The 57,022-nt window shown below is 73.8% G+C and carries 50 protein-coding genes, 1 pseudogene and 1 riboswitch (2 of these 52 cut by a window edge); of the genes and pseudogenes, 31 read left to right on the top strand and 20 right to left on the bottom strand.

Features of this window, described 5'->3' with window-relative positions; all coding sequences use genetic code 11:
- On the top strand, positions 1-276 hold the 3' portion of the coding sequence (locus V1L54_RS29420; RefSeq protein WP_443076505.1) for an allophanate hydrolase-related protein. 171 nt of this gene lie to the left of the window's left edge; the window shows 276 of its 447 coding nt (coding positions 172-447); its start codon lies off the left edge, out of view; its stop codon occupies positions 274-276.
- Here V1L54_RS29420 and V1L54_RS06110 read toward each other — a convergent pair.
- Together V1L54_RS06110 and V1L54_RS06105 are read right to left on the bottom strand one after the other, a co-directional pair.
- Complete coding sequence (locus V1L54_RS06110; RefSeq protein WP_330116841.1) at positions 273-1,442, bottom strand: MFS transporter; 1,170 nt, start codon at positions 1,440-1,442, stop codon at positions 273-275. The two genes, V1L54_RS29420 and V1L54_RS06110, sit on opposite strands and share 4 nt — an antisense overlap.
- A 212-nt stretch (positions 1,443-1,654) precedes the next feature.
- Positions 1,655-2,854, bottom strand: coding sequence for an MFS transporter (locus V1L54_RS06105; RefSeq protein ID WP_330116840.1), 1,200 nt, complete (start codon positions 2,852-2,854; stop codon positions 1,655-1,657).
- 59 nt (positions 2,855-2,913) lie between these two features.
- Here V1L54_RS06105 and V1L54_RS06100 point away from each other — a divergent pair, with 59 nt between their 5' ends.
- From V1L54_RS06100 to V1L54_RS06060, 9 genes are all read left to right on the top strand, one after another.
- Entirely contained in the window at positions 2,914-4,170 is a 1,257-nt protein-coding gene (locus V1L54_RS06100) for an ROK family transcriptional regulator (RefSeq protein ID WP_330116839.1), read from the top strand.
- Positions 4,171-4,267: 97 nt separating this feature from the next.
- Positions 4,268-4,398: riboswitch (FMN riboswitch) on the top strand.
- 159 nt (positions 4,399-4,557) lie between these two features.
- Positions 4,558-4,971, top strand: a complete 414-nt coding sequence (locus V1L54_RS06095; RefSeq protein ID WP_330116838.1) for a hypothetical protein — start codon at positions 4,558-4,560, stop codon at positions 4,969-4,971.
- Entirely contained in the window at positions 4,972-5,613 is a 642-nt protein-coding gene (locus V1L54_RS06090; protein ID WP_330116837.1) for a riboflavin synthase, read from the top strand.
- Positions 5,610-6,323, top strand: coding sequence for a nicotinamide mononucleotide transporter family protein (locus tag V1L54_RS06085; RefSeq protein ID WP_330116836.1), 714 nt, complete (start codon positions 5,610-5,612; stop codon positions 6,321-6,323). The genes V1L54_RS06090 and V1L54_RS06085 overlap by 4 nt, the downstream gene beginning before the upstream one ends.
- Positions 6,320-7,639 carry a bifunctional 3,4-dihydroxy-2-butanone-4-phosphate synthase/GTP cyclohydrolase II gene (locus V1L54_RS06080; RefSeq protein ID WP_330116835.1) on the top strand — a complete coding sequence of 440 codons (1,320 nt, stop codon included), beginning with the start codon at positions 6,320-6,322 and terminating at the stop codon, positions 7,637-7,639. The genes V1L54_RS06085 and V1L54_RS06080 overlap by 4 nt, the downstream gene beginning before the upstream one ends.
- A gap of 82 nt (positions 7,640-7,721) precedes the next feature.
- A complete protein-coding gene (gene ribH / locus V1L54_RS06075; RefSeq protein WP_330116834.1) occupies positions 7,722-8,228 on the top strand; it encodes a 6,7-dimethyl-8-ribityllumazine synthase in 507 nt (168 codons plus the stop codon).
- A 12-nt stretch (positions 8,229-8,240) separates the two neighbouring features.
- A complete protein-coding gene (locus V1L54_RS06070) occupies positions 8,241-8,513 on the top strand; it encodes a phosphoribosyl-ATP diphosphatase (protein WP_330116833.1) in 273 nt (90 codons plus the stop codon).
- A 76-nt stretch (positions 8,514-8,589) separates the two neighbouring features.
- Entirely contained in the window at positions 8,590-9,438 is an 849-nt protein-coding gene (gene hisG, locus V1L54_RS06065; protein WP_330116832.1) for an ATP phosphoribosyltransferase, read from the top strand.
- A 71-nt stretch (positions 9,439-9,509) separates the two neighbouring features.
- Entirely contained in the window at positions 9,510-9,983 is a 474-nt protein-coding gene (locus tag V1L54_RS06060; protein WP_330116831.1) for a PH domain-containing protein, read from the top strand.
- Between the two features lie 9 nt (positions 9,984-9,992).
- On the opposite strand, the gene V1L54_RS06055 is transcribed toward V1L54_RS06060, so the two are convergent.
- The gene (locus V1L54_RS06055) at positions 9,993-11,933 is read right to left on the bottom strand and encodes an AAA family ATPase (RefSeq protein ID WP_330116830.1); all 1,941 of its coding nucleotides are present in this window, start codon (positions 11,931-11,933) and stop codon (positions 9,993-9,995) included.
- Positions 11,934-12,383: 450 nt separating this feature from the next.
- Positions 12,384-12,986: a uridine kinase family protein gene (locus V1L54_RS06050; protein WP_330116829.1), complete on the bottom strand. Its 603-nt coding sequence runs from the start codon at positions 12,984-12,986 to the stop codon at positions 12,384-12,386.
- Between the two features lie 164 nt (positions 12,987-13,150).
- Here V1L54_RS06050 and V1L54_RS06045 point away from each other — a divergent pair, with 164 nt between their 5' ends.
- Positions 13,151-14,524: a C39 family peptidase gene (locus tag V1L54_RS06045; RefSeq protein ID WP_330116828.1), complete on the top strand. Its 1,374-nt coding sequence runs from the start codon at positions 13,151-13,153 to the stop codon at positions 14,522-14,524.
- Between the two features lie 247 nt (positions 14,525-14,771).
- Here V1L54_RS06045 and V1L54_RS06040 read toward each other — a convergent pair whose 3' ends face one another.
- Positions 14,772-15,617, bottom strand: coding sequence for an alpha/beta hydrolase (locus tag V1L54_RS06040; RefSeq protein WP_330116827.1), 846 nt, complete (start codon positions 15,615-15,617; stop codon positions 14,772-14,774).
- Between the two features lie 330 nt (positions 15,618-15,947).
- Between V1L54_RS06040 and V1L54_RS06035 the strand changes: the two genes are divergently transcribed.
- The 3 genes from V1L54_RS06035 (at position 15,948) to V1L54_RS06025 (ending at position 19,344) form a co-directional block, all read left to right on the top strand.
- Positions 15,948-17,099, top strand: a complete 1,152-nt coding sequence (locus V1L54_RS06035; protein ID WP_330116826.1) for a glutamate-cysteine ligase family protein — start codon at positions 15,948-15,950, stop codon at positions 17,097-17,099.
- Positions 17,100-17,161: 62 nt separating this feature from the next.
- Positions 17,162-18,214, top strand: coding sequence for a hypothetical protein (locus tag V1L54_RS06030; RefSeq protein ID WP_330116825.1), 1,053 nt, complete (start codon positions 17,162-17,164; stop codon positions 18,212-18,214).
- On the top strand, positions 18,211-19,344 hold the full coding sequence (locus V1L54_RS06025) for an alpha/beta hydrolase family protein (protein ID WP_330116824.1): 1,134 nt from the start codon (positions 18,211-18,213) through the stop codon (positions 19,342-19,344). The genes V1L54_RS06030 and V1L54_RS06025 overlap by 4 nt, the downstream gene beginning before the upstream one ends.
- On the opposite strand, the gene V1L54_RS06020 is transcribed toward V1L54_RS06025, so the two are convergent.
- On the bottom strand, positions 19,328-20,047 hold the full coding sequence (locus V1L54_RS06020) for an adenosylcobinamide amidohydrolase (RefSeq protein ID WP_330116823.1): 720 nt from the start codon (positions 20,045-20,047) through the stop codon (positions 19,328-19,330). The genes V1L54_RS06025 and V1L54_RS06020 overlap by 17 nt on opposite strands.
- Positions 20,048-20,286: 239 nt before the next feature.
- Positions 20,287-21,192, bottom strand: a complete 906-nt coding sequence (locus V1L54_RS06015) for an SGNH/GDSL hydrolase family protein (RefSeq protein WP_330116822.1) — start codon at positions 21,190-21,192, stop codon at positions 20,287-20,289.
- Positions 21,193-21,504: 312 nt separating this feature from the next.
- Here V1L54_RS06015 and V1L54_RS06010 point away from each other — a divergent pair, with 312 nt between their 5' ends.
- Together V1L54_RS06010 and V1L54_RS06005 are read left to right on the top strand one after the other, a co-directional pair.
- Complete coding sequence (locus V1L54_RS06010; RefSeq protein WP_330116821.1) at positions 21,505-21,777, top strand: GlsB/YeaQ/YmgE family stress response membrane protein; 273 nt, start codon at positions 21,505-21,507, stop codon at positions 21,775-21,777.
- A gap of 493 nt (positions 21,778-22,270) precedes the next feature.
- Positions 22,271-22,627, top strand: coding sequence for a hypothetical protein (locus V1L54_RS06005; RefSeq protein WP_330116820.1), 357 nt, complete (start codon positions 22,271-22,273; stop codon positions 22,625-22,627).
- Between the two features lie 233 nt (positions 22,628-22,860).
- Here V1L54_RS06005 and V1L54_RS06000 read toward each other — a convergent pair whose 3' ends face one another.
- The 3 genes from V1L54_RS06000 to V1L54_RS05990 all read right to left on the bottom strand — a co-directional run bounded on the left by V1L54_RS06000 (position 22,861) and on the right by V1L54_RS05990 (position 25,425).
- Positions 22,861-23,871 (bottom strand): zinc-dependent alcohol dehydrogenase, encoded by a 1,011-nt coding sequence (locus tag V1L54_RS06000; RefSeq protein ID WP_330116819.1) that lies wholly within the window; start codon positions 23,869-23,871, stop codon positions 22,861-22,863.
- Between the two features lie 126 nt (positions 23,872-23,997).
- Positions 23,998-24,660 carry a hypothetical protein gene (locus V1L54_RS05995; protein WP_330116818.1) on the bottom strand — a complete coding sequence of 221 codons (663 nt, stop codon included), beginning with the start codon at positions 24,658-24,660 and terminating at the stop codon, positions 23,998-24,000.
- 312 nt (positions 24,661-24,972) lie between these two features.
- Entirely contained in the window at positions 24,973-25,425 is a 453-nt protein-coding gene (locus V1L54_RS05990; protein WP_330116817.1) for a peptidoglycan-binding domain-containing protein, read from the bottom strand.
- A 281-nt stretch (positions 25,426-25,706) separates the two neighbouring features.
- On the opposite strand from V1L54_RS05990, the gene V1L54_RS05985 reads away from it, so the two are divergent.
- Complete coding sequence (locus tag V1L54_RS05985; protein ID WP_330116816.1) at positions 25,707-26,510, top strand: peptidoglycan-binding protein; 804 nt, start codon at positions 25,707-25,709, stop codon at positions 26,508-26,510.
- Positions 26,507-27,487 (top strand): helix-turn-helix domain-containing protein, encoded by a 981-nt coding sequence (locus V1L54_RS05980; protein ID WP_330116815.1) that lies wholly within the window; start codon positions 26,507-26,509, stop codon positions 27,485-27,487. Before V1L54_RS05985 ends, V1L54_RS05980 begins: the two co-directional genes overlap by 4 nt.
- Here V1L54_RS05980 and xynA read toward each other — a convergent pair.
- Positions 27,474-28,184, bottom strand: coding sequence for an endo-1,4-beta-xylanase XynA (xynA, locus tag V1L54_RS05975; protein ID WP_330116814.1), 711 nt, complete (start codon positions 28,182-28,184; stop codon positions 27,474-27,476). The genes V1L54_RS05980 and xynA overlap by 14 nt on opposite strands.
- Before the next feature lie 1,018 nt (positions 28,185-29,202).
- On the opposite strand from xynA, the gene V1L54_RS05970 reads away from it, so the two are divergent.
- The 5 genes from V1L54_RS05970 (at position 29,203) to V1L54_RS05950 (ending at position 36,520) form a co-directional block, all read left to right on the top strand.
- Positions 29,203-30,570 carry a hypothetical protein gene (locus V1L54_RS05970; protein WP_330116813.1) on the top strand — a complete coding sequence of 456 codons (1,368 nt, stop codon included), beginning with the start codon at positions 29,203-29,205 and terminating at the stop codon, positions 30,568-30,570.
- Positions 30,571-31,157: 587 nt separating this feature from the next.
- Positions 31,158-31,850 (top strand): DUF4956 domain-containing protein, encoded by a 693-nt coding sequence (locus V1L54_RS05965; protein WP_330116812.1) that lies wholly within the window; start codon positions 31,158-31,160, stop codon positions 31,848-31,850.
- Entirely contained in the window at positions 31,847-32,734 is an 888-nt protein-coding gene (locus tag V1L54_RS05960; RefSeq protein WP_330116811.1) for a polyphosphate polymerase domain-containing protein, read from the top strand. Before V1L54_RS05965 ends, V1L54_RS05960 begins: the two co-directional genes overlap by 4 nt.
- Before the next feature lie 139 nt (positions 32,735-32,873).
- Entirely contained in the window at positions 32,874-34,664 is a 1,791-nt protein-coding gene (locus tag V1L54_RS05955) for a CotH kinase family protein (protein ID WP_330116810.1), read from the top strand.
- A 191-nt stretch (positions 34,665-34,855) separates the two neighbouring features.
- Positions 34,856-36,520, top strand: coding sequence for a CotH kinase family protein (locus tag V1L54_RS05950; RefSeq protein ID WP_330116809.1), 1,665 nt, complete (start codon positions 34,856-34,858; stop codon positions 36,518-36,520).
- Positions 36,521-36,601: 81 nt separating this feature from the next.
- Here the strand turns inward: V1L54_RS05950 and V1L54_RS05945 are convergent, their stop codons facing one another.
- Entirely contained in the window at positions 36,602-37,918 is a 1,317-nt protein-coding gene (locus tag V1L54_RS05945; RefSeq protein ID WP_443076503.1) for a pyroglutamyl-peptidase I, read from the bottom strand.
- Between the two features lie 669 nt (positions 37,919-38,587).
- Here V1L54_RS05945 and V1L54_RS05940 point away from each other — a divergent pair.
- On the top strand, positions 38,588-38,845 hold the full coding sequence (locus V1L54_RS05940; RefSeq protein WP_330116808.1) for a DUF1876 domain-containing protein: 258 nt from the start codon (positions 38,588-38,590) through the stop codon (positions 38,843-38,845).
- Positions 38,846-39,306: 461 nt separating this feature from the next.
- A complete protein-coding gene (locus V1L54_RS05935) occupies positions 39,307-41,016 on the top strand; it encodes a sensor histidine kinase (protein WP_330116807.1) in 1,710 nt (569 codons plus the stop codon).
- Positions 41,017-41,066: 50 nt separating this feature from the next.
- On the opposite strand, the gene V1L54_RS05930 is transcribed toward V1L54_RS05935, so the two are convergent.
- A complete protein-coding gene (locus tag V1L54_RS05930; protein WP_330116806.1) occupies positions 41,067-42,041 on the bottom strand; it encodes an Acg family FMN-binding oxidoreductase in 975 nt (324 codons plus the stop codon).
- Positions 42,042-42,489: 448 nt separating this feature from the next.
- Between V1L54_RS05930 and V1L54_RS05925 the strand changes: the two genes are divergently transcribed.
- The gene (locus tag V1L54_RS05925; RefSeq protein WP_330116805.1) at positions 42,490-42,840 is read left to right on the top strand and encodes a DUF4260 family protein; all 351 of its coding nucleotides are present in this window, start codon (positions 42,490-42,492) and stop codon (positions 42,838-42,840) included.
- 41 nt (positions 42,841-42,881) lie between these two features.
- Here the strand turns inward: V1L54_RS05925 and V1L54_RS05920 are convergent, their stop codons facing one another.
- From V1L54_RS05920 to V1L54_RS29415, 3 genes and pseudogenes are all read right to left on the bottom strand, one after another.
- Positions 42,882-43,394 (bottom strand): flavodoxin domain-containing protein, encoded by a 513-nt coding sequence (locus tag V1L54_RS05920; RefSeq protein ID WP_330116804.1) that lies wholly within the window; start codon positions 43,392-43,394, stop codon positions 42,882-42,884.
- Between the two features lie 186 nt (positions 43,395-43,580).
- Complete coding sequence (locus tag V1L54_RS05915) at positions 43,581-44,300, bottom strand: CBS domain-containing protein (RefSeq protein ID WP_330116803.1); 720 nt, start codon at positions 44,298-44,300, stop codon at positions 43,581-43,583.
- Positions 44,297-44,618: pseudogene (locus V1L54_RS29415) on the bottom strand (acetate--CoA ligase family protein); the annotation flags it as partial. The gene V1L54_RS05915 and the pseudogene V1L54_RS29415, both read right to left, overlap by 4 nt.
- A 469-nt stretch (positions 44,619-45,087) precedes the next feature.
- Between V1L54_RS29415 and V1L54_RS05905 the strand changes: the two are divergent.
- Positions 45,088-45,993, top strand: a complete 906-nt coding sequence (locus V1L54_RS05905; RefSeq protein ID WP_330116802.1) for a universal stress protein — start codon at positions 45,088-45,090, stop codon at positions 45,991-45,993.
- Between the two features lie 170 nt (positions 45,994-46,163).
- Complete coding sequence (ppdK, locus tag V1L54_RS05900) at positions 46,164-48,836, top strand: pyruvate, phosphate dikinase (RefSeq protein WP_330116801.1); 2,673 nt, start codon at positions 46,164-46,166, stop codon at positions 48,834-48,836.
- Between the two features lie 328 nt (positions 48,837-49,164).
- Here the strand turns inward: ppdK and V1L54_RS05895 are convergent, their stop codons facing one another.
- The 3 genes from V1L54_RS05895 to V1L54_RS05885 all read right to left on the bottom strand — a co-directional run bounded on the left by V1L54_RS05895 (position 49,165) and on the right by V1L54_RS05885 (position 51,301).
- Entirely contained in the window at positions 49,165-50,169 is a 1,005-nt protein-coding gene (locus tag V1L54_RS05895; protein WP_330117000.1) for a 2-hydroxyacid dehydrogenase, read from the bottom strand.
- Positions 50,170-50,477: 308 nt separating this feature from the next.
- Positions 50,478-51,092, bottom strand: coding sequence for a peptidoglycan recognition protein family protein (locus V1L54_RS05890; protein ID WP_330116800.1), 615 nt, complete (start codon positions 51,090-51,092; stop codon positions 50,478-50,480).
- On the bottom strand, positions 51,089-51,301 hold the full coding sequence (locus V1L54_RS05885; RefSeq protein WP_330116799.1) for a hypothetical protein: 213 nt from the start codon (positions 51,299-51,301) through the stop codon (positions 51,089-51,091). The genes V1L54_RS05890 and V1L54_RS05885 overlap by 4 nt, the downstream gene beginning before the upstream one ends.
- Positions 51,302-51,574: 273 nt before the next feature.
- On the opposite strand from V1L54_RS05885, the gene V1L54_RS05880 reads away from it, so the two are divergent.
- Together V1L54_RS05880 and V1L54_RS05875 are read left to right on the top strand one after the other, a co-directional pair.
- Positions 51,575-52,840, top strand: a complete 1,266-nt coding sequence (locus V1L54_RS05880) for a hypothetical protein (protein WP_330116798.1) — start codon at positions 51,575-51,577, stop codon at positions 52,838-52,840.
- Positions 52,837-53,397 carry a hypothetical protein gene (locus V1L54_RS05875; protein ID WP_330116797.1) on the top strand — a complete coding sequence of 187 codons (561 nt, stop codon included), beginning with the start codon at positions 52,837-52,839 and terminating at the stop codon, positions 53,395-53,397. The genes V1L54_RS05880 and V1L54_RS05875 overlap by 4 nt, the downstream gene beginning before the upstream one ends.
- A 13-nt stretch (positions 53,398-53,410) precedes the next feature.
- Here the strand turns inward: V1L54_RS05875 and V1L54_RS05870 are convergent, their stop codons facing one another.
- Positions 53,411-55,861, bottom strand: a complete 2,451-nt coding sequence (locus V1L54_RS05870) for an ATP-binding protein (RefSeq protein WP_330116796.1) — start codon at positions 55,859-55,861, stop codon at positions 53,411-53,413.
- 260 nt (positions 55,862-56,121) lie between these two features.
- Here V1L54_RS05870 and V1L54_RS05865 point away from each other — a divergent pair, with 260 nt between their 5' ends.
- Positions 56,122-57,022, top strand: the 5' portion of a protein-coding gene (locus V1L54_RS05865; RefSeq protein WP_330116795.1) for an AfsR/SARP family transcriptional regulator. Its footprint extends 2,264 nt past the window's final position; 901 of the gene's 3,165 nt are visible here — the first part of the coding sequence; the start codon lies at positions 56,122-56,124; its stop codon lies off the right edge, out of view.

Raw genomic sequence — 57,022 nt, 5'->3', positions numbered from 1 at the left:
AGTCAGGGTTTGCCCGGTGGCGAGGCGTCCTGGTGCTGGGGCGTCCCCGGGTCCCCGGGGCCGAGGGGTGGGGCATCCCCGGGTCCCCGGGGCCGAGGGGTGGGGCATCCCCAGGCCCCCGGGGCCGAGGGGACGCGATCGAGGCGGCCGGAAGCCGCAAGTAGTTGGCCCTGCCCGGGCTTCCGGCCGGCGCAGCGTGGGGCACCTCCCGGCGGTGGCCGGGGGAGTGCGTGCCGGGGCGGCGAGCGGGGCGAACCTCGGCTGACGCGGCACTAGGGACCGGGGGCGGACGGCTGCCCGGCCGGGCCCGGCGCCGCCTTCGGCGCCGAGCCCGGAGGGTCGGCCCGCAGCACCCCCGCTCCCGGCACCAGCCCGCACAGCAGCACGGTGATCAGGGCGAAGGAGACCGGCAGGGAGGTGAACTCGGCGATCCAGCCGACCGCCGCCGGCGCCGCCAGCCCCGAGGCGTACGCCAGGGTCGCCACTCCCGCGATGGCCTGCCCCGGCGCGCCGGACGCGGTGCGGCCCGCCGCCGCGAAGCACAGCGGCACCACCACCGCGATCCCGACGCCGATCAGCGCGAAGCCCGTCACCGCCGCCGCCGGTTCGCGCGCGGCGACCACCAGGAGCCCGCCGGCGGTGGCCAGCACTCCGCTGGTCCGTACGGTGCGCACCGGTCCGAGGCGGCGTACGACGGCGTCCCCGGACAGCCGGGCGACGGCCATGGTGCAGGCGAACGCCGTGTACGCGCCGGCCGCCAGGCCCGGTGAGGCGTCCGTGACGTCCCGCAGGTAGATCCCGGCCCAGTCCATCGAGGCGCCCTCGGCGAAGACCGCGAAGAAGCCGATCAGCCCCACGGCCAGCACTCCGCGGCCGGGCAGCGCGAAGTGCGGCGGTGCCTCGATGCCCGGCTCGGCCCGCACGTCCGGCGTCCGGCCGGCCGCGACCGCGCCGATCACCGCCAGCACCGGGACGGTCAGGGTGAGATGGACCCGGGCGTCCACCGCGAAGTGCGCGGCGAGCGCCCCCACCCCGCCGCCGAGCAGCGTGCCGACGCTCCACATCCCGTGCAGCCCGGACATCACCGACCGGCCCATGCGCTCCTCGACCTGCACCGCCTGGGCGTTCATCGCCACGTCCGAGATGCCCAGCCCCGCCCCGTACAGCAGGAGCGCGCCGCACAGCCAGACCGGCCCGGGCGCCGCGGCGGGCAGGGCGAGCCCGGCGCAGCACAGGACGATCAGCAGCCGCAGCGCGGCGCGCGGCCCGTGCCGGTGGGCCAGCCGTGCGGCCAGGGGCATCGAGGCGGCGGCTCCGACCGTGGCGAAGACCAGGGCCACGCCGAGCGGGCCGGTGCCCAGTTCCAGCTGGTCCCGGATCCAGGGGATGCGGGTGGCGAAGCCGCCGGCGACCGCGCCGTGGACGGTGAAGACCACGGCCACGGCGCGCCGTGCGCGCGCTGTCTCCGCCCGGCGGTCCGTCCGGGGTTCCTTTCGGGGGGCCGTCCGGTCCCCGGCCCGGCTCCGGCCGCCGGTGCCGTCGTGTGCGCGCACACCCGTCCCCTTGTCTCCGGGTCTCCCCGGGCCCGTTGTGTCCGGTGGTTCGGTGCTGTGCCGTACTGCCCGGGGCGGTCCCGCCCGGGCGGCGGCCGTCCTCAGTCCTTCCGCAGTTCCGCCCGTACCTCCGTGCCGCCGCGGGCGACGACCCCGCCGCGGCCCGGGGCACCCAGGACCCCGGCGGCCAGGACGAGAACGACCGTGCCCGCGGTGACCAGACCGAACGCCGCGCGCAGCGACGCGAGCTCGGCGACGGTGCCGATGAGGGTCGGGGCTATCAGCCCGGTGGTGTAGGTGATGGTGGCGACCCCGGCGATGGCCTGGCCGGGAGCCGGGCCGCTGTGTCCGGCCGCGGCGAAGCACAGCGGTACCACCACGGCGATCCCGATGCCCAGCAGCGCGAAGCCGGTGACGCCCGCCACCGGGCCGGGGGCGGCGACCACCAGGAGCCCGCCGGCGGTGGCCAGCACTCCGCTGGTCCGTACGGTGCGCACCGGTCCGAGGCGGCGTACGACGGCGTCCCCGGCCAGCCGGGCGGCGGCCATGGTGCAGGCGAACGCGGTGAAACTGGCGGCGGCGACCGTCGCCGAGGCCCCGGTGACCTCCCGGAGGTAGATGCCGGACCAGTCCATGGAGGCACCCTCGGCGACCACCGCGCACATGCCCACCACCCCGATGAGCAGCGCCGAACGCGGCGGCAGCGCGAAGCGCGGCGGCGCCTCCTCGTCCGGTGCCGGGCGCACGTCCAGCAGTCCGCGGCAGGCCGCGGGCGCGGCGGCGGCCAGGACGGCGGCGGCCAGGCCCAGGTGGATCCGGGCGTCCAGACCGAGGTGGACCGCGCCCACCCCCACCGCCGAGCCGAGCAGGGCGCCGACGCTCCACATCCCGTGCAGCCCGGACATGATCGAGCGTCCGTAGCGCCGCTCCACCTCCACGCCCTGGGCGTTCATCGCCACGTCCGCCATCCCGGCGGTGGCGCCGAAGACGAACAGCGCGGCGCACAGCACCACCGGATGAGGGGCCAGGGCGGGCAGGGCGAGCGCGGCGCACCACAGGACGAGCAGGACGCGGGTGGCGGCCCGGGTGCCCAGCCGGTGCACGACGCGCCCGGCCAGCGGCATGGCGAGTGAGGCGCCGATGGCGGGGAAGGCCAGGGCGAGCCCCAACTGCCCGGCGCTGAGGTCGAGTTGCTCCCGGATCCAGGGGATGCGGGTGGCGAAGCCGCCGGCGACCGCGCCGTGCAGGGTGAACACCGCGGCGGTCGAGCGCCGGGCGCGGCGTGTCGAGGAGATCGGCATGCCCGTAAACTATCAGGCAGCCTGCCTGATAGAAATAGCGTATCTGCGAGGATTCCGCCATGACTTCCGCGCGCACCGCATCGCCCCGTACGGCCCGGGCCATCAACGACCGGATCGCGCTGGAGCTGCTGGTGGCGCACGGTCCTCTGACGGCCGCCCGGCTCAAGGAGCTGACCGGCCTGTCCCGGCCCAGCGTCGCCGACCTGCTGCAACGGCTGGCCGACGACGGACTGGTCCGGGTCGTCGGGGAGGCGGGCGAGACCCGCCGGGGCCCCAACGCGCGGCTGTACGGCCTGGTCGCCGACCGCGCCCATGTCGCGGCCGTCGACGTCCGCACCGGCACCGTCTCCTTCGCCCTGGCCGACCTCGCCGGGAACACCGTCCGCCAGACCGTCCTGGCCCTGGACGGCGGCGAGACCGGTGAGACCGGCCAGGGCGGTGAGGCGGGCCAGGGCGAAGGGGACGGTGCGGACCCGGTGGCCCGGACGGTGGCCGCGCTGCGGCAGGCGCTGCGCGACAGCGGCGCCGCCGCACCGCACACGATCGCCGTCGGCGCCCCCGGCATGATCGACCCGGCCACCGGCGCCCTCGGCCGCAGCACCGCCCTGCCCGCCTGGCACGCCCGCGTCCCGGCCGCCCTCCGGGACGGGCTGGGCGTACCGGTGCTGCTGGAGAACGAGGTGAACCTGGCGGGCATCGCCGAGCACCGGCTCGGCGCGGCGCGCGGCCGCGACACCTTCGTCCTTCTCTGGCTGGGACACAGCGTGGGCGCCGCCGTCGTCCTGGACGGCGCGCTGCGCCGCGGCGCCTCCGGCGGCACGGGCGAGATCGGCTTCCTGCCGGTGCCCGGCGCCGGCTGGCCGCCGTCGGCCACCGTCTGCGACGGGGGCTTCCACTCCCTGGCCGGCAGTGCGGCGGTGTGCGAACTGGCCCGCGCGCACGGCCTTGACACCCCGCCGTACGATCCCGCGGACGGCGCCCGCGCCGCGGAGACGGTGGTACGGGCGGCGACGGCGGGCGCGGCGGGCAGCGGCGGGGAGGCGTTCCTGGGCGCGCTGGCCGAACGGATCGCGGTGGGCGCCGCCGCGGTCACCTCGGTGCTCGACCCCGGCTGCGTGGTGCTCGGCGGTGAGGTGGGCCGGGCCGGGGGAGAGGCGCTCGCGGCCCGGGTGGCAGACCGGCTGGCCGCGATGTCCCCGCTGGCCACCGAGGTGCTGTGCGGCACGGTCGAGGGCAGCCCGGTGCTCGGCGGAGGTCTGGTCACGGCCCTGGACGCGGCGCGCGCCGACCTGTTCGAGCCCGCCCGCCGGACCTGACCGCCGCGGGTGGCCGGGCGGGCACTGTGAGCCAGCGCATACGTTCCCGCCCGCGCCGCCCGTACGGGGCATGGCACACTGGTGCCGTACCAACGTCAAGCGCACTCCGGGGTCGGTGAAAGTCCGAACCGGCGGTTACAGTCCGCGACCCGGCCGCTGCCAGCGGCCGGTTGACCAGGTGAAACTCCTGGACCGACGGTTAAAGTCCGGATGGGAGGCAGTGCGCGGCGGGCCGTGGAGCGGCCGGTACGCCGCCGTCGGCGGAAGCTCCGCGCGCACCCCCGGGTCGCGCGGGACACCCCGGCACCGGCGTTCCGCCCACCCGCGGAGCCGTCCGGTCATTCCGTACCGCCCCGGAGTCCGTGCCCGAAGAGGCAGGAGGACCCGGTGGCCACCGCAGCCGCAGCGCTCATCGCGCGGAAGCGCGAACACGATGCCGTGCGCCGTGCCGTCACCCTCGCGTCCCACGCCCTCGGCGCCACCGCCCCCGACGCCGGCGTCGGGGCCGTCGGCCTGCCCGGTTCCGCCACCGTGCGGCCGGCCGGCGGACGCGCCCCGGCCGGGGTCCCCGTCGCCGCCGGTGCCGTGGACCGGGTCACCGCCTGCCGTGCCCCCGTCCCGTTCGGCACCGGGCCCGCCGGGCCGGGCGCCGCCGGAATCGCCGCCGTCGCCGGCGCGTTGCGCCTGACGGCCACCGGCACCGGGCGCCCCGAGCGCCCCGGGCCACCCGCCGACGCCGTACCCGCCGGGCCCGTACCCGCCGGGCCCGCACCCGTATCCGCCGTCCCCGAGGAGACCTGAGTGTTCACCGGAATCGTCGAAGAACTGGGCGAGGTCGTCGCCGTCGAGGAACTGGCCGATGCCGCCCGCTTCCGGCTGCGCGGCCCGGTCGTCACCGAGGGCGCGAAGCACGGCGACTCGATCGCCGTCAACGGCGTCTGCCTGACCGTCGTGGACACCTCCGACGGCGAGTTCACCGCCGATGTCATGGCCGAGACGCTGGAGCGTTCCGGCCTCGGCGCGCTCGCCGCCGGTGACCGGGTCAACCTGGAGCGCCCCATGGCGCTCGGCGGCCGGCTGGGCGGACACCTCGTCCAGGGACATGTGGACGGCACCGGCACCATCACCGGGCGCGTCCCCGGCGACAACTGGGAGATCGTCAGGATCTCGCTCCCGGAACGGCTGACGCGGTACGTGGTCGAGAAGGGGTCGATCACGGTGGACGGCGTCAGCCTGACCGTCGTCGAGGCGGGGGAGGAGGACTTCACCGTCAGTCTCATCCCCACCACCCTGGCCACGACCACCCTGGGCGTGAAGAAGCCCGGCGACCCGGTCAACCTGGAGGTCGACGTCCTGGCCAAGTACGTCGAGCGGCTGCTCGCCCGCGGCGCCGTCCCCGCGTCCGCCGCCGGGCCGGACCTGTCCGCCGGAGCCGTGCGGTGAGCGCCGTGGACTGGCTCGACGGCACCCTCAACGGCACCGCCTTCACGGCCTTCGGGCAGCAGGTGCCGTGGTCCGACATGGTCGGCAACCTCATGGGGCTGCTCGCCCTGGCGCTCGGCTGGCGCCGGTCCATCTGGACCTGGCCCGCCCAGCTGCTGGCCGGGCTCATCCTCGTGGCCGCCTACGCCTCCGCCCAGCTCTCCGGCGGTGTCGGCAAGCAACTGCTGGTCATCGGCGTCGCGGTGTGGGGCTGGTACCAGTGGCGCCGGTCCGGCGGCGCCCCGGACGGCAGTCCGGACAGCGCGGCCGGGAGCACCGGCACGGAGACCGACGGCCGGATCGCCGTGCGCTTCGCCACCTGGCGCGAACGCCTGTGGCTGCTGGGCGGCACGGCCGCCGGCACCGCCGCCGTCGGCTCACTGTTCGTCCTCGTCCCCGAACTGTCCTGGAACCCCTGGCCCGACGCGTACATCTTCACCGGCACCCTGGCCGCGATGGTCGCCCAGGCCCGCGGACTGGTGGAGTTCTGGTTCGCCTGGCTGCTGGTGGACCTGGTCGGCGTCCCGCTCGCCTTCAGCAGTGGTCTGGCCTTCTCCGGCCTGGTCTACGTCATCTACTTCGTCCTCGTCCTGTGGGGCCTGCGCGACTGGTGGCTGCGCTCCCGCACCGGGAGGACGAGCGACCCCGCTCTGGAAGGAGCCACGGCATGACCAGCCTGCACACCTGGCACCCGCACCCCGCCCCCCTCGGCACCGGGGCGGTGGGGGGCGACGAAGCGGAGCTCCTGCTGGACCCCGTCGAGCGGGCCGTCGCCGACATCGCCGCCGGCCGTCCCGTGGTGGTGGTCGACGACGCCGACCGCGAGAACGAGGGCGATCTGATCGCCGCCGCCGAGCTGATCACCCCCGAGACCGTGGCCTTCATGATGAGTGAGTGCCGCGGCCTGATCTGCGTCCCGCTGGAGGCCGGCGAGCCGGACCGGCTGGAGCTGCCGCAGATGGTCCGGCGCAACACCGAGTCGATGGGTACCGCCTTCACCGTCTCCGTGGACGCCTCCGGCGCGCACGGCGTGACCACCGGCATCTCCGCCGCCGACCGGGCCACCACCATCCGGCTGCTCGCCGACCCCGCCGCCACCGCGGACGACTTCGTGCGCCCCGGCCATGTCTTCCCGCTGCGCGCCCGCCCCGGCGGGGTGCTGGAGCGCCCCGGCCACACCGAGGCCGGGGTGGACCTCGCCCGGCTCGCCGGGCTGCGCCCCGCCGCCGCCATCGTGGAGATCGCCGCCGAGGACGGCACCATGCTGCGCCTGCCGGAGCTGGTGCCCTTCGCCCGCAAGCACGGCCTGTCGATCATCTCCATCGAGGACCTGGCCGCCTACCGCCGCTCGGCCGAGCCCACCGTCCGCCGCGAGGCCGTCACCGCCCTGCCCACCGCCCACGGCGACTTCCGCGCCCACGGCTACCGTTCCACCACCGACGGGGTGGAGCACATCGCGCTGGTCGCCGGGGACGTCGACGGCGGCGAGGACGTCCTGGTCCGGGTGCACTCCGAGTGCCTGACCGGGGACGTCTTCGGCTCCCGGCGCTGCGACTGCGGCCCGCAGCTTCAGGACTCCCTGCGCCGGGTGGCCGCCGAGGGCCGCGGTGTGGTCGTCTACCTGCGCGGCCACGAGGGGCGGGGCATCGGCCTGCTGTCCAAGCTGCGGGCCTACCAGCTGCAGGAGGCGGGCCGCGACACCCTCGACGCCAACCTGGAGCTGGGCCTGCCCGCCGACGCCCGCGACTACGCGGCCGCCGCCCAGATGCTGACCGACCTCGGAGTACGCTCCCTGCGGCTGATGACCAACAACCCCGACAAGACCGCCGCCCTCACCCGCCACGGGCTGCGCGTCACCGGCCGCGAGCCGATGCCCGTCCAGGCCGGCGAGCACAACCTGCGCTACCTGCGCACCAAGCGGGACCGGATGGGGCACGACCTGCCCTGGCTGGACGACGGGCGGGTCCCCGTCTGCGGCAGCCAGTGAGCCGCCCGCCCCCGCACCCCCGCAACCCCACCCCCGTCCCCATCCACACCCCATATCCGTGACGCACCGCACGAGGAGCAACGTGAGCGGCAAGGGCGCACCCGAACTGACCGTCAGGAACTGCAAGGACCTGCGCGTGGCCGTGATCGCCGCGCAGTGGCACGAGCGGGTGATGGACGGCCTGCTCGACGGCGCCCGGCGCGCGCTGGGCGAGGTGGGCATCGACGAACCCACCGTGCTGCGCGTCCCGGGCAGCTTCGAGCTGCCCGTCGCCGCCAAGGTGCTGGCCGCGCGCGGCTACGACGCGGTCGTCGCCCTCGGCGTCGTCGTCCGCGGCGGGACCCCGCACTTCGACTACGTCTGCCAGGGTGTCACCACCGGCCTCACCCAGGTGTCCGTCGAGACCGGGGTGCCCGTCGGCTTCGGCGTGCTGACCTGCGACACCGAGGAGCAGGCCCTGGACCGCGCGGGGCTGCCCGGCTCGGCCGAGGACAAGGGGCACGAGGCGGCCACCGCCGCCGTGGCGACGGCCGCGGTCCTGCGCACCGTGGCCGAGCCCTGGCGCCGGGCGGGGGCGGCCGGCGGCTAGGGTAGGGGCACCATGGCGAACAAGACATTCGAGGAGCTGTTCGGCGAGCTCCAGCGCAAGGCCGCCACCGGCGACCCCGCCACCTCCCGCACCGCCGAGCTGGTGGCCGCCGGTGTCCACACCATCGGCAAGAAGGTCGTCGAGGAGGCCGCCGAGGTGTGGATGGCCGCCGAGCACGAGGGCCCCGACCGCACCGCGGAGGAGATCTCCCAACTGCTGTACCACCTCCAGGTGATGATGGTCGCGCGGGGGATCGGCCTGGACGACGTATACGCTCACCTCTAGCGGGGGCGCGCCCGGCGCCCCCAGCCCGCCGGCCGGCAGCCGGCGGTCCCACGAGAACGCGAAGGAAGACCGACCCATGCTGCGCATCGCCGTCCCCAACAAGGGTTCACTGTCCGAGCCTGCGTCGGCGATGCTCCATGAGGCGGGCTACAAACAGCGCAAGGACCGCCGCGAACTGGTCCTGGTGGACGGCGACAACGAGGTCGAGTTCTTCTTCCTGCGTCCCCGCGACATCGCCGTCTACGTGGGCTCCGGAAAGCTCGACATCGGCATCACCGGCCGCGACCTGCTGCTGGACTCCGGTGCCGCCGCCGAGGAGATCCTCCAGCTCGGCTTCGCCGCCTCCACCTTCCGCTACGCCACCCGCCCCGGCACCGCGCGGGAGGTCGGCGAGTTCGGCGGCATGACCATCGCCACCTCCTTCCCCGGCCTGGTCGCCAAGCACCTGGCCGACAACGGGGTGGACGCCTCCGTCGTCCGCCTCGACGGCGCCGTCGAGACCGCCATCCAGCTGGGCGTCGCCGAGATCATCGCCGATGTCGTGGAGACCGGCACCACCCTGCGCAACGCCGGGCTGGAGATCATCGGCGAGCCGATCCTGGAGTCCGAGGCCGTCGTCGTCCGGCGCACCGGCGCACCGGCCGACGACCCCAAGGTGCGGCAGTTCCTCCGCCGTATGCAGGGCGTCCTGGTGGCCCGGCGCTACGTGATGATGGACTACGACATCCGCGCCGAGAAGGTCGAGCAGGCCGTGGCCCTCACCCCCGGCCTGGAGTCGCCCACCATCTCGCCGCTGCACCACGAGGGCTGGGTCGCGGTGCGCTCCATGGTCCCCGCCAGGGACGCCCAGCGGATCATGGACGATCTGTACGACCTGGGCGCCCGGGCGATCCTGACCACCGGCATCCACGCCTGCCGGCTCTGAGCCCCGGCTCCGGGCCCCGGTGCCCCGCCTGCCTCCCCTGCCCGACGCTTCCCCCGACGGAGAGCCGCCCCGTGTCCGTCCCCGCCCCCGAATCCGGCACCGACCCCGTACCCGGGCTGCCGGTGGTCTTCCGGCCCACCCGCACCCGGATCGTCCTGCTGACGGTCGGCGTCGCGATCCTGGCCACCCTGACCGCGATCGCGTTCCTGCTGGAGGCGGCCGGGGCCGGGGAGCGGGCGAGCTTCGTCCTCACCGGTCTGCTTTTCTTCGCGGTCCTCCTCCTGCTCGCCCGCCCGAAGGTGGTCGCGGACACCGGCGGGGTCACGGTCGTCAACCTCACCACCGTCCGTCACCTGGAATGGGCGGAGATCATCCGGGTGAACCTCCGGCCCGGCGATCCCTGGGTCCTCCTCGACCTCTCCGACGGCACCACCCTGCCCGCCATGGGCATCCAGCCCGGTGTCGCCAGGGCGCAGGCCGTCCGGGACGCGAAGGCACTGCGCGCGCTGGCCGAGCACCACGGCACGGGCCGGACGGACGGCTGAGGCCGGCCGTCAGCCGAACGGCGGGGGCTCGTGCCGGGGTCCGGCCGGACCCCGGCCGGACAGCACCTCGCCGTACGCCTGCATGAGGTCCGGCAGCCGCAGCGTCGCCAGCTCCTCCCGGGAGGGCGGGCCCGGGCAGGCGGCCAGCCGCAGGTCGCGGTAGGCGCAGGACTTCTCGTACAGCGTGCGCAGGAAGCGGCCGTTGCCCAGCTCGTCGATCCAGCCCTGGTCCACCACGTGACCGCTGATGCTGCGCAGCTCCTCCAGGGCCTCCTCGTCCCACCGGTCGCCGTTCTCGGCCGCCAGTACCTCGCCGATGGCGGTCAGCTCCAGCGGGCGGTAGCTGGGGAAGTCCACCCGGGTGGTGAAGCGGGAGCCGAGGCCGGGGTTGACGGCCAGCAGCCGGTCCATGCCCTCCGGATAGCCCGCCAGGATCACCACCAGCCGGTCCCGGTTGTCCTCGGCGCGCTTGAGCAGCACCTGGAGCGCCTCGTCGCCGTACGCGTCGCCCTTGCCGTAGCCGGTGTTGGACAGGCTGTACGCCTCGTCCACGAACAGCACTCCGCCCAGCGCCGAGTCGATCAGCTCGTTCGCCTTCACCGCCGTCTGGCCCAGGAACTCGCCCACCAGATCGGCCCGCTGGGCCTCCACCAGGTGGTCGCCGCCCAGCAGGCCCAGTGCGTAGAACACCCTCCCGAGGATCCGGGCGACGGTCGTCTTCCCCGTCCCCGAGGGCCCGGAGAAGACGAAGTGCCGCTTGGGCGGCTGGACCGGCAGCCCCTGCTCGGTGCGGAGCCGTGCCATGTGCAGCTGCGCGGACAGCGCCCGCACCTGCCGCTTGACCGGCTCCAGGCCGACCATGCGCTCCAGCTCCTCCATCGCGTGGGCCAGCAGCTCCTGATCGGCCGGTCCGGTGGGGAACCGCCCGGGCGCCCGCCGGCCGGCGGGGCCCGCCGACCGCTCCCGTACGCCGTCGGCCGTCACCGGCACCGGCGGCACCGGCGCGGCGCCGGGCCGCGGGCCGTCGCCGGCCGGGGTGGCGCCCTCCGCGCCGCCGGTGAGCACTCCGGTGCCGGCCGGAGGGCCCGTGAGGTCCGGGCCGCCGTCCGCGACCGCCACGGTGGTGACCGGTCCCGGCGCGTCGCCCAGCCCGTCGCCGAGTCCGTCGCTCTCGGCGATGGCGGTCAGCCGGGCGGAGGTGTCCATGAACGCCGGATCCACCCGGTACACCGCCCGGTACAGCGGCAGCGCCGCCGCGCTGCGCCCGGTGCCCTCCCGGGCCCGGGCCAGCCAGTAGCGCAGTTCCTTGCGCTGCGGCTGCTCACTGCGGCAGCGCATCAGGGCGGCGGCCAGCAGCGGCTCGGCCTGGCCGTACATCTCCAGCCGCACCCGGGCCATGCCCGCGAACAGGCTCGCCTCGACGCCCAGCAGCGGATCGTCCACCAGCGGATCGGTGTGCCGCACCAGCAGCTCCCAGTCCTTGGCGAGGTAGGCGCGGCAGGCGTGCAGGAAGCGCACCTGGGAATCGGTCTCCACCGGCGGGCACTCGGCCAGGGCCCGGTCCAGCTCGGCGACATGCCGGCCGTCCAGCCAGTGCGAGGCGTGCGCCAGCAGCAGGTCGCGTCCGCTCTCCAGCACCGGCTGCACCCACCAGCCCAGCCAGTACCAGGAGTTCAGCGGCTGTCCGTGGCGGTTGCGCTGCTCGCCGAAGCGGTCGCGGTGCTCGTACATGCGCAGCAGGGCGGTGGCGGTGTCCACGCGCAGGGCGTGCAGGCCCAGCCAGGCGTCGGCCATGCCGGGGTCGAGCCGCACGGCGGTACGGAACTCCTCCTCGGCGTGGACGTAGCCCCCCATGGTGTACGCGTCGACGCCGCGCAGCCAGGCCAGGTCGGCAGGGGCCTGCGGACCACCCCGGGTGTCCTGCGTGCCGTAGTCCATCACGTCCCCCACGAAACATCCCCCGATGGTCTGTGCCGGGCGGTCGGATCGCCCGGCGGCGGTGGTGCTCAACTGGTCCGCCACGGACGGGAGTTGCCGCGGGCATCCGGAGAAGTCCCCGGACAGCCGCGGCATTTGGCATGGTACCCGGGGCGCGGGGCCGGTCGTAGACGGCGTATGGGCAGGCCAGCGGGGGAGGCCGGACGGGGGGGAGGCGTCCCGCGTGTCGATGTCATCACCCTGGGTGACGGGACGTCGGAGGTGTGCGGGCAGAACGAAGCCCCCGATCACGGGGGAACAACCGGGGGCTTCGTGTAGTGAACGACCCTTCCAGGCCGTTCAGGGAGAACGTAGAACCTGGGTGGGGCGCCGGTCAAGCCGGTGGGGCGGAACACGCCCGTGGGCATGGCGGCAGTGCGTACGGCTGACGGGTCGTCACGGTGCGTGCCGACGCGGAGGCTTTCACATCCGGCCCCGCGGCCCCGGCAGCAGTTCGAATCCGCCGGGCCGCTGCCGCACCAGGTGATCGGCGTACGGGCGGGAGGGATCGGCGGCGAAGTGCCGCAGCTCCGCGCGCTCCCAGCCGTCCCAGAACCCCGCCAGCGCGGGCCCGTCCCGGCGCCGTCCACGTGCCCAGGACTCCCCGGGCGGCAGCTCCATCCACAGCAGGCGGGACAGGTGGGGGCGCAGGGCCCGGCGCCCCGCGCCCACCCCTTCCACCAGCACCACGGGCGCGGGCGGCAGGACACGCTCCCCGGCGAACATCCGGCGCTCCCAGTCGTACACCCGGTGGCGGGCCGGCTCCCCGCGCGAGAACGGTGCGAGGACCTGCTCCAGGACCCGGTCGGTCCACTCGAAGAGGGCGCCGTGACTGGCCAGGTCGTCCAGATGGAGCACCGGCGCCCCGCCCAGCTCTCCGGCCAGGTGCCCGGCGAACGTGCTCTTGCCGGATCCGGCGTGCCCGTCCACCGCTACCAGCCGCACCGGGCCGCACGACGGCGGCAGTGCGCGCAGCCGCCGGGCCAGAACGGCGGGAGTGCCCAGGGCACCGGAGCCGGGTCTCACCCCGACAGCGTACGGCCGCCCGCCCACCCGGGTGGCCGGGACCGGTGACGGACCACTCCGTCCGGGCCCTGTCGCTGGCCCGGGCCCCGCGGCGGCGGCAGGATTGTGAACGCGCGCCGACCACGCGCACACACCGACCGCCGAAGGACCGGGGGCCCGCCGCCATGACCGCCAGCAGACCCGCCACGCGCCGCACCGTGCTCGCCGCCGCCCTCGTCACGGCGGCGACCGCGGCCCCCCTGGCCACCGCCTCGTCCGCCGCCGTGCCGTCCGGAGCCCGCCCCGCCCACCCGTCCGGCGGCTCCACCGTGGACTACCGTGCCTGGACCTCCCTCCCCGACTGGCGCACCGGCACCGGGGAGGGCACCCGGCCGGTGGCCGGTCCGCGCCCCGGCCTCACGCTCGCCGCCCCCGTGGGCACCACCGACCACACCGACTCCCACACCGGCCGCACCGCCTCCTGGGAGTACGCCGTGTGGACCTCCCCGGCGCACACCCTGCCGGTGCCCGCGAGCGAACTGGTCCCCTCCTGGAACGCGCAGACCCCCGCCGGCACCTGGATCCGGATCGAGCTGCGCGGCACCTACACCGACGGCACCGACACCCCCTGGTACACCATGGGCGTCTGGGCCTCCGGCGACACCGACGTCCGCCGTGCCTCCGTGGACGGGCAGCGCGACGGCGTCTCCAGCGTCTGGACCGACACCCTCGCGATCGACGACACCTCCGCCGGCCCGCGGCTGGCCTCCTACCGGCTGCGCGTCACCCTCCACCGCGCCCCGGGCAGCGCCGCCGCCCCCACCGTCTGGCGCCTGGGCGCCATGGGATCCGACGTCCCCGGCCGCTTCGAGGTCCCGGCCTCCGCGCCGGGCGTGGCCACGGGCGTCGAACTGGACGTCCCCCGCTACTCGCAGAACGTCCACATCGGCCGGTACCCCGAGTACGACAACGGCGGCGAGGCCTGGTGCAGCCCCACCTCCACCCAGATGATCGTCGAGTACTGGGGGCGCGGGCCCACCGCCGAGGACCTGGCCTGGGTACGGCCCGGCTACTCCGACCCCCAGGTCTGCCACGCCGCCCGCTTCACCTACGACCACCAGTACGCCGGCTGCGGCAACTGGCCGTTCAACACCGCCTACGCGGCCACGTACCGCGGCATGCAGGGCCTCGTCACCCGCCTGGACTCCCTCACCGACGCCGAGCGCCTGATCCGCGCGGGCATCCCGCTGATCACCTCCCAGTCCTTCCTGGCCGCCGAACTCGACGGCGCGGGCTACGGCACGGCGGGCCATCTGATGACCGTCATCGGCTTCACGGCGGACGGCGACGTCATCGCCAACGACCCGGCGGCCGACAGCAACGCGGCCGTCCGCCGGGTCTACCGGCGCCGCCAGTTCGAGAACATCTGGCTGCGCACCAAGCGCTACGACGCGAACGGCCAGGTCAGAAGCGGTACGGGCGGCGTCTGCTACCTCATCTTCCCGGCAAAGCCGGCACCGAGTCAGCACCGCGTTCTGCGATCGCTCGGCATCCGCTGACCTCCTGAGCCACCCGTTCACCTGCTTCGTGGTGTACGGGTCCCTCCACGAGCGGCTGAGGGCCCGGGGCGACATGGACTACGTGACCGTGCTCAAGCCCGGGCCGGCCGGGGGGGGGGGGGGGGGAACCGGGTGCCGCCGCTGCCGTCGAAGCCGTGGACCGCGACCCGGCGGGCCGGAGCCCGCTCCCGGGCCACCTCGTTCCGGTTCGGGAACGCGGCTCCGTAAGGCCCTGCCGGATATCGCCTCACCCGGTGAGGGAGCGCAGTTCGTATGACAGGGTCTCCTCATTGATCAGTTCGAAATGATCGAGTTTTGTGATTCTTGCCGAAATCCTGTCGCGGCCCTCGTGCCGCTGTAGTGCGGTGTTCATGGCCGGAAGGTGTTCTTCATAGGAAGCGGACAGGACAAGGCGCACCCGGTCGGCCAGCTGGGCGACTCTGTTCAGACGGGTGCCGAACTGGTCATACCCGGTCGGCTCCCAGTAGGAGAGCGTATCGCGGGACAACTGGGACAGCTGTCCGAAATCCTTCGGTGTGACTTTCGTCAGGTAGTGGCAGAGCGACCGGAAGGTCTCCTTGTCCGGTGCCAGGCCGATCAGTCTCTTGAAGGCCGGTACCGGATTTCGCGGGTCCGCTTCGGCGAAGATCCGTGAGATGGTCATCGTCGACTGGTTGACATTGGGATCGAGCAGCACGGCCGCGGTGACCGGCGGTGCGGCGGCCTTCGGCCCCTGCCAGTGCTCCGCCAGTTGCAGGACGAGGTCGGCACCGAGCGAGAACCCCACCAGGATGATCCTCTTGCCGGCGTTCTCCCCGCTCAGCGTCTCCACGAAGGCGGCGGCCATCCTGATGTGGGAGGCCAGTCCCACCGGTGGCAGTCCCCTCGTCCCGTCCGGTTCGTAGCCGCGGAGGTTCAGCGCGACACCGTGACCGTCGTGGTGTTCCAGGTGGTGGAGGTAATCCGTGGCGTCGAGCCCCAGCCCGTGGAAGAAGACCGTCAGCGTGTCGGTGTCGGCCTTTCGCTCCAGGTAACTCAGATCGTTCGACCTTCGTTCGACGACCGTGTGATCGTGGCACATGACTGGGGCCATCAGAGTATTCCTTTGACGGATGCGTACGGCGGATGCGCCAGTGACTCTAGACCAATGCCCCGGTGGCATGTGCCAGAATCAACACAGCGACCCGGGCCGGGGGACGACGCTGCGCGCGATCGGGCCCACTGGACAACACCACAGACCTTTGGCCTAATTGATGATAGCCATCCGGTCAGGGTATTGGTAAACCGAGAAACCGCCATTCAGGTCGTCGGTTATTTCCGGTTGGGGGGAGAGCGCTCATTGAACGGCTCCTTGGGTGAGGCGGAGGCAAGAGAACTGATCATCTCGCACGCTTTCTCGCGGGAGCGGGCCGGAAGAGTAGGTGTGGAGCTGGAATGGCTGGTCCACACGGACGGGGCGGCCGCCGACCGGTGTGCCGGGGAGGATCTGACGGGCTTCGCGGCGGAGCTGGAGCGCGGGGCCGGCCCGCGGCTGCCGGCCGGTGGCACGGTCTCGCTCGAACCGGGGGGTCAGCTGGAGCTGAGCACCCGCCCGGCTGATTCACTGGGCGACTGCGTCCGGGACGCGGCCGAGGATCTCGCGGTACTGCGCGAACTGGCCGCCGGACGCGGACTGGTGCTGCGGGGTGCCGGTCTCGACGACCGTCCCCCGCGGCTGCGGGTCGCCCTCCCGCGGTATCTGGCGCTCGACCACTACTACCGGCGCGCCGGGGACTTCGGCCGGACGCTGCTGTGCGGTACGGCTTCCGTGCAGGTCAACGTCGACGCGGGGGACGGTTCGCGGGGATGGCGCGGCCGTGCCCGCCGTTGGGCCCTCGCCAACGCGCTCGGTCCCGTACTGATGGCGATGTTCGCCAACTCCCCGGCGACCGTACGGGGCGCTTTCGTACGGTCGGGCCGTCAGGTGCTGCGGCTGCGCACCGACCCGGCGCGCAGCGGCCCGCTGCCGCCGGCCGGTGATCCCCGGGTCCTGTGGGCCGAGTACGCCCTGGACAGCGCAGTGGTGGGCATCCGCTCCCCGGAGGGTGATGCCTGGACGGTTCCGAGCCGCGCGCTCACTCTGCGGCACTGGCTGCGGGCGGGTGAACCGCGCCCGATCCACCCCTCCGACGTCCTGCACCATCTCAAGTCCCTGGTGGCACCGGTCCGTGCGTGCGGGCACCTGGAGTTGCGCATGATCGACGCGCAGAGCGACGACCACTGGGCGGTGCCGCCGGCGGTGGTGGCCGCCCTGCTGGACGAGGAGGAGGCGTCGGACACCGCCTGGCGGCTCCTGGGGCCGTCTGCCACGTCGTCCTGCCGTGCCGACTGGCTGCGTGCGGCCGGGGCGGGACTGTCCGACCCCGCGCTCGCCCTGGTGGCCCGCGCTGTCATGGGAATCGCGCTGACCGGGCTGGCCAGGCTGGACGTCCCGTCGTGGGTGTGCGAGGCCGTCGAGCGCTACGCGGACACCTACACCATGCGTGGACTGTCGCCCGCCGACTCCCGTCCCGCGGGGGTGGTGCCCGCCGCCTGATCCCCGGTGTCCCGGCCGGTGAGCCGTACGAGCCGAACCAGCCCAGTGAGAGGGGCACACGGATGACGACCGTTCGCAAGGAGACGCTGCTGCGGGCGCTGACCGACATGCAGCGGCACCAGCAGGGCAATCACGGCTGGTCGGTAGTCCACGAGTCACTGGGCCGGCTGGCCGGCCGTGCTTCCGCGGCCTCCCTCGACACCGTGCTGGCAGCCGCCTGGCGTGTCCGTCCCGCGATCAGTGACGCACATCTGATCACCCTGCTGGGCATCGCCCTGCGCACCGTGGCGGCACATGACGCCGAGGCGGCCCGGGTCTTCCGGCCGGAACTGGCCGCCGGTGACCGTGTCCGAGTACTGGAGAGGACTCTGGAGCGGCACCGCGACGAGATCACCGGCATCGTCACCGAGCACTCCAACTCCTTCACCGGCGCCCGCCGTTTCCTGGTGCCCCAGTTGGTCATCGGCGCCTGGGCCGAACACCGGCGTGTCGAAGCGGTACGGCTGGCCGACCTCGGTACCGGGATCGGGCTGCTGCCCCGGCAGCTGAACAACCGCACGGTGTTCGATCGGTTCGCGCCCGACCTGGCGTGGTTCCCGTACACGCCGCCCTTCCGGCCCGTCCCGCTGACCGCGCGCACTGGTGTCGACGTGCCTCCGCTGCCCACTCTGGAGTGGGTGCGCGGCTGCCATGGGCCCTCGCGGTACTACACCGAGCGCTTCGCCGAGGTCGTCTGGTCGCTGGAGCAGACCGCCGCGGAGGCGGCGGAGCTGGAACTGCTGCCTCTTGACATCCTCGACCCGGCCGCGCTGACGGAGTTTCTCCGTACCCACCGGATCACCGTGGCCACCTGCAACTTCGTGCTCTACCAGTACGACGAGGCGACCAGGGAGAGGGTCATCGCCGCGATCACCGCGGGGCTCGGCCGGCCCGGTCTCCTCCTCAGCATGGAGCCCGGCCACGAACTGCGCCGGATGGGAGCGTGCGTCCGTGGCTACCGGGCCGGCAGCACCACCGCGCTGCACATCGCCGATGTCTCCGACGCCCACTTCCTCGGCCGGGTGACGCTCGGCCCCGGATTCGCCGAACTGACGGGAGCGGACCCGAACCCGTGACACTCTTCGACCCCGACAGCGGAGGATTCGCGGCCTTCGCCCACCGGTACCGGGCCGTGTTCGCCGGGGCCGGCGGCCTGGCCGGGATCCTCATCGGGGTCTACAGCGACGAGGCCCGCCGGATGATCGCGTGGACCTGGACCCATGTGGTGGCTGGCGGCACCCTGGTCGTCCTGGCCGCCGTGGCCGTCTTCTCCGCCGCGTGGTGGACCCGTGGCCTACTGGAGCGCCGCCGGGAGCTACAGCGGGAGACGGTGGAGCGTTCCTTCGACATCCACGCCGACGACTTCGAGGACCTGCCGTCCGACCACGCGGTCATCGGCCGCGAACTGCGGTACATCGAGCGCCGTACCGCATCGTCGCACCTGGTGATCCTGCTGCCCGGCCTCGGGCTCGACGCCGGGGAGTTCCGCTCGTTCATGAACGTGGCCTCCCAGCACACGGTGGGTCTCACCGCGTTCGGACACAATGTCGACGATGCCAGGGACAACCGCTATCGCGCCGTCGGACTCGCCACCCACGCCGAGCTGATCAGCTGGGCGATCAGTCGCGTCAGCCGCCAGTACCCGCGCAAACGGATAACCCTCGTGGGATTCTCGGTGGGCGCGGACATGCTGTTCCGGCTGGCCGAGCTGTGGACCGACCATCCGGACCGCAGGCCGCGTATCTGCTCGGTGCTGCTGCTCGACCCCAACATCAACCACTCCACGATGATCATCACTCACAGCGTGGCCCAGCTGAACCCCGAGGAACCGCTCGCCGAACTCAAACGGATCGCCAACATCCCCCGTTCGCCGGTCGAGTTCCAGAACATCTGCGAGTACCTGCACAAGATCAGCGGAAAAGATCTCCGCCAGGTGCAGCGCTACGCGGCGGACCTGTGGGAGTACTGGGAGCCCGAGGGGCAGTACGACCGGTTCTTCCACCGCTTCGAGCGGCTGCAGGCGGTCTGCGGCACCACGCGGGTCTTCTTCTCCACTCATTTCGAGCAGCACTTCAACGAGGTCGTGGCACTCGCCCGGCAGCGGGGCATCCGCAAGGTCTTCGACCTGAGACGTGTCGACCACTTCGAGCTGTGCCGGGAGACCTTCCTCAAGCGGGAGGTCGACGCTCTCACCCGCCGCCGCTGACCGGCGGCCTCCGGCCGTCCGCGGTGTGGCGGAGCGCGCGTTCGCACGCCCGGAGGGTGCCGCGGTGCACCGCGCGGGCGATACGGGCTCCCCACCGGGAGCGGGGCCCCGCGAACGGTTCGGCCGCCCGGCCGGGACGCGGGTGCGGGGCGGCGACGCACACGGCGTCGGTGGGGGTGCCGGAGGCGTCGATCCCGGCGTCCCGCAGGGCCTGCACCTTGGCCTCGGTCGCGGTGGCGACGGCGTTGACCAGTGCGGCGTCGGAGAGCGGGACGGGGACGGACACCACGATGTTGATCGTTCCGGCGGGCGGCGCCCCGGTGTGCGCGGGCGCCGGGTCGGCGGCCCAGCCGCGCACCCCGATTCCGGCGGTCACCAGGGCCTCCACCCCCTCGTCCGAGGCCCAGCAGCGGTCGCGGACCGGGGCGGCCGTCATCAACCCGACCCCGGGGCCCGACACTCCGGCACGGGCGGCCAGTCCGGCCAGGTGCGCCGCGGGGTCCAGCCGCCGGTAGCCGGGCGGCACCTGCGCGTTGAGCACCCAGCCGCGTTCGCCGAGGCCGCCGCCCAGCAGGGCGCTGGAGACCATGCGGCGGCCTCCCCCGGGGACCCACAGCAGCAGGGGCCAGTCGCCGCCGGGCTCGGTGCGCGACAGCAGCGGGAGGTCGCCCAGATCGGACAGACCGGAGAGGGTGAGCGGCATTGCCGCACTCTAGTCACGGTCCGGAGGGGACCTGCCGCCGCCCCGTCGTCCCGGCCCGCGGGCGGGGCCGGGGGGAGCGCACGGCGCCGGGGCGCGGTCGGCTTCCCGGCGCTCCCGGTGCCGTTGACGGTGCGTCCCGTACCGGGGGACCGGGAGCGGGACGCACCGCCGTGGTTCACGCCGGGACGGCGGCCGGTGGCGCGGCGGGTCCGGGCGGGTACGCCCGTCTCACCGCTGCCTCACGGCTGCCGCAGCGCCTCGGCGGTGTGCAGGGCGACGAAGAAGTGCCCCAGGACGTTGGGGTGCGCGGACAGGTCGTTGACCGGCATCAGGGGCTCGTACCACCGCTTGTCCTGCGGCCGGCACATGTCGTGTCCCTCCGACACCTTGTAGGCGTCGACGTAGACGGCCCCGGCCTCGCGGGCCTCCTCGGCGAGCATGGTGTTGAGCTTCCTGGTGGTGGCGTCCAGGTAGGCCACGTCGCCCTTGGCCAGGGGCACGGTGGAGGGGTCGCAGCTGTCGCCCTCGGCGGGGAACAGCGCGGGGTAGCCGACCAGGGCGACACGGGCGCCGGGGCTGCGCCGGTCGATGTCGGTGAGCATCGAGCCGATGCGGTCCCGCAGGGTGGCGATGCCCGTCTCCAGCCGGTCGGTGCCTCCGCTGGTGAGCTGGTCGCGGCAGGGGCTGCCCGCGCGGTCGCCCAGTCCGGCGATGACGCACTGCTGCAGGACGCGGGTGAAGCCGAGGTCGTTGCCGCCGATGGTGACGCTGACCAGGTCGGTCTCCCCGGTCAGGGCGTCGAGCTGCGGGGCGGACGCGGTGCTCTGCGTGTTCCACAGGTCCCGGGTGGTGGCGCCGCTGCAGCTGACGTCCTTGAACTCGACGTCCGGGCCGGCGATGTGTTCGAGGGCGGAGGCGGCGATGGCCGGGTAGTTGGACCGGGAGCGTTTGCATGCCTCGTCCGCCTTGGGGGTGATGCCCGGGCCGGAGGCGTAGGAGTCGCCCAGGGCGACGTACTGGACGGGGGAGTCCGCGGCGGTGGCCGGGAGGGCCCCGGCGGAGAGCAGGGACGCAGAGGCGGCGAGCACCGCGGCCGTGGCGGCGGTGCGTCTGGTCGCCGTCACGCGGCGCTTGGAACGGGTCATGTCGTCTCCGTCGCAGAGTGGTCGGTTGCGTGGGGCGCGAGCGCCCGGCCGAGAAGATCACTTCAGAGGCCCGCGCGTTCCACGGTCCCCGGGCCGAAGTGCCGCCGGACGCGGCTCGGTCGGCGGGCCGGCGCGTCCCGGTGCCCGGGCCGGCTGCCTGCCGGGTCCCGCCCGTCCGTACGGCGCCCGGCTCCCTCCGCCGGGCGGAAGCCGCTGTTCCGGACGGGTTTTCAAGAGCCCTGAGAATTCCTCGGTTTGGATCTTCCGATCATGGCAAGGCGGTCCTGTGAAGACGACAGAAGGGAACCGAAAATGGGCATCATCGCGTGGATTCTGATAGGTCTGCTCGCCGGACTGATCGCAAAGGCGATCATGCCGGGCAAGGATCCCGGCGGTCTCATCGTCACCACGCTGCTCGGTATCGTCGGTGGTCTTCTCGGCGGTTTCCTCGGCAAGGTGATTTTCGGCGTCGACTCGATCGACGGATTCTTCGAGCTGTCCACCTGGATCGCCGCCGTCATCGGCTCGGTCATCGTCCTCGCCGTCTACCGCGCGGTGACCGGACGCAGCCGCGTCCACGCCTGACCCGGAGCCCGGGCACGCGGTGCTGCCCGGCAGGCGGGCCTGACCTCGCGGCAGCCGGACGACCGTCGGCGTTACCGCCACCGGCGTCCGCGGAACGCCGCCGCAGGCCCGTCCCGCGCACGGCACAGGTCCCACCGCCCCCGGTGGTCCGCTTCACCGAGCGGACCACCGGGGGCCGTTTGTGCCACAGTACGGAAAACCGCCCGGTGTTCTCGGCGGGGGAACGGAACGGGCGCCCCGGTTCGTGGACGGCGGGCGGAGAAAACGGACAGCGGGCGGCAGGAAAGGGGAAGGGAGGGGCGGAATTCCGCTTACCGGTGTCGTGGGATTCAGGGGTTCGTACGCGGTGGATTACCGGGCCGGTGGGGATTGGTGAGTTCCCCGCTGCGCCGGTGGTGTCCGGCGGCCCGGCGGAACCCGCTTCCGGGCCGGTGCGGCACAGGGGCGGCACAGCAGTCGTCCGCCGTCGTCGCGCAGTCTCCCGGGGGGAACCATGCGTACGAAGACCGCCCGTACCGTCCATCTGTTCGCCGCGTCGGCCCGTTCGTCACCGCAGCCGGTGCCGTCACCGGCTGCGGTGACGAACGGGGCCGCCGGCGGTGGCGTCCGGAAGGGCGACACGGTTGACGCCACCGGTCCGGCCGGGAAGCCGTCCGCCGGGCGACTGAACCCGATCGACCGGCTGGTCCGCGCGGACCGGGAGGACCGGGAGGACCGGTCCGTCACCGTCGTGGTCGGTCACGGCACCTGTGACGACGGAGTCGCCGTGGAGGCGCTGGAGACGGACAGCGGCGTGGTGCTGTCGGCGTCCGTCCGAGGTGGGCAGGGGGAGCCTGCACCGCCGACCTGACCTACGACGCGGTGACGGTGAGGCTGGACCGGCCGGTCGGGGACCCGTGCCGTCCTGGACGCGCGCACCGGCCGCCCGGTGCCGCACGGGGAGCGGGGCCGTCCCCTGCCGGACGGAAGCTGAGCGTTCGCCGGGAGGCAGGGGAGCCGTCGGAGCTCCCCGGCCGCGTCCGGCCGCCACCCGTTCTCTGCTTCCGGCGTCTCCGGAACGGACGGCGGCCGGGCCGCAGCCGGTCAGGGCTCGAAGACGATCCGTGCCGTGACGTCGCCGCGCAGCACGTCCCGCATGGACTCGTTGACCGACTCCAGCGGCCTGGCCTCGGAGATGACCCGGGTGTGCCCGGCGGCGTGCAGCCGGTACACCTCGGCGAGGTCCTGGCGGGTGCCGACGATCGACCCGATCACGCTGATGCCGTTCAGCACCGTGGCGAAGACCGGGAGCGGCAGGGTGCCGTCCGCGGGCAGGGCGATCATGACCAGCTTCCCGCCGCGCCGCAGCCCGCCGTACGCGGCGGTGAACGCCTCCTCGTTGACCGCGCAGGCCAGCGCCACATGGGCGCCGCCGTGCCGCTTCAGCGCCTTGGCGGGGTCCTCGGCGCGGGCGTCGATCACGATGTCGGCGCCGAGCTTGGCGGCCAGGTCCAGCTTCTCGTCGGTGACGTCGATCGCCGCGACGGTGGCGCCGGCGGTCTTGGCGTACTGCACGGCCAGGTGGCCCAGACCGCCGACCCCGGAGACCGCCACGAGCTGGGCGGGCCGTACCCCGGCGACCTTGAGCGCCTTGTACGTCGTCACGCCCGCGCAGGTCAGCGGCGCGGCGTCGCGCGGGCTGATGCCGTCCGGGACGGGCTGGGCGAAGTCGGCCCAGGCGAGCATCTTCTCGGCGTATCCGCCGTCGCACCCGTAGCCGGTGTTGACCTGCCGCTCGCACAGCGTCTCCCAGCCGGACAGGCAGTGCTCGCACCGTCCGCAGGTCCGTCCCAGCCACGGCACGGCGACCCGCTGCCCCGCGGTCAGGTGGGTGACTCCCGCACCGAGCCGTTCGACGATCCCGACGCCCTCGTGTCCGGGGACGAACGGGGGCTCGGGCTTGACGGGCCAGTCGCCGTTCGCGGCGTGGATGTCGGTGTGGCACAGTCCGGAGGCCTCGATGCGGACGCTGACCTGCCCGGGGCCGGGCTCGGGATCGGGGCGCTCCTCGATCACCAGTGGTTCGCCGAGGGCCCGGACGACTGCTGCCTTCATGACTGCTCAACTCCTTGCGGGGTTCCCGGTGCTTCCGGGGCTGTTCGCCGTCCGCTGCCGGACGGTACGGGCGGGGTTGTACGGACTGACGTACGACCGCGGTCCACGGGGCCGCCGCTCGCGCCGTCAGCGGAGCCAGCCGTGGTGCTTGACCGGCGGCAGCTCTTCCCAGGTGCGGCCCAGGCCCCAGGTGCGGCCGGCGCCGTAGGCGGCCAGGGCGATCAGGACGAGGGCGTAGATGAGGTGGTAGTCCACGACCGGGTTGGTGGACATGCTGGGGGAGCCGTCGGACAGGTGCTGGGCCAGGGGCCATTCCGCGGTCCACATCAGTGCCATCATCGCGGTGCCGGCGGCGGCGGCCGGTCGCAGGGCCACGCCGGCGGTGAGGGCGAGGCCGACGCCGAGCAGGCCGAGCATGAACAGCCAGTTGGCCCAGGTGGCTCCGGCGATGTTGTGGAAGAAGGACTCCAGCGGTCCGGCGGAGACGCCGCCGAGGTAGCCCTGGGTGGGGGAGCCGCCCTCGATCCAGGCCTGCTCGGCGGTGGTGGCGTAGCCGAGGCCGAAGGTCTTGTCGAGGAACGCCCACAGGAAGACGAACCCGGTCAGCAGCCGGGTGACGGCCCCGATCCGCGCGGCGACGGTGCCGGTGGCGACGGCGGCAGCGGTGCCGGTGGCGGCCGTGGCGCCGGCGGCGGCACGGGCACCGGCCGCCGGGGCGGCGGCCCTCGTCCGGCGCCATGAGGGCAGGTGGAGTCCGGGACGGTGGTGAGAGTGACCCTGCACGGCCATGACGTGCTCCCTTCCGGGTGCTTCGGACCGGGTGTCCGTCGCATGACCACCATCCCGCCGGCGGCGGGTCCGGCGCCGGTGCCGAAGGACCGTCTTGTGCGGGGCCGGTCGGCCCTGTTCCCGGGGCCGGTGGGTCCCGGGCGTCCCCTCCGGCCTCGGGACGCACCGGCACCCTGTGCCCACCGCATTGCCGGAAGCACCTTCTCGGCCCGGTACGGGACGGCCGCCGCGGTACGGCCGCACGCGCACGCACCGGAGACGGCGGGGCCCGTCCTCCGGTGCGTGCGGCAGGTCTCTCGTGACGGGTCCGGATCAGGCCGGGATCCTGTCGGCGAGCCGCTTGAACGCGGCCTGGGTCCCCGCTCCGGCGATTCCGTCGATGGCACCGGTGTAACCGTAGTTGGCCTTCAGCCAGCGCTGCAGCGCCTTCACCGTGTTGGGTCCGACGATCCCGTCGATGGCGTCGTTGTAGCCCCATGCCTGCCTGAGGTAGCGCTGCATGGCCTTCCAGCTGTTGGTGCCCAGCTGTCCGTCGATGGCGCCGGTGTAGCCGTAGTGCTCCTTCAGCACACCCTGGACCTTCTTGGCCTGTGCGGTGCTCAGGCCGAGGTTGACCACCGCGAGCGGGGCGACGGCCTCGGAGCTCACCGCGGGCTTGGCGGCCGGGGCGGGGGCCGCGGCGGCGGCGCCCGCGGTGGCCAGGCTCCCGGCGGTGATCACGGCGGCGGCGGTGATGCTGACAAGTGTCCTCGTGGAGGTTCGCATTCGGCTTCCTTCCGATGGGTGAAGCCGACCGCACCGGCCGGCCTGGCAACGAGACTGCGGGGCCGGGGGAAGGGGCCGCAACGGCTGCCTCGGAAGTGACGTACTGATGGGGCATCCCATGAGCTGACCTGCTGGGACACCGCTCGCCGGGTCGGCGCGGCGGGACGGGAGGGAGGGGACGGTGGCCGGTTCCGCACGAGCGCGGACCATGGTTGCTGGTGCACAATGCAACCGGGGACACGGGGATTCGGACCAAGGGCCACGAACGCGTGTGGGGGAACATGTCGCGCTGGAAAGAGCTGCCCGTCGAACTGGACGCGCCTGTCCGCCGGCTGGTGGTGCGTCTGCGTGGGCTGAAGGACCACAGCGGATTGAGCATGCGGCAGCTTGCCGCGAAGACGGGGTACAGCGCGAAGTCCTGGGAACGGTATCTGGGCGGCAGGTCGCTGCCGCCCCGGGACGCCGTCGAGGCGATGGCCCGGATCTGCGGTGAGGATCCGACCCGGCTGCTCGCGCTGCACGAGGTCGCGGCCGAGGCGTGGGGGGCCGGACGCGGAGGCGCGTCCGCGCCGGAGGCGGCCGGAACGGCCGGGGCGGAGTCCCCGCCGGCCGAGTCCGGGCGAGGGCGTCCGCACGGGCGTCCGCCGCGCATCGCGCTGGTGGCGGGGGCGGTGGTCCTGGCACTGGCCGTCTCGACGGCGGTCCTGCTGTTCGCACGGTCCGCGGGCGGCGACGGCAGGGCGGGGGCGGAGCCCTCCGCCTCGTCCGCCGCGGCGGCACCGGGGCCGGCGTCGGGCCCGGCGGCCGAGTACACCTGTCGTGTGGAGCGCGTCGACGGCCGTTGGTACGCGGGCAACAGCCGTACCCGGGAGGCCATCGTGGCGTACGGACACGCCGGGCCGGAGGTGGCGGAGGTGCAGTGCCTGCTGCGCCGGGCCGGTATCGAGCCGGGTGACGTCGACGGGATCTACGGTCCGCTGACGCAGCGCGCCGTCGAACGTGCGCAGAAGCGGGCCGGTCTGGTCGTGGACGGCATCGTCGGGCCGCACACCTGGCAGGCACTGCGGGAGTGGTCCGGCGAATGACGCGGGCCTCGCGGACGCCGCTGCCGCCGGAACGCGCCCGACTGGCCGCCGTGCTGCGGGAGTTGAAGGAACGCACCGGCCTGAGCCTGGCGGGCCTGGCGGAGCGGACCACGTACAGCAAGTCCTCCTGGGACCGCTATCTCAACGGCAGGGTGCTGCCGCCGCGGCAGGCGGTACGGGACCTGTGCCGTCTCGCCGGGGAACCGGAGGGGCGGTGTCTGGCCCTGTGGGAGATCGCGGAAGCGGAGTGGAGCGGGCGCGCGGTGGAGGCGGCGCGTACGTCCGCGGACACCGGTACGGGCACGCCGGAGCAGTCACCGTCTCGGGTGCCGCCCCGGGACCGGCGGCAGGCACCGCGCCCCGGCGGGCGGCACGGCCGCCGGGGCGCGGTGGCCGTGGTGGTGTTCGCGTCGGTGTGCGCCGTGGTCCTCGGGGGCGTGGCGGCCCTGCTCCTGCCACCGGGCGGGAAGGACGGACCCCCGTCCTCGCCCCCGCCCGCCTCCGGTCCCTACTGCCGGGGCACCGACTGCGAGGGCAGGAATCCGATACACATGATCTGCGCCGCCGGACCGGACAGCCTCGCCTCGTACCGCACCGCCACCGGAGCCCGGATGGAGGTGCGGTACAGCCGGGAGTGCGGGACCAGTTGGGCCCGGGCGTGGGGTACGAGCGTCGGCGACCGGATCGAGGTGTCCGCGGACGGCCGTACCCACAGTGCCGAGGTCGCGGACGAACTCGACGCGGAGGCGTATGTCTACACCGCCATGGCCGCGATCCGCCCCGGAAGCGTCGTCCGGGCCTGTTTCCGGCCCGCGGGGGGCGGGGAGAGGGAGTGCTTCGACGGCCGTGCGGTCCGGGGTTCGAGCGGTGGGGAAAGCGCTTGGCCCCGTGCCGCACCGTGGCGCGGCGGCTCCAGGCCGCCGCGCCACGGCGCGGTGTTCGGATGGTTCGGGGACGTCCCGGTCAGCTCACGTTGATGTTGGAGTTGCCGCTGCTCTGGTAGCCCTCGGTCGCCATGATCATGTAGTAGTTGAAGCCGCCCAGCCGCAGCCCGGCCCGGCTCCACGCGTCGAAGTGGTTGCCGGTGGTGATGGTGCCGCCGGTCTTCTTCTGCTGCCGGACGCTCCAGTACTGGTCGAAGGTCCTGCCGTCGCCCTCGATGGAGGGGGCGTTGTGCCGGGTCGTCCTGTAGATGTCGTACGTGCCGCCGTCGCTGCTGACCGTGCCCCGGTGCTCGCCCGTGGGCCGGTAGTTGCCCCAGCTGTCGACGATGTAGTACTCGACGAGCGGGTTCGACGTCCAGCCGTACAGGCACAGGTAGCCGTTGCCGGACGGGTTGAAGCTGCCCGAGTAGGACACGGTCCGGCGGCTTCCGTTGCTCCAGCCCTTGCCGATGACGAAGTTCCCGGTGTTGCGCCACGAGGTGCTGTAGTTGCCGCCGTTCCCCAGGGTCGCGGAGACCGTTCCGGGGGCGTCGGTCCAGAACGAGAAGAAGTACCCGTTGTGGTGGCCGGTCTGGTTCGAGGTGATGGTCTGGGCGTGGGCGGTGCCGGCGGTCGGCAGTATCAGGCCGGAGGTGGCCACCGCCAGGGCGCCGGCGCGGCCGATGAAGCCCCTGCGGCTGAGGCCGCTGGGGGTGGGGACGCCGTTGTCGGGGGTGGGAGCGCCGTTCATGTGCATGCTTCCTCCATGCGAAGACTGGCCGGGGGGCCAGGCAGCGTGATACGGGCCGGTGGGGATGCCGGTGGCCGGGAGGCGGTCACCGTGTGCCGGTGCCGTATCAGCGACGGTGGGGGGATGTTCGGTCGTCGTGTGCTCGACGGCCGGAGGGCCGGGACACTGTGGGGTGTTCCGCATCGACAGGAGGGCTGTCGATGCGGATAGTGTTGGTCCGGCCCGTTGAGTTGTCAACAGTTCCCGGAAGCATTACGGGAACTGTGCCGTCATCAGGGGTTTACGCAAGAGGAAGTTGTTGCTGGTCAGCGAGCCTCCACTGTTGATCATTTCATGGCTCGTCGACTGGAAGCGTCAGTTCCGGGACCGGTGGCCGGGCCAACGTTGTCGAAACTTTCGGGGATGTTCCGATCATGCCGCGCGGGGGCGGCCGGCCGCCCCCGCGCGGCTCGCCGGCTTCCTCCGCGCCGTCAGGTCTCCTCCGGTTCCCCGGCCCGGCGGGCACGGTGTCCGGCGGGGCCGGGCCGGGCGTCCGCGGCGGGAGAGGTCGTCCGGTCGGCGCTCCCGGAGTAACCGGTAGGTTTTTCCCGGCGATTTCCCGGCCGTGGGTTATGGCGGCTCGTCGCGCCCGCCGCCGTTTTCGGGTATTGCTCGAATCGCTGTTTGTTGTGGCCGCGTCAAAAGCGTATTGCGTGATGATCTCGCGGTCCGTCCGGCGCTCCCCGGCCGGGCCGGGGTGACGGATGCGTGAGGGGGCGAATGAGAGGCCATGAGGGGTCTGACCGGCGGATTGGCGTTTGGTGAACCGGGTAAGTTGAAAGGGTTGTGACGGAACTGGTGTTGGTGTATACACGTCAAGTGTATGAGGGGGCCAGGGTCAAGGACTGGGACCGCCTTCGACGCATTGTGGCCTCGCACGTCTTCCGACTGTCTCCGGCGTAATCGGTAGGCAAGCAGCTTCATGTCTACGCCATGGGCCATTCCTGTCGATTGCGCGTGTTCTCCTGGAGGACCCCGAATGCGTTTCCATCGTTACCGGTCCCGGCTGTGGGCGGCCACGACCGCGGTAGCCGCCGCGTGCCTGGCGGTGACCACGCTCACCGCACCCGCCGCGAACGCCGAACCGGCGGACAACCCCGCGTGGGGCAAGGAGTTACCGCAGGCCGGCGCACCCACCAGCCGGGCCTACGACCTGATCGTCGAGAACAACGACAAGGGGTACACACCGCGCAGCGGCGAGTGTTCCAAGGAGGTCCACGCCCGGTACTGGGCGTACGGGCCCGACGGCAAGGTCTACCCGACCTGGCACCCGCCGAAGGACCCCAGCGGGTGCACCTTCGGCCACGAGCACGGTGACGACCCGCGCCAGTCCGAGCTGTTCTCCACGGTCGACTGGCCGACCTTCGGCCACACCAGCGAGGTGCAGCGGGAGTCCAGCCCCGAGCACAGCCACCGCCACGAGGACCACGTCGGGCACAAGGTCATGGTCGTCAACAACGACCCGGTGCGGGAGGGCGACGACGGCACCAGCGTCTTCCCGCCGACGGACGGCAGGGTCCTCGCGACCTGCGACGTGCTGCTGAAGTTCCACCAGGGCACCCACTCCGCGGACGCGTTCACCAACAACGTCCACGAACTGATCTACAACAACCGGTGCACCAACAGCGACAACGGGCAGACCACCGAGGCCAGGTACACCGCGCTGATCCCGCTCGGGCGGCCGGGCGGCTTCGGCGGGACCGACTGCCCCGGCCCGTTCCTCGGCGCGGGATTCAGGCAGGTCGGCACCGCGGAGCCGGCGGACTCGCCCTCGGACACGAAGTCGCTCGGCCGGCTGATCACCGACGCGAGCTGTGTGCAGGCGATCAGGGAGGGCAAGACCCACTTCGAGCCCCTGACGGGCACGTACGTGCCGTTCGGTGACACCGACCTGCACGAGTTCTGGTTCGCCGACGTGACGGTGAGCACCTCGCAGCTGAACTTCACCATCGCTCCGCTGTTCTACGTGCTCAACCCCAGCCGGTACTTCGACTCCAGCAAGCCGGACAACATCGGCCGCCAGGTCGACCTCTGCTACGAGGTGAACGTCCAGGGCCAGTACTGCGACCAGGTGCGCCGGCAGAGCGGCCAGCGGATCGCGTGGGACGACGTGCGTTCGCCGTTCAACGGCGGCCTGCGCCAGTTCCGCCCGGGCAACTTCACGGTGCGCAACAGCGGCCCGACCACCGTCTACACCGACGTTTACGGTCGCAACGCGTCGACCCAGCCGTTCGAGGGTTCCATCAAGCAGTACTTCTCCGGCAACTCCTCGAACCCGCTCTACGTCCGGGGCACCACGAAGGACTGGGCCGCCAACCCGTCCGACCGGATCCACGCGCCGAACTGATTCTTCCTTCCGGCAGGGGCCCGCGGCGGAGGTGTCCGCCGCGGGCCCCGTCCTGTTCCCGCGGCATCCCCGTGGGCCGCTGACGGCCCCGCCGCCGGGGGCGGCCGTCCGGAGGTCTCCGCGACCCGTACAGGAATGACCGGCCTCGGCTCTTCAGTATCGGAAAAGTTCCGGTAAACATTGAGGGAGCGTTGGTCGTGTCCGCTGCCGCCCGGCGCTGGATCACGCGCGTCCCGGCTTGCCGATCTGTGTCCTGAGCTGGGAGTCGCGGAAGGGAAGGGACGATCCGTCAGATCGCTTCCGTCTCCGAAAAGTTCCAGTGGAACTCATCGGGCAAGCAACAGTTCCGGTCAGCCGGAGGCGCCTTCGGGCAAGGCTGTGGGCGAGCCCGCTCACACATCGGCTGAGCTGCCCCGATGGGCCGTGAGGGAAGGGTGTGCCGCGCCGTCGGTGTTCCAGCCCTCCGGCTGTGACCTGGGGATTCACATAAGTGACGATCGGCCGGAAGTGAATGGCGGTGGCAGTGGGGCCACATTTACCGTCGTGTTAACCACCAGGCCAGCACTGGTTCACCGCACGTGCACGGTATGAACACGGCGGGCTCCCCCCACAACCGCTGGAAGGACTACCACATGGCGCAACTCGCCTTATTCCTGAGCGACATCGCGGCAGTCAGCCTCCTGGTGTTCGGTTTGTACTTCCCACGCCATCGCAGGAAAGACCTGGTGGTGGCCTATCTCGGCGTGAACGTCGGGGTGCTCGCGGTGGCCAGCGCACTGAGCTCGGGGAAGACCGGTGCCGGAATCGGGCTCGGCATGGCCCTGTTCGGTGTGCTGTCGATCATCCGGCTGCGTTCGACCGAACTGGACCAGCACGAGGTCGCCTACTACTTCTCCGCCCTGGCACTGGGCCTGCTCGGCGGTATGCAGACCACCGAGGTGTGGCGCTCGGCCGTGCTGATGGGACTGATCGTGGCGGTGCTCTTCGTGGGCGACCACCCGCGGATGATGCGAAGCCACCGCCGCCAGGTGATGGTGCTGGACACCGCGCTGCCCGACCACACCGCGCTGGTGGCGCACCTGGAGCAGACCCTGGGAGCCCGGGTCCACTCGGCCGTCGTGCAGCGGGTCGACCTGGTCAACGACACCACCGTGGTGGACGTGCGCTACCGCTGTTCCCCCGGGCCGCACGCCAAGAACGCCCAGCACGCCCAGAACGGGGCGGCGCACACCGAGACGGCCGCCCCCGGCGGCACCGCCCCGGTGGCGGTGAGGCCGTGAGCACCGGGAACCTGGGTGCCGCACTGGAGGAACTTCAGCCGGTCGGGCTGGAGGAACTCATCGCGTGCGCGTCACTGCAGACCCGGGTGGACCGCAAGTACGTGCTGCCGGTCGACATGGTGGAGGCTCTGCTGGGCCGACTGCCGTCCGGCACCCGGGTCCTGGACATCGACGGCGACCGCAGCTTCGCCTACCGGTCGCTGTACTTCGACACCCCCGAACTGACCAGCTACCTGCTGACCGCCCACCGGCGCCGCCGCCGGTTCAAGATACGCACCCGCCTCTACGAGCAGTCCGGCGACTGCTGGCTGGAGGTGAAGGTCCGCGGGAACCGCGGCAGCACCGTCAAGCAGCGCCTGCCCTACGAACCGCGGGACTGGAACACGCTGGGGCCGGGGCGCGACTTCGTCGACGAGATCCTGGCGGAGAACCGCATCGCCGGAAGCCCGCTGTTCGACTACGTCCCGACGCTGACCACCCGGTACCACCGCACGACCCTGCACCTTCCGGACACCAACAGCCGGGTCACCATCGACACCGGACTGACCTGGGTGGACGGCGACCGGGAGATGAGCCTGCCGGACACGGTGATCGTGGAGACCAAGACCGGCTCCACGGCCTCGCACGTCGACCGGCTGCTGTGGCGCAGCCGGTACCGGCCCAGCCGTATCTCCAAGTACGCGACCGGCCTCGCCGCACTGCGTCCGCACCTGCCCGACGGGCCCTGGCGGCGCACCCTGCGCCGGCACTTCCCGCCGGACGCCCCGCGGACCGCGCCGGGCGCCGAACCCCGGATCACCGAGGTGCCGGCCACCGGCTCCCCGGACGCGGCACCCGTGTGCGCCCCGCTCCGGGAGCGGGTCGACGCGGTGATGTCCCGCTAGCGGGCCCGCCCGCAGAACAGACCGCACGCGACCCTCATTCGACGTGCCGGCAACAGCAGTTCCGTGGCAGTCGGACCGCGTCTGCCTTCATCGTGTTACGGATCGAGGTGCAACTCCAGTGCACAGAAAAAGGATGAGCGTGGTGGGCTTACTCACCGCGCTGGCCGTCGGAATGACGGGCAGCGCGGCGGTGTACGGTGCCCCCGCACCGTCGTCGGCCAAGGCCGGAGCCGTCGAACGGGCGACGACCGAGACGAGCGACAAGGAGGCCGGGGCCAGGGCCGCGAAGGACGCCGCGGCCATCCGGCAGCAGCAGGACGAACTGACCGGGGACATCGGCTTCTCGGTGCCCAGCGGCACCTTCCAGGGCCAGGTGTCGGTCACCCTGAGCACCTCCGTGGCGAACGCGCAGATCCGGTACACCACCGACGGGACGCTGCCGACGGCCTCCTCCCCGCTGTACTCCGGGCCGCTGAACCTCACCGCCACCACCCAGCTGCGCGCCCAGGCGTTCGTGAACGGCGCCGCCAGCGGCGAGCCGGGCACGGCCATCTACCTCGCCCGCGCCGCGGGCGCCACCACCGCCCACGACCTGCCGGTGCTGGTACTGGACGACTACGGCGCCGGGAAACCCGGCCGGGACTGGGTGGACACGGCCGCCCTGCTGATGGAGCCGCAGGGCGGTACCACCTCGCTCGGCGCGACGCCCACGCTGGCCACCCGGGCCGCCTTCCATCTGCGCGGACAGTCCTCGGCGAACTTCGAGAAGGCCCCGTACCGGCTGGAACTGCGGGACAACCACGACGACGACGCCGACTACCCGGTGCTGGGCATGCCGGCCGAGGCCGACTGGGTGCTGCGCGGGCCGTTCCCGGACAAGTCCCTGGTCCGTGACGCCTTCGCCTACACCCTGGGCCAGGAGCTGGGCCTGAAGGCCCCGCGCCACCGGTTCGTCGAGGTCTACACGAACCTGGACGGAGGCACGCTGGGGTCCGAGGACTACCAGGGCGTCTACCTGCTCGACGAGACCATCAAGAACCAGAAGAACCGGCTGGACCTGAAACAGCTCGACGAGGAGGACACCGCACTCCCGGAGATCAGCGGCGGCTACATCTTCAAGTTCGACGCCTTCGCTGCCGAGGAACCGAAGCTGCAGTGCACCGGCAACGCGCAGACCTGCTGGAACGACCTCGAGGTCGTGGACCCGGACCCGCTCAACTCCCAGCAGCGGCAGTGGCTGACCCAGTACGTCCAGCGGTTCCACGACTCGCTGCGCGGTCCCGACCCCTCCGATCCACAGACCGGCTACCCGGCGTACATCGACGTCGACTCCTTCGTCAACCAGATCATCCTCAACGAGCTGGCCCGCCAGGGCGACGGCTACATCCGCAGCCAGTACTTCCACAAGGACCGGGACGGGAAGATCTTCGCCGGTCCGCTGTGGGACTACGACATCGGCTTCGGCGCCGTCCCCGGAGCCGACGCGATCGAGGGCTGGCAGTTCCGGCCGTTCTCGTTCCCCGGCATGCCGTCCACCACCGACTGGTTCCTGCGGCTGATGGAGCAGCCGGAGTTCCAGCAGCGGGTCAGGGCGCGGTGGCAGCAGCTGCGTCAGGGCGTGCTCTCCGACGCGCAACTGCGGGCACGGGTCAGCCGGCTGGCTTCCCCGCTGACCAACGCGGCCCAGCGGAACTTCACCAAGTGGCCCAACCTCAACAGCCGCATGGTCGGCGGATTCCAGACCAAGACCTCGCAGACCTGGCAGCAGCAGCTGACGATCCTGCAGGACTGGCTGGTGCAGCGGGCCGCCTGGATCGACTCCTCCGGATGGGATCCCAGCATCAACCCCAACCCGGGATGGCCGCCGCAGCCCGGCAACGAGGCACTGCTCAAGGCCATGCCGGACCTCAAGGGACGCGAACTGTCCTGAGCCGGGACCGGCGGCCTGTCCGCCGCCCACCGGCCGCACGCCGGGCCGGCCCGTCCTTCCGGGCCGGCCCGGCGCCGGTCTTTCCACCCCCCGTTCCTCCCTCCGGCTCCTTCCTCTTTCCAACTGCTCCTTCCTCCGTCCTCCTCACCGATTGGGGTACCGCCGTGGTGCGCAGGAGAAGAACGAACGCGGTGTGCTTGCTCACCGCGCTGGTCATCGCCATGACGGGCGGTGCGGCGGCGCACGGCGCACCCGGGCCGCCGGGTCCGGCCGCGGCCGCCGAACGGGCCGGGCAGGGCACCGCACGGGACACCGGAGAGGAGGGAAGCGGGAAAGAGCTGACCGGGGACATCGACTTCTCGGTGCCCAGCGGCACCTTCCAGGACGAGCTGACGGTGGCGCTGGGCACCGCCGTGCCCGGCGCCGAGATCCGGTACACCACCGACGGGACGCTGCCGACGGCCTCCTCGCCCCTGTACTCCGGGCCGCTGGAACTGACCGCCACCACCCAGCTGCGCGCCCAGGCGTTCACGGACGGCGCCGCGGAGGGTGAGCCGGGCACGGCACTGTACGTAGCCCGCTCGTTCGACGCCGCGCACGATCTGCCGCTGCTGGTCATGGACGCGTACGGCGCGGGCAAGCCCGGCCGCGAGTACGCGGACGCCGCCGCCCTGCTGATGGAGCCGGAGTCCGGCACCGCCTCGCTCTCCGCCGCCCCCGCGCTGGCCACCCGGGCCGGATTCCATCTGCGCGGGCAGTCCTCGGCCATGTTCGAGAAGGCTCCGTACCGGCTGGAGTGGTGGGACAACCACGACGACGACGCCCGCCATCCGGTGCTGGGCATGCCGGCCGAGGCCGATTGGGTGCTGCGCGGGCCGTTCGCGGACAAGTCCCTGATCCGCACCGCGCTCATGTACGAACTGGGCCGGAAGACGGGCATGCGAGTGCCGCGCCACCGGTTCGTCGAGGTGTACCTGAACCTGGACGACGGCCCGCTGGAGGCCGCCGACTACCAGGGCGTCTACATGATCACCGAGACCATCGAGAACTCCGGGGACCGGCTGGACCTGAAGGAGCTCGGCGAGGACGACATCAGCGAACCGGCCGTCACGGGCGGTTACGTCTTCAAGTTCGAGTGGTTCGCCGCCGAGGAGCCGACCCTGGCGTGCACCGGGGACGCCGCCACCTGCTGGCGTGACCTGGAGGTCGCCGAACCCTCACAGCTCCGGCCCGAGCAGGAGGAGTGGCTGACCGGGTACGTCCAGGGGTTCCACGACTCGCTGCGCGGTGAGGATCCGTCCGATCCGCGGACCGGCTATCCGGCGTACATCGACACCGACTCGTTCGTCGACCAGGTCGTCCTCAACGAGCTGAGTCGCGAGATGGACGCCTATATCCGCAGCCAGTACTTCCACAAGGACCGGGAAGGCAAGATCTTCGCCGGGCCGCTGTGGGACTACAACCTCACCTTCGGCACCGGCGGGTACTTCGGCAACCAGCTGATCGAGGGCTGGCAGTTCGAGCAGATCCGGCAGCTGCCCGCCAACGACTGGTTCGTCCGGCTGATGGACGACCCCTCGTTCGTCCAGCGGGTCGACGAGCGCTGGCGGACCCTGCGCCAGGGACCCCTGTCCGACGGCGCCCTGACAGCTCTGGTCGACGAGCTGGCCGCGCCGCTGACCGGCGCCGCCGGGCGCAACTTCGCCAGGTGGCCCAACCTCACCGAGCCGATGGTGGGCCCGTTCGTCACCCCGACCGCCGACACCTGGCAGGGGCAGGTCGACCAGCTGCGTGACTGGATGCTGCGGCGCGCCGCCTGGCTGGACTCCTCCGGCTGGCGGCCCGACGCGGGCTGACGGCGGGCCGCGGATCCGGACCCCGGCCGGCCGCACCCCGGACAGCGGGGCCGGCCGGGCATCAGCCCCGGTCGGCCCGGATCAGTCCAGGGCGTCCGCCGCGGCCCTGACCACCTCCCGCACCTGGGCGGTGATGGCGAGCCGGTTGCGGACGAACACCTCGTCGCTGATCTCCCCGGTGCCCGGGGAGGTGTTGCCCGGGCCGAACTCCAGGACGGGAGTGTGCAGATGGCCGCCCGGCAGGGCCGGGTCCAGCGCGTCGCGCAGCAGGGTGGCCCGGTAGGCGATCTCGTTGGAGAGGTAGTCGCCGCCCGAGCCCTCCCGGGCGGTCGAACCCGGGGTGGGGCCGTCGGGCCGCGGCACCGGGGTGGTGGCGCCCGCCGGGATCTCCCTCACGAACGTGTTGTCGAGCACCGGGAACGGGCCGGTGCCGGCCTCGATGACCCGCCGGTACGGAAGCGTGGTCACCGTCCACTGCGGCTGCGGATCGACGGTGGGCACGCCGTCGGGCACGGGAATGGTGCCGGTGTCCGAGTCCAGGACGTTGTCCAGGATGCCGCCGCGCCAGGCCCCGTTGAAGCGCTCCAGGTCGAACTGGCCGGGCCGGCCCTGACTGACGGTGAGGAACAGGTCCGCCTGCCGCGGGCCGGGCGTGAGGTGCGGCAGCAGCGTCCGCTCCACCGTCCCTTCGGCGAAGTCCGACCAGCGCACGGGGAAGACGGCGGTCTCCACGCGGACCGGGCCCGAGGGGGTGGAGAGCACGGTGCCGTCCAGGGCGAGTGCGGCGGCCCCCGACGGGTTGCTCCGGCGGATGTCGCCGTCGAGCTGGAAGGGGTCGAAGCCGGTGACCACGGCGCGTCGCAGGCCGTCGTCTGCGGGGAAGTCCAGGGAGTCCTGGCCCCGGGAGGCACGCTCGAGCCGGGCGAGGAGGTCCGCGCGTTCGGCCGCGTCCAGCGGGAACGCCGGCTGCCACTGGCGGATCGCCCTGGTCATGCCGAGCCGGGCCCAGTACAGCGGCCGGTCGTCGTCCGGGCTCAGCTCCCCCTCCTGGCCGCCGCGTCCCTGCGCCCGGTCCACGGCGCGCCGCCACAGCTCCCGCCCGGCGCGGCCGGCCAGCTCCCGGGCCTCCTCCGCGGTGGCCGTCTCCGCCAGGGCGCGGGCGAACTCCGGCGCCACGTCGTCGAATCCGGCGCGCCGCAGGATCTCGCCCGGTACCGGGCCCGCCGACAGCCGCGCCTCCTCGGCGGTGGGTTCGGCGGCGGCGCCGGAGGAGGCCGGGGCCGCCTGGGCAGCCGGGGCCGCGGGGAAGGTGAGGGCGCATGCGAGCAGGACGGTGCCCAGGGCGTACAGGCGGGTGCGCGCGCGTGATCCGGTGTGTGATCCGGTGTGGGGTCTCACGGGGGTCCTTCCGTTCCGGTCGGTGCCCGGCCGGTCGCCGGGGCGACTGTGCGAGCATGCTGACCGGTCACCGGGACGGTTCCAAGAGGCGCCCGGGCACCCGGGCGGGAAGGCGGTACGGACCGCTCGGCGGGTCGTCGACGCGCCGGGCGGCCTCGGGCCGCTCGGCCCGGAAGTGCTCGTGTGCCGTCGGCGGCGGTGCCCGGTCCCCGGCCCGGTGCCGGACCGGGGCTCCGGCCTGGCGGCGCGGGCTGTGGCCATTCCCCGGCCCCCCGGACGTTCTCCGGTGGCACGAGTACGGAGTGCGGAGTACCTGGGGCGCTCGCCGGAAACCCGCAGGCCCGGGTCCGGTCGCGTTCGATGGAACACACCAGGCCCCGGGAGTACGGTGGGAGACAGGAGCCGGACGCGGGCCGACGCCGAGGAGGTGCCGTCGATGCCCGAAGCGATGCCCGGCGCACCGGCCGGGCGCCCCGCGCCCCCGGCCGGCGGCACACCCGACCCCGGCCCACGACCCCGTCGAAGACCGCCCGCGCTGCCGGCCCTCCGGGGCCGATGACCGGGTCCGGCCATGTCCGGTCCGCTTCCGGGCCGCGGCGGGCCGGGCACACGACACGCCGCACCGGCACTCCGCACACCCACGGCAGGGATCACGACAGGGAGCAGACGATGCCCCAGCACACCCGGGACTGGGAGGTCCGCCTCCACCTCTTCGAGGACGGAACGACGACGAAGGCGCACGCGGTACTGGACATCGGGAACACGGCGGTCACCGGACAGGGCACCGCGCGGCGCAACCCGCATGACAGGGACATACCGGAGATCGGTGACGAGCTCGCAGCCGGACGGGCGATGAACGACCTGGCCCACAAGCTGCTGAGCATCGCACAGACCGACATCGAGGGCGTCTCCCGCCCCGGTCCCTGACAGGGCCGGCCCGAACCGCGCGGAGCCGGTGCGGCGGTTCGGGCCCGCCGCCCCGGCTCCCGGTGTCCACGCCCCTCCCAGGTGCACGATCCGTGAACGATGCCGGGGAGGCCCCCCGCTTCTCGCGGATCCTGATTGCGCGGTGCGCGGTATCTCTCCGCTTCTCCGCGTCTCTCGTGCCGGTCCTCCCCGGCGACTCCAGCAAACCCGAACGCGTCCGTCCGGCACAGGGCCCAACGGTCCCGGCCGGGGAGCCGAACGGCCCGGGCCGCCCCGGACCGGGGACGGACGCCGGACCGGAGCGCAGACCGGGGCATTCCGGTCGGCGCGTCCCGCCGTGCTGCCGCCACCGCCCGCGATCATGGCCCCCAGCAGGGAATTCCGTCCTTCGTGAGGCAGCGGAGCCGTGCGGCGAACGGCTACCGTGGGAGCGCCGACGAGCCGACCGAGGGACAGATGGCATGGGGAGCGAGAGAGACGCGGGGCGGCTGCCCCGGCTCCAGCTTGACGAGCTGTTGGACGAACTGCAGGCCCGGGTCGACGCCGTGCGCGGTACCCGGGACCGGGTGCACAGTCTGCTCGAGGCCGTGATGTCGGTCGGCAGGGAGCTCGACCTGCCCAGCGCCCTCCAGCGCATCGTGGAGGCCGCCGTGGTGCTGGTGGACGCCGAGTACGGCGCCCTGGGCGTGATCGGCGGAGACGGCAGGCTCTCCCAGTTCATCCCGGTGGGTCTGGAGGAGGAGCAGATCAGGGCCATCGGCCCGCTGCCGACGGGCCACGGCCTGCTGGGTGAGCTGATCCGCCACCCGGAGCCGCTGCGGGTGTCCGACCTGGCGGAGCACCCGGGCTCTTCCGGCTTCCCGCCCCACCACCCGCCGATGCGCACCTTCCTCGGCGTGCCGATCCGGGTGCGCGAGGAGGTCTTCGGGAATCTCTACCTGACCGAGAAGCGGGGCGGCCGGGAGTTCGACGCCGAGGACGAGGCGGTGCTGTCCACCCTGGCCGTGGCGGCGGGGGTGGCCATCGAGAACGCCCGTCTGTACGAGGAGTCCCGCAACCGGCAGCGCTGGCTGGAGGCGAACGCGGAGATCACCGCGGAGCTGCTCTCCGGGGAGGGCGAGCGGCCGGTCCTGGAACTGATCGTCGACCGGGCGCGCCGTATCCTCGCCGCCGATCTGGGGGTGCTGGCCCTGCCCCTGGACGGCACCGACAACCTCCAGGTGGCACTGGCGCTGGGAGAGCGCAGCGACGCGTTCCGCGGGCTGGTGCTGCCCCGCGAGGGGTCGTTCATGGGGGCGGCCGTGATTGCCGGCGAGTCGCTCACCAGCGCCGACATCGTCACCGACCCCCGGATCACGGCGGGGACGGAGCGCTGGAGGGGCATGGGGCCGGCGGTCGCGGTCCCCATGGGGGCCGAAGGGGCGCACGGCGCGTTGCTGCTGGTGCGCCGGGAGGGGCAGGCCGCGTTCTCCGAGACGGAGACGGCGCCGCTGCTGTCGTTCGCCGCGCAGGCCGCGGTCGCGATGGAGCTGGCGGAGCGGCGGCAGGCCGCCGAGCAGGTCGCGCTGCTGGAGGACCGGGACCGTATCGCCCGCGATCTGCACGACCTGGCCATCCAGCGGCTCTTCGCCACGGGGATGACGCTGCAGAGCGCGGTGCGTTTCGTCCAGCACGAGGAGGCCAGTGAGCGGCTGCTGCGGGCCGTGGACGACCTGGACGAGACGATCAAGATCATCAGGTCCACGATCTTCGGGCTGCGCAGCCACGGCACCGGCCCGGCCGGGCACGGACTGCGGGTGCGGGTGGCGAAGGTGGTGGAGGACGCGGTACGGAACCTGGGCTTCACCCCGGCGCTGCGCATGGAGGGGCTGCTGGACACCGACGTGCCGCCGCCCGTCGCGGACCACCTGGTCGCGGTGCTGGCGGAGGCGCTGTCCAATGTGGCGCGGCACGCGCGGGCCACGGCGGCCGAGGTCTCCCTCACGGTCGGGTCCGGCACGCTGGCCGCGGTCGTGGGCGACAACGGGGTGGGCATCCCCGAAGGGGGCCGCCGCAGCGGCCTGCGAAACCTCGCGGAGCGGGCCGAGGAGCTCGGCGGCGAGCTGCTGATCGAGTCGCCCGAGGGCCGGGGCAGCCGGCTGACCTGGCGGGTGCCGCTGGGCCAGGGCTGACTCTCCCGCCCCGTCCCGGTTCCGTTCCGCCCGGGTCCCGTCGCGCCGGGTCAGGGGCCGGTCTCCAGTACCTCCCGGGCCGAACGGCGCGGGGTGGCGGGCCCTTCGGGGCCGTAGCCGAGGCGGATGAGCAACTGGACGTGGCGGGGGCGGCCGGGACCCTCGCCCAGTGCGGTGCGCAGGTCGGGCCACTCCAGGGCCTGGTGCAGCAGAGTGGTCCGCACCGAACGCGCGGTGGTGGCCAGCAGGACGTGCTCCAGCGCCTGGCCCGCGCGCAGCCAGTCCGCCCGCCGGTCGTGGGCGGTGGCGAGGACGGCGACGGTGGGGCGCGGCTCGAAGCGGACCGGCGGCCCGCCGGCCGCGCCCACCCCGGAGAAGTCCCGCAGGGGCAGCCGCCCGTCGGCGTCCCGCCGGCCGACCGCGGAGCCGGGCAGCCCGTCGGAGGCGCCCTCGCGCAGCCAGGCGCGGCCTTCCGCACGCCGCTCGGCGGTTTCGGCGTTGCGGCGTTCGGCCTGGCCGGTCAGTCTCAGCAGACGGGTGGTCTCCGCGGCCGGGGGGAACCACAGCGAGGCGCCCTCCACCCGGGCGGCCTCGATCAGTTCCGCGGTCGTCTCGGGCGGCAGCGGATGCCCGGAGAACGGGGAGCGGCTGCTGTGCCGCCGCCACAGGGCGTCGTACAGCTCGGGGCGGTGGCGGCGGCTCACGCACACCCCGCGGGCGAGGAGGACGGTGGCCGGCAGATCGGGCTCGGCCGGGGAGGGCAGCGTCCGTACGACGGGTTCCCAGCCGGTGTGGGCCACGGCCACCCGCAGGTTGAACAGGGCGGCGCCGACCGAGATGTGCAGGGCCCGGCCCACCGGGTCGGCGTGCCGCAGGGCACGTCCGGCGACCGCCCGCACCTGGAGGGTGGCGGTGCCGGGGTCCAGCCGGTAGTGCCAGGGCTGGGTGTTGTGGATGGACGGTGCGGCCACGGCGGCGGAGACGAGTTTCTCCAGGGTCGTCGCGTCCAGTGTGGTGGGCGGCATGGGTGCTCCTCCCGGTCCGGCTGCTCCCAGACTGCCGCCCGGGTCCCGCGCCGGGGAGTGCCGATGGTCCCGGTGGCCGTGCCGACCGGGCCATGCCCGGTCCTGTCCGGGGAAGAGGGGCCGGACGGTCCCGTGGGATGCCCGGACGGCCTCTGCCCGGCGGCCGCGCCGGGCCGTGTGCGGAGCCCGGATGAGGCCGCACCGCGGACGAGGGCCATCACCCGGCGGACCTCCGCGGCCGGGCGCCTTCACAGCGCCACGAGCCTCCTTGTCGCACGGGCGAGAGCACCGCTCCTGGTGGTGATCGCGGAAACGGAGGCTGTTGCTCTTGTTCCAGCGCACTGCTCCCTTGCCGGGCGGTCTTCCGTGTCCGGGGCCGCTCCGAGTTCCGGGAGGACCGATATGACCGACACGACCGACACCTTCGCCGACCGTCACCGCCCCTGGCGTGGCCACCGGGCGGCCACTGGCCCGGCTGCGGGCCGAGGCGCCGGCCCCGCCGTCCTCGCCGCCACCGGGCAGCCCCGGTGGCTGGTCCCGGCACTGCTCCTGGTGCCCGGCCTGTTCATGCTCGGCCATCCCGCGGGCCCGAGGGTGGGCGCCCGGGTCCACGACCTCGCGCTCGGCGCCGCTGCCGCCGGCCCTGCTCGCCGCCGGCCTCGGGTGGGACATCACCGCGCTGACCGTGGCCGGCGCCATCGGCCCGGCCCACATCGGACTCGACCGGGTGATCAGGGCAGGCCCCAAGTACGACCACGGCTTCGCCGTAACCCGCCCGGGTGTGTGGGAGAGGTGCTGAGGGACCGGCGGGCGGACCGGGAAGCACGGTCGCGGTGTCCCTCAGCCCTCCGGGGATTCCTCGGCGAGTTCGGCCGCGACCGAGTGGGCCCAGCGGCGGATCCGCTCGCGGTCGCGGAAGTCCCCGCCCTTGCCCTGTTTGACGATCTGCCGGGCGACGAACCCCCTGGCGTCCTCGGTGAGCCTGCCGCCGAAGGTGGCGTGGCCGCGGGCGTCGACGCGGGCCGCGATGCGGGCCGGGCCGGGGGCGGGCGGGATGTCGCGCTCGTCGGCGGAGGCGTCCAGCGGGCCGCTGCTGAACAGCCACACCGGCCGGCGGGCCAGGGCCTGCCGGTGGCGGCGGGCGAGGCGGACGGCGTCGTGCCGCCAGTGCCCGGCGTACAGGCCGGAGCCCAGCAGGACGGCGTCGTAGCCGCCGGGGTCGCCCACCTCGGCGGCGGGCAGCACGTCGGTGTCCAGGCCCTTCTCGCGCAGAGCGGCGCCGAGCCATTCGGCGATCTCCGCGGTGGAGCCGTTCCTGGTGCCGTAGGCGACGAGCACGCGCTGTGCGGTCATCACCGATCGCCTTCTTCCTGCCGTGTGCGGCCGTGTACGGCCGCGGTCTCCGTTCCGTCCTCGGTCTTCCTGCCGGTCTGTCTGTCCATTTGTCGATCCATCGGTTCGGCGCTCCGCGGTCCTGTGGCCCGTGGCTCCGCCGGCCGCGGCGGGGGGCCCGGTCCGGCCGGCGGAGCGGCCGGCGGCTCACCGGCCGTGCAGCCACCAGAGGTCGCCGATGCCGTGCAGCAGGGCCGGCTCCTCGGGCCGCAGCCGGGTGTCGTCCAGCCGGGCGGTGAGCCGGTCGACGACGGCGACCACCCCCTCGACCCGGCCGGCCATCCGCAGGGCCATGGGGATGTCGGTGCTGCGCTCGACCCGTCCGGTCAGGGTGACCACACCGTCGGCGACGGTGACGGTGACGGTGTCCGGCGGAATCCACAGGGCCCGCACCAGCACGTCGTCGATCACCTCGGCGCGGATCTCGGTGTCCGGGCGGAGGAAGACGCCCAGCAGGTCACGACGGGTGACGATGCCGACCAGCCGGTCCTCCTCGTCCAGCACCGGCAGCCGCTGGACCCGGTGCTCGACCATGGTGCGGGCCGCGCGCGGCACGGAGTCCAGGGCGTGGACGGTGACGGCCGGCACGGTCATCAGCTCGCCGGCGGTACGGGCCTCGGCCGCGTCGGCCCGGTGGCGGGCGGCGCGGCTCAGCGGGCGCCGGCCGGCGGCCGGGTCCTGGCGGGCCTGGTGGTTCAGCAGATCGCTCTCGGAGACGACGCCGAGGACCTTGTCGTCGTCGACGACGACCGGGAGGCCGCTGATGCCGTGCCGGGCGAGCAGCTCGGTGATCCGCTTGAACGGTGTGCCGGGGGTGGCGGTGACCACGTCGGTGGTCATCACGGCTCCGACGGCTCGGTGCTTCATGGTTCTCTCCGTTCCTCTTGCCGTCGGGCCGCTCGGCGCAGCCGGCGCAGACGGGGGTCGTGGGCGCGCCGCGGCAGCAGCCGGACGCGGGCGTCGACGGCGGTGACGCCGTCCGGCCGGGCCGGCAGGGGGTTGTGATCTCGGCCTCGGCGAGCTCGGGCAGGCGCAGGCCATCGTGGAGAGCCGCAGCAGGGTCTGCTCCAGCCCGTCCAGATCGGCCGGGGGGCCGCCGCGGTGGCCGAACAGCAGCGGCGCGCAGCGCGGTGCGGTGATCAGGTCGTGGACGTCCCGGTCGGTGAGCGGGGCGCGCCGGGCCGCAGACCCGCCGGGCGGCCTGTCGCCCCGGGCCGGGACCGGAGGCGAGGAACCGCCACCGGAGGCTCTCGGGCGACATGCGGGCGTACAGCCCCTCGACTCCGAGGCGGTCCTCGGGCCGCGCGGGGCGTATCTCCACGGTCCTGCCGTCGGCCGGCAGCGCGTGGGCCTGCCGTACGTGTTCCGCGGTGTCCGTCATGGCGGATCCCCTTCCGTGTGCGGTTCCGCCTCCAGAGTCGGACGGCGCGGACCGCGCCGCAGGGGCCGTGCGGGGCCGCGGTGAGGGCCGTTCGGCCCCGGTGCGGGACGGCAGGGACCGGCCGGCGGCCCGGGACGGGCCGCGTGGCCCGGGCCGCGGGACGGAGGGTCCCGCCGGTCGGGACCTGTGTCCCCTCTCGCGGGCGGGTACCCGGGGCGAGCCTGGAGACAGGGCGGACCGCCGCCCGTCCGAGAACGACGTAGGGAGGAAGTCATGGAGCGCACCGTCATCGTGGGCCTGGACGGCTCGAGCGAGAGTCTGGCCGCCGCGGACTGGGCGGCCCGCGAGGCGCTGCGGCGCGGGGTGCCGCTGCGGCTGGTCCAGGTACGGGAGACCGACTCCCACCCGCTGCTGCTGTCCAACGTGGACCCGGAGGCCCGCAAACGCTGGGAGGAGCAGCCGGGCCGGGTGACGGCGGAGCTGGCCGGCCGGCACCCCACCCTGGAGATCGGCACCGAGCGGCTCGACGGCCGCCCGGCCGACGTCCTGCGCAAGGCCGCCGACGGCGCCGAGCTGCTGGTGCTGGGCTCCAAGGGCAGAGGAGCGCTGGCCGGCTTCCTGGTCGGCTCCGTCGCCCTGTCCGCCGCGGCCCATGTGACCTGCCCGGTGGTGCTGGTGCGGGCCGGGACGACCGAGGAGGCCGCCCACCGCGACGAGCCGGAGGTCCTGACGGCCGGCGGCGAGGCGCCGTACCGCGACGTGGTGCTGGGAGTGGACCTGAGCAAGCCCTGCGACGGGCTGCTGGACTTCGCCTTCGCCGCCGCCGCCCGGCGCGGCGCGCCGCTGCGGGTCGTCCACGGCTGGAACCTGCCGGCCGCCTACGGCGTCAACCCCGCCGGCTTCGGTCCCGGCCTCCTGGACGGTCTGGCCGAGGAGAAGCTCCAGGCACTGACCGACGCGCTGCGGCCCTGGCGGGGCAAGTACCCGGACGTGGAGGTCCGGACGCAGGCCGTGGTCGGCAGGATCGCCCAGCAGTTGCTGGAGGCCGCCGAGGACGCCTCCCTGGTGGTCGTCGGCCGCCGCGACCGGCGCTCCCCGCTGGGCTTCCACATCGGGCCGGTGGCCCACGCGGTGATGCACCACGCCACCGTGCCCGTCGCCGTCGTCCCGCACGAGTGAGCCGCCGGGCCGCGGCCGTACCCGGCGTGTCCGCCGCCCCGGCGGCGGACACGCGCCCAGGGCCCCGCGGACTCCCGTCCCGGTTCCCCGACCCGATCCGTTCGGCAACCGGCAGGCGCCTCGCGCCCGGGCCCCGTCCCGGGCGGGCGCCGGGCCGTAAGGAGACCACCATGGTCCGCTACGTCCACAACTTCACCGAGGGCGGTCGGGAGCAGGCCGACCTCCTCGGCGGCAAGGGCGCCAACCTCGCCGAGATGACCCGTATCGGCCTCCCGGTGCCGCCCGGCTTCACCGTCACCACCGAGGCCTGCCGGATCTACCTGGCCACCGGCACCGAGCCCGAGGACCTGCGGCGGGAGCTGGCCGAGCACCTGGCGGCACTGGAGGAGTCGGCCGGGCGCCGGCTGGGCGACCCGGACGACCCACTGCTGGTGTCGGTACGCTCCGGGGCCCGCTACTCCATGCCGGGGATGATGGAGACCATCCTCGACATCGGCCTGAACGACCGGTCCGTGGCCGGGCTGGCCAAGACCTCCGGACACGAGGAGTTCGCCTGGGACTCCTACCGGCGGCTCGTCCAGATGTTCGGCACCACCGTCATGGGGATCGACGGCGCGCTGTTCGCCGACGCGCTGGCCCGCCGCCCCGACCCGGCGGAGCGGCGGCGGCTGGTGGCGGAGTTCCTGGAGATCGTGCGGGAGCGGACCGGGGAGGAGTTCCCCCAGGACCCGGCCGAACAGCTGCGGCGCGCGGTGCGCGCCGTCTTCGAGTCCTGGAACGGGGAACGGGCCCGCATCTACCGGCGCCGCGAGCACATCCCCGAGGACCTGGGCACGGCCGTCAACGTGCAGACGATGGTCTTCGGCAACCTCGGCCCGGACTCCGGCACCGGGGTGGCCTTCACCCGCGACCCGGCCACCGGACGGCAGGGGATCTACGGCGACTACCTGCCCGACGCCCAGGGCGAGGACGTGGTCTCCGGGGTGCGCAACGCCGTGCCGCTGCAGGAGCTCCGGGAGCACCACCCGGAGTGCTACGCGCAGCTGTGCGACCACATGGCGACCCTGGAGCGGCACTACCGGGACCTGTGCGACATCGAGTTCACCGTGGAGCGCGGCAAACTGTGGATGCTGCAGACCCGGGTGGGCAAGCGCACCGCCGAGGCGGCCCTCCGCATCGCCGTGCAGCTGGTGGACGAGGGGCTGATCGACTGGCCGGAGGCGCTGGACCGGGTCACCGGCGACCAGCTCGCCCGGCTGATGTTCCCCCGCTTCGACACCGCCTCGGCCGGCGCCCCGCTGGCCACGGGCGTACCCGCCTCGCCGGGCGCCGCCGTCGGCGCGGTGGTCTTCGACTCCGCCGAGGCGGTGCGCCGCGCCGCCGCCGGCGAGCAGGTGGTGCTGGTGCGTCCCGAGACCACCCCCGACGACCTGCCCGGCATGGTCGCTGCCCAGGCGGTGCTGACCAGCCGCGGCGGCAAGACCAGCCACGCGGCCGTGGTGGCCCGGGGCATGGGACGGGTGTGCGTGTGCGGCGCCGAGGGCCTCGGCATCGACGTCGCGGCCCGCCGCTTCACCGTCACCGGCCCCGACGGGACGGTCACCGAGGTCGCCGAGGGCACCGAGGTGTCCGTCGACGGCTCCGCCGGCACCGTCCACCTGGGGGCGCTGCCGCTGGTGGGGTCGCCGGTGATGCGGTACTTCGAGACCGGGGAGCGGGAGTCCGGACTGGTGGACGCGGTGGCGCGGCTGATGGAGCACGCCGACGCCGCCCGCCGCATGGCGGTGCGGGCCAACGCCGACACCCCCGAGGACGCCGCCCGGGCCCGCCGCTTCGGCGCCCAGGGCATCGGGCTGTGCCGCACCGAGCACATGTTCCTCGGCGAGCGGCGCCGGCTGGTGGAGGCGATGATCCTGGCCCGTACCGACGGCGAGCGGGAGGAGGCGCTGGCGGCGCTGCTGCCGCCGCAACGGGAGGACTTCACCGCCCTGCTGGCGGCCATGGACGGGCTGCCGGTCACCATCCGGCTGCTGGACCCGCCGCTGCACGAGTTCCTGCCCGACCACACCGAACTGGCCGTCCGGGTGGCCTCCGCCGAGGCCGCCGGAGGCGAGCCCGACCCGCACGACGTGCGACTGCTGCGGACCGTGGAGCGCATGCACGAGCACAACCCGATGCTGGGGCTGTGCGGGGTCCGGCTGGGCCTGCTGGTGCCGGGACTGATCGCGCTCCAGGTGCGGGCCGTGGCGGAGGCGGTGGCCAGGCGGCTGGCCGACGGCGGCGACCCGCGGGTGGAGATCATGGTGCCGCTGGTGGACACCGCCGCCGAGCTGCGGCTGGTGCGGCAGGAGGTGGAAACCGTTCTGGCCGGGATCTCCGAGCAGGTGGGCCAGGCGCTGACCTGCCCGATCGGCACCATGATCGAGCTGCCGAGGGCGGCGCTGACCGCGGACCGGATCGCGGACCAGGCCGACTTCTTCTCGCTGGGCACCAACGACCTGACCCAGACCACCTGGGGGATGTCCCGGGACGACGTGGAGGCGTCGTTCTTCTCGGCCTACCTGGAGCGGGGCATCTTCGAGGTCTCGCCGTTCGAGACCATCGACCGGCAGGGAGTGGGCCGGCTGGTGCGGATCGCCGTCGCCGAGGGCCGGGCCACCCGGCCGGGGCTGAAGATCGGTGTCTGCGGCGAGCACGGCGGCGACCCGGACTCCGTGCACTTCTTCCACGAGGCGGGTCTGGACTACGTCTCCTGCTCCCCGTTCCGGGTGCCGGTCGCCCGGCTGGAGGCGGCCCGCGCCGCCCTGGACCCCGACCGCGACCGGGCGTCGGCGGGCAAGTGACGCGGTGAGCGGGGCCGGGGAGAGGTCGTCCCCCCGGCCGGGGACGACCGCTCCCCGGCCCAGGCGAGAACCTTGTTCTCCCCTCAACCTGGTGGATGACGGGAACACCGCCGTGCCCCGTCGTTCCGGACGGGCCGGGAGGCGGGGGACGATGCGCACCGACACAGACACCGACACCCGGGCCGGCGGCGCCCGCCGCCCGGCGCCGCCGGGGCGGGCACCGTGCCAGGGCCGGGCGGGTACCCGCCGGGGGCCGGCAGGCTCTGGCGGGAACGGCGGAAAGCCCCTCCGTGTTCCCTTCCGCGCCCCCGGGCGGGGGAGCTCGGCCTCAGCCCCGGTCGGGCGGGGGCACCAAGGTGTTGGTGTTGGCGCGTCCGGCCAGGTGGTCCTCGACGTTGCGCGCGGTGGTCCGGACGATCTCCTCCACCGCGTCGTGGGTGAAGTACGCCTGGTGCGAGCTGACCAGGACGTTGCGGAAGGTCATCAGCCGCGCCAGCGTGTCGTCGGTGATCACGTCCAGGGAGCGGTCGAAGAAGAACACCCCGGCCTCCTCCTCGTAGACGTCCAGCCCCACCCCGTCGAGCCGGCCCGCCCGCAGGGTGTCCACCAGGGCCTGGGCGTCGATCAGGCCCCCGCGGCTGGTGTTGATCAGGATTGCGTCGTCCTTCATCCGGGCCAGGGCGGCGCGGTCCACCAGGTGGTACGTGTCGGGCAGCAGCGGCACGTGCAGGCTTATCAGGTCGGACTCGGCGAACAGCCGCTCGCGCTCGACGTACTCCATGCCCAGGTCCAGGCACTCGGGATTCTCGGCGATGTCCCAGCCCAGCAGCCGCATGCCGAACCCCGCGGCGATGCGGGCGAAGGCCGCCCCGATCTTCCCGGTGCCCACCACCCCGGCGGTACGGCCGTGGAAGTCGCGGCCCAGCAGGCCGTTGAGCCGGAAGTCGAAGTCGCGGGTGCGGGCCACCGACCGGGCCACCCGGCGGTTGACCGCCAGGGCCAGCGTCCAGGCGAACTCGGCCACCGAGTAGGGGGAGTAGGACGACACCCGGGAGACGGCCAGACCCAGCTTCCGGGCCGCGTCCAGATCGATGTTGTTGTAGCCGGTGGCGCGCTGGGTGACCAGCTTCGTGCCGCCGCCCGCCAGGGTGGTCAGGACCTCCTCGTCCAGCACGTCGTTGACGCTGCTGCACACCACCGCACAACCGGCGGCCGTGGCGGCGGTGTCCCGGTTGAGGACCAGGTCCAGGCAGCGCAGCCGGTGCCGTCCCCCGAACGCCCGCTCCAGCAGTGGCAGTTCGTCGGTCACGACACCGTAGGCGACGATGTCCACCACCCTCTCCGCCGTACCGCTCGCCGTGCCGTCCACCGCTTCCTCCACCGTCGCCTCTCCTCCCGGGAACCGTCGCCGGCTCCGTGGCCGCCCGCTCGCGACCGCCACCACCAGCCTGTCCGGGGAGCGGCCGCCGGCCCAGGGCCGGACGGTACACGTCCGCGGCCCCTTCGGGCCGCGTCCGGTCCGAAGGGGCGCGCCGGACGCCTACCCCTTCGCGGGGCGGGCGTACCCGGTGCGGTGGACGGACGCCGGCCGGAGGACGCCGCCGCGGAAGTACCCCGGAAGATCCGGGGCCGCCGGGCCCGTCACCAGCTCCCGGACCCGGCGGCCCCGGCCGCCGTCCCGTGTCCCGCCGTTCCCCGCCCGAGCGGGAAGGGCCACGTCCCGGTCCGGTCCCGCAGGCCCGAGCCGGGCTCCAGCGAGCCGTTCAGCACATAGGGGGAGAGTCCTCCGGGGCACTGGGTGACGGTGTGGTCGCTGTGCCGGTTGATGCCGCGCCCCGCGCCACCGGAGTCGCGCAGCCAGTCGATCGACCAGCGGAAGGCGTCCAGGAGGGCGTCGGTGACGGTGTCGTAGCCGGACGGGGAGCCGCCGGTGAGCCCGCACACCGCGTACCAGTTCTGGTTGCCCGCGGCGGTGCCGTTGGCGGCGGTCCGCACCCAGGGCCCCCGTCCCTCGAAGACCCGGCCGTGGACGCACACCAGGCAGGTGTAGGCGATGTCGGCCCACCCGTTGCCGTCCATGTGCTGCCGCTGGACGGCGCGCACCTGGCCGGCGCAGTCGGCGTGGTCCCGCCGGGCGGTCGGGGAGGGCCCCACATGGTGCACGGTGACACCGCCACCGCCCGGGGTGATGTCGGTGGACGGGCCCCGGGACGGCAGGGCGCCCCACTCCGCGCGGGGGACGAAGACGGCCGTCACGGCGTCACCTTCCCGGGACCGCACTGCACACCGGCGTCCAGGGGCTCGGCGCACCCGGTACCGGGTGCCGCCGGAGCGGGCCGGCGCTCCGGACGGGCGGCGGCGGACGCCGGAGCGGCCGGGACGGTCAGGACCGCCGCGCCGGCGGCGACCGCCGCCGCCCGTCCGGCCAGGCCGAGGAGGCCGCGTCGTGTTGGTCTGGTGGGCACCGTGTCTCTCCTGACGCCGGGAAGGTCGGGACGGGGCGGGCCGGACGGGGCGGGGCGTACGGGCACCCGCCGGCCGCGGTGCGCAGGGGTACCCGCACGGGACGTGCGGCAGGCTCCGCCGTGCCGGTGAACCGGAGCCCGGCCGCGGTCCGGGCGCGCTCCCGCCGCAGCGGGGCTGCAAGGTTCCGGCAAGGTCCCGGCAGGAAAACCGTCCGGGGGCCGGGGCATCTCCCCGTTCGACGTAACCGACACGTCGACACATGGGGGATGTTCATGTCAACTTCACGCGGGCGCACCGCACCCGCCGTGCTCCAGCGGGGGCAGTGGGCCACCCGGACCGGCTGCAGACAGGTTCTGGCCGTCGCGCACACGATGCCATACGCACAACGGCTTCGGGAGGTCGTCGAGCTTCTGGAGCCCGACCTGCGGATCCAGGTGGTCTTCACCGTCGCCCCGCACGCCTTCGGCGCCGGAGTGGCCCGCCACCTGCGGGAGATGGGCTTCGGAGTGGTCCCGTGGCAGCAGGCCGCGGGTGCCGGTTTCGACCTGGCCCTGGCGGCCGGCTCGCAGGGGATCGACCAGCTGCGGGCGCCCGTGCTCCGCATGCCGCACGGGGCCGGTCACATCAAGCTCCTGCGCGCGGAGCCCGGCGGGCCGGACAGGAAGGACGAGGAGGACGGCCCGCCCCGTGTCCCGGGCATGCTGAGCCGCCGGCACCTGATGCGGAACGGCAGGGTGGTACCCGCCGCGATCGTGCTCGCCCACGAACGGGACCGCCGGGCGCTGGCGCGCTCCTGCCCCGAGGCACTGCCGGTAACCGAGGTCGTCGGCGACCCCGGCCACGACCGGATCACCGCGAGCCTGCCGTACCGCGAGGAGTACCGCCGCGCGCTCGGTCTCACCGGGGCACAACGGCTGGTCGTGTTCGCGTCCACCTGGGGCCCGTCCTCCTCCTTCGGCCGGTTCGAGGCGCTGCTGCCCCGGCTGCTCGGGGAACTGCCGGGGGACAGGTACCGCACGGCACTGCTGGTCCACCCCAACGTCTGGGCGGGACACGGCGGCCGGCAGCTGCGGGCCTGGCTGGCCGCCTGCCGCGCCCGGGGACTGGTACTCCTGCCGCCGGAGGCCGACTGGTACCCGCTGCTGGTCGCGGCGGACCACATCGTCGGCGACCACGGCTCGGTCACCGCCTACGGGACGCTGACGGACGCCCCCGTCCTGCTGGACCGCCATCCCGGCGAGCGGATCTGCCCGGAGTCCCCGGCGGCGCGCCTCGCCCGGGTGGCCCCCGCGCTGTCGCCGCCGCACCCGCTGGAGGAGCAGCTGCGGTACGCGGCCGAGGAGTACCGGCCGCAGGAGTACCGGCGGGTCGCGGAGCTGCTGACCTCCGAGCCCGGCCGCTTCGCCCGCCGTATGCGCAAAGTGCTGTACCGGCTGCTGGACCTGCCCGAACCGGCGTACCCGCCCGTCACCGAGCCCGCCCCCCTGCCGCCGCCGCTGGACCACTGGGAGGCACCGGCTCCGGGGAGGCCGGCGTGAGGGCCGGGCACACCCTCCGGGTGGCGGCGCTGACGCCGGCCGGCGCATGGACCGCCGAGGTGCGCACGGCACCCGCACCGCACCGCTCGGCGGTCGCCGCGCCCTTCGCCGACGTCCATGTGTGCGCGGACCCCGACCGGCGCGGGGCGGAGCGCTGGTACGAGTGCGCGGACGTCCTCAGCGCCCGGCGTCCGCTCCCGGCCCGGCGGGCGGAGTGCCGGGCGGCCGACCTGCTGGCCCGGCACCCCGGCTGCCTGGTGGCGGCCGTGCCCCGCACGGACGGCGGGTGCGCGGCCGGGGTGCGCGGCCGCGGGCTGCTGGCGGTGCTGCCGCCGGCGGGCACGGTGTCGCTGTCGGCGCGGCAGCGGTGTGCGATCGCCTCGTTCCTGCACGCCTGGCTGGTGGCCGGGCGGCCGGTGGACGCGCTGTGCGCCGTGGGCCTGGGCGTGGACGGCTGGAGCGGCGGCGGGGCGGGCGGCCTGGTGTGGGCGCGTGTCGTACGGCGTGCGGACGGGGACCGGCCGGGGCCGGCTCCGGGACCCGTTCCGGGGATCTGAACCGGACCCCCGGTCAGCCGCCTTCGACGGGACCGGTTCCGGCTCCGGCGTCGTCCGGTGTCCGGAGCCGGCCCGCCAGCCGGCGCGCGTCGACCGGGCTGACGGGCCGGTAGGTCTCCAGGGAGCGCCGCAGCAGCTCCCGGGCCCGCTCCTCGTCGCCCGCCCGGCGGGCCGTCAGCCCGAGCAGCTCCAGGGTGCGGGCCCGCCAGTGCGCCGAACCGGTCGCCTCGAAGGCGGTGAGCGCCCGCCGCAGACGCTCCTCTCCGCCCGCCGGGTCGCCCGCGCAGGCGGTGGTGTGCCCGAGAAGGGCCAGGGCCCGCGCGGCGTCGTAGGCGTCGTCGACCGCGGTCAGATCGTCGTACGCCCGGGACAGGTACCCGGCTGCCCGGTCGTGGTCGCCCCGGGCCAGCGCGGTCTCCCCCAGGCACAGCCGCGAGAGCGCGGCGCCCCGTTCGTACCCGATGGACTCGCGCAGGACGAGTGCCCGGCGGAAGTACTCCTCGGCCTCGTCGAGCCGGCCGGTCCGCAGCCGTGCGTTGCCCAGCCCGTTGAGGGCCTGTGCCTGTCCGCGCACGTCCCCCTCCTCCTCGGCGTGCCGCAGTGCCTGCCCGTACCAGTCGGCCGCCTCCTCGATCCGGCCCGCGTTCCGCAGCCCGTTGCCGCCCGAGGTGAGCATCCGTCCCACCGCCTCGCGGTCCCCGTCCCGCCGGGCGGCGGCCAGTCCGAGGGTGTGGGCCTCGACCCACAGCTCGCTGGGGCGCAGCCGCAGGAACAGCGGCCACATGGCGTCGGCGAGCTGCCAGACGGCGGCGTCCCAGCCGGACTCCCCGGCGAGCCGCACCGCGGCCATCAGACTGTTCCGGTGGACGTCCAGCCAGGCCAGCGCCGCCGTACCGTCCCCGAAGTCCGGGGGATCGGCGGGCGGGTACTCGTAGTGCCGGGCGAGCGTGCGGTGGGCGGGGGAGAGGATCGCCTCGGCCGCCGTCGCGGTGTGCAGACACCAGTCCACGAACCGCCGGGCCACCTCCCGCCGGGCCTCGCCTCCCTCCTCGGCCCGGGCACGCTGGGCGGCGTGCAGCCGGACCAGATCGTGGAAGCGGACGCGGTCCGCCCCGGCGTCCTCCAACAGGTTCGTCTCGACGAGCAGGCCCAGTACCTCCTCGGTGTCCTCCGGGGACAGGGCGCAGACGGCGGCGGCCATCGGCGTGTCGTAGTGGGTCACCGGGAGCAGTCCCAGCCGCCGGTAGACCCGCGCGGCACCGTCGGGCAGCGCACGGTAGGACTCGTCCAGCGCCGTACGGACCGCCGCATCCCCTTCCACCCGCAAGGCCTCCAGCGGACCCAGCTCCCGGTCCAGCGCGCCGGCCAGCGCGGACAGCGGCTGCCGGGGCCGGGCCGCCAGCTGGGCGGCGGCCAGGCTCACGGCCAGCGGCAGGAAGGCGCACAGCCTGACGACCCGGCGGGCGGTGTCGGGATCGCGGACCACCCGGTCGCCGCCGCCGCTCCGCAGCAACTCCAGGGCCGCGTCCGGCTCCAGGGCGCGCAGGTGGTGTACCGCCGCGCCGTCGACGACCAGACCGGTCAGCCGCTGTCGGCTGGTGACGACGGTGAGACCGCCGGGTGTGCCGGGGAGCAGCGGGCGTACCTGGGCGGCCGTGGCGGCGTCGTCGAGGAGGACGGCCAGCCGCAGGTCGGCGGTGACCGAACGCCACAGCGCGGCCTGTTCGGCCGGATCGCCCGGTGGCGCCGTCATGCCCATGGAACGCAGGAAGCGGTCGAGTACGTCGGCGGGCCGGACCGGACCGGTGGGGGAGTGGCCCCCGAGGTCGGCGTAGAGCTGCCCGTCGGGGAAGTCGTCGGCCAGTTTGTGCAGCCACCAGGACGCCAGAACGGTCTTGCCCACCCCCGGCGGCCCGCTGACCACCACGAGCTGCGGCGCGGTGGGGGGATGGGCCGCGCGCAGCGCGTCCAGGGCACGCAGGTCCTCCTCCCGCCCCGCCAGCCGGGCGCCGACCGGCGGGAGCTGGCGGGGCGTCGGGAGGCGGGGCGGGGCGGTGGCGGGAGCCTGGTGGACGTGGATGCCGCCGTGGACGTCCCGGGCCTGCACGGTGGGACCGTGGAGGCGGGCGGCGCCGCCGATGGTGTTGGTGTGGGAGCCGCCGCCTTCTAATGCGGACGGGGCGGGGCGGGCGTCCAACCACTCCCGCAGGGCACCGGCCAACCGGCCGTCCCCGGCCGCGCGCCGCACCAGGACGGTGGCGAGATTCCGCACGCCGTCCGGACTGCCGCCCGCCGCGGCCCGCCACGCCGCGGCCAGTTCCGTGTCCCACTCGGGGGCAGGTCCCAGTAGCCGCGCCAGCTCCTGACGGGCGGCGGCCTCCTCCTGACGAGCGGCGGCCTCCCACTCGGTGGCATCCGGTGCCAGAGCTCGGCCGAGCACCTCCACCAGTCCCTCTTCCCACATGTGACCGTCCCCCTCTGCCTTCGGCGTGCCGGTGCCACGGCACCGGATACCGGCTCTGATCACTTCCGCCCCGCTTTCCGCCTCCACTTCAGGTAATGCCCAGCGGCGGTCAGAATTGATCACTACTGGCGTAATGCGATTGATCGGCATCAGCACAATGCGATTGCTTTCGGTCGTTGCGGTTTCGCCCTCTAGCCCTTGGAGCTGGCGGCCTGTCATGCTTTTTCACCGCAATGCGGTACCGGCGGGAGGGGGCGCTGGTGGGGTTCCGCATATTGCTTTTCGGGCCTGTCGAGCTTCAGGTCGGCGACCGGTACGGCAGGCTCGGTTCGGCCAAGGAACGCCTGGTCCTCGCCGTACTCGCGTGGGAAGCCGGTCGTCCGGTGGAGATCGACACGCTGATTCACCGGGTCTGGGACGACATTCCGCCCGCGCGGGCGCGCGACAACCTCTATCCGAAGGTGTCGAGGATCCGCGGTGTCCTGGCGCGGCTCGGCGGAGCGGATGCGCCGCCGCTTACCAGACACGCGCAGACGTACACGCTCGGCATCGCCCCCGAGGCGGTCGACGTACGCCGCTACCTCGGCCTCGTCGACAGCGCCGGGAACTCGGCCGAACACGGCGACCAGCAGGAGGCGCTGCACCGGCTCGACGAGGCCGACCGGCTGTGGCGGGGCGAACCCCTGGCCGGGACGGCCGGACTGTGGGCCGAAGAGGTCCGCGGCGAGCTCGCACGGAAGCGGTCCGCGGCCACCGTCCGGCGTGCGAGCGCTCTGCTGGCCCTCGGCCGCTGTGCCGATGCCGTGGCGCTGCTGTCGCCCATGGCGGAACGGCTTCCCCTGGACGAGTCGCTGACCGAAATGCTGGCTCTGGGCCTGTACGGATCCGGCCGGACGGCCGACGCCGACCGCCTTCTGCGGGACATGCAGCGTCGGCTGTACCGGGAGACGGGGGCGGGCGGCGGGGAGCGGCTGCGTCGTGTCCAGGAGGGCATCGCGAAGCGGGCACCGGTCGCCGAGTTGCTGCCGCACGGCCCGGCCGCGTCCCCTCCGCCCCGCCTCGCCCCGCCACCCGAGCCGTCCGCCGCCGGGCAGGTGCGGCCTCCCGACAACCTGCCGCCGGACATCTCCTGGGTCGGCCGGCGCGGCGAGGTCGACAGGC

The organism is Streptomyces rubellus, assembly GCF_036323805.1.
Lineage (GTDB): Bacteria > Actinomycetota > Actinomycetes > Streptomycetales > Streptomycetaceae > Streptomyces.
Note: the sequence above shows the minus strand (reverse complement) of the source record. Positions and strands in the feature narration are given on the sequence as shown.

Excerpts from the sequence above, each read along its gene's own strand:
- V1L54_RS05935 (WP_330116807.1), top strand. The coding sequence starts at position 39,307 with ATGGGGAGCGAGAGAGACGCGGGGCGGCTGCCCCGGCTCCAGCTTGAC.
- V1L54_RS05985 (WP_330116816.1), top strand. The coding sequence starts at position 25,707 with ATGTCGCGCTGGAAAGAGCTGCCCGTCGAACTGGACGCGCCTGTCCGC.
- V1L54_RS05920 (WP_330116804.1), bottom strand. The coding sequence starts at position 43,394 with ATGACCGCACAGCGCGTGCTCGTCGCCTACGGCACCAGGAACGGCTCC.
- V1L54_RS06080 (WP_330116835.1), top strand. The coding sequence starts at position 6,320 with ATGACCAGCCTGCACACCTGGCACCCGCACCCCGCCCCCCTCGGCACC.
- V1L54_RS05940 (WP_330116808.1), top strand. The coding sequence starts at position 38,588 with ATGCCCCAGCACACCCGGGACTGGGAGGTCCGCCTCCACCTCTTCGAG.
- V1L54_RS05915 (WP_330116803.1), bottom strand. The coding sequence starts at position 44,300 with ATGAAGCACCGAGCCGTCGGAGCCGTGATGACCACCGACGTGGTCACC.
- V1L54_RS06005 (WP_330116820.1), top strand. The coding sequence starts at position 22,271 with ATGCGTACGAAGACCGCCCGTACCGTCCATCTGTTCGCCGCGTCGGCC.
- V1L54_RS06100 (WP_330116839.1), top strand. The coding sequence starts at position 2,914 with ATGACTTCCGCGCGCACCGCATCGCCCCGTACGGCCCGGGCCATCAAC.
- V1L54_RS05905 (WP_330116802.1), top strand. The coding sequence starts at position 45,088 with ATGGAGCGCACCGTCATCGTGGGCCTGGACGGCTCGAGCGAGAGTCTG.
- V1L54_RS06020 (WP_330116823.1), bottom strand. The coding sequence starts at position 20,047 with ATGCCGCTCACCCTCTCCGGTCTGTCCGATCTGGGCGACCTCCCGCTG.
- V1L54_RS05990 (WP_330116817.1), bottom strand. The coding sequence starts at position 25,425 with ATGCGAACCTCCACGAGGACACTTGTCAGCATCACCGCCGCCGCCGTG.
- V1L54_RS05995 (WP_330116818.1), bottom strand. The coding sequence starts at position 24,660 with ATGGCCGTGCAGGGTCACTCTCACCACCGTCCCGGACTCCACCTGCCC.
- V1L54_RS05970 (WP_330116813.1), top strand. The coding sequence starts at position 29,203 with ATGCGTTTCCATCGTTACCGGTCCCGGCTGTGGGCGGCCACGACCGCG.
- V1L54_RS06010 (WP_330116821.1), top strand. The coding sequence starts at position 21,505 with ATGGGCATCATCGCGTGGATTCTGATAGGTCTGCTCGCCGGACTGATC.
- V1L54_RS05980 (WP_330116815.1), top strand. The coding sequence starts at position 26,507 with ATGACGCGGGCCTCGCGGACGCCGCTGCCGCCGGAACGCGCCCGACTG.
- hisG (WP_330116832.1), top strand. The coding sequence starts at position 8,590 with ATGCTGCGCATCGCCGTCCCCAACAAGGGTTCACTGTCCGAGCCTGCG.
- V1L54_RS06015 (WP_330116822.1), bottom strand. The coding sequence starts at position 21,192 with ATGACCCGTTCCAAGCGCCGCGTGACGGCGACCAGACGCACCGCCGCC.
- V1L54_RS06030 (WP_330116825.1), top strand. The coding sequence starts at position 17,162 with ATGACGACCGTTCGCAAGGAGACGCTGCTGCGGGCGCTGACCGACATG.
- V1L54_RS06000 (WP_330116819.1), bottom strand. The coding sequence starts at position 23,871 with ATGAAGGCAGCAGTCGTCCGGGCCCTCGGCGAACCACTGGTGATCGAG.
- ppdK (WP_330116801.1), top strand. The coding sequence starts at position 46,164 with ATGGTCCGCTACGTCCACAACTTCACCGAGGGCGGTCGGGAGCAGGCC.
- V1L54_RS05965 (WP_330116812.1), top strand. The coding sequence starts at position 31,158 with ATGAACACGGCGGGCTCCCCCCACAACCGCTGGAAGGACTACCACATG.
- V1L54_RS05870 (WP_330116796.1), bottom strand. The coding sequence starts at position 55,861 with ATGTGGGAAGAGGGACTGGTGGAGGTGCTCGGCCGAGCTCTGGCACCG.
- V1L54_RS06105 (WP_330116840.1), bottom strand. The coding sequence starts at position 2,854 with ATGCCGATCTCCTCGACACGCCGCGCCCGGCGCTCGACCGCCGCGGTG.
- V1L54_RS06070 (WP_330116833.1), top strand. The coding sequence starts at position 8,241 with ATGGCGAACAAGACATTCGAGGAGCTGTTCGGCGAGCTCCAGCGCAAG.
- V1L54_RS05880 (WP_330116798.1), top strand. The coding sequence starts at position 51,575 with ATGTCAACTTCACGCGGGCGCACCGCACCCGCCGTGCTCCAGCGGGGG.
- V1L54_RS06040 (WP_330116827.1), bottom strand. The coding sequence starts at position 15,617 with ATGGCCCCAGTCATGTGCCACGATCACACGGTCGTCGAACGAAGGTCG.
- V1L54_RS05930 (WP_330116806.1), bottom strand. The coding sequence starts at position 42,041 with ATGCCGCCCACCACACTGGACGCGACGACCCTGGAGAAACTCGTCTCC.
- V1L54_RS06045 (WP_330116828.1), top strand. The coding sequence starts at position 13,151 with ATGACCGCCAGCAGACCCGCCACGCGCCGCACCGTGCTCGCCGCCGCC.
- xynA (WP_330116814.1), bottom strand. The coding sequence starts at position 28,184 with ATGAACGGCGCTCCCACCCCCGACAACGGCGTCCCCACCCCCAGCGGC.